The sequence below is a fragment of the Pantoea sp. AS-PWVM4 genome (assembly GCF_000468095.1).
Lineage (GTDB): Bacteria > Pseudomonadota > Gammaproteobacteria > Enterobacterales > Enterobacteriaceae > Pantoea > Pantoea phytobeneficialis.
The window spans coordinates 1-57,671 of the sequence record NZ_ASZC01000003.1; the positions used below are offsets into that span (position 1 = coordinate 1).

A 57,671-nucleotide genomic window follows, 5' to 3' on the forward strand; every position below is an offset into this window, starting at 1 on the left:
CCAGAGGCTAATCGCGAAGGGCAAAGCCAGCAAGGCTGCGCTTGGAGCGGTGATGCGCAAGCTGGTTCATCAGTGCTTCGGGGTGCTGAAAACGCGGATGAAGTGGGATGAAAATTACGCAGCTACCGCTTGACGTTCAAGACGGTAGCTACGGTTGGCGATTACCGGTTCTTCAGATACACCTGCAAATTAACATACACCGCATTTAGCAGCGGCGTAGCCACCCCGTTGCGCGTGGCGCGCGCCACCAGGTCACCGATGATCTGATCCGCCTCAATATCAAAGCCCTGGGTCAGATCACGGTACATTGAAGAGGTCATCGGTGTGGCCGGATTATTCAGCGTCTCAAGAATTTTCGCCGTCACCGCCGGACGCTCCAGATAGCCTTCGGCGCTGATCACCTTCAGCACTTCACCGAAGATGCCCTGCAACAACGCTTCCCCGCCCTGTGATGTCAGGATTTGCTGAGTATTGCCGCGCCCGAGGCAGCACACGGCTCCCAGTGTACTCAGCAGCAACCACTTCTCCCACAGCTCACTGCTGATGTTGTCGGCAAACACGGTGTTGAACTGCGCACCGCGCAACGTCTCATCCACCCGTTGCAGACGCGCGTCATTCACGCCGTTCAGCGCCCCGTAGTACAGGATATGCAGCGGCGTCATCTGCACCACTTCGCCGTTCTCACCGAGGGTAGCGTTGATTTTACACAGGCCGCCAATCACCTTGTCGCCAAAACGTTTTTGCAACGTATCGATATGCCGCATGCCGTTGAGAATTGGCATAATCAGGGTGTCAGGGCCGACAGCCGGGGCGATATCTTCCATCGCCTGCGCCAGACCAAAACTTTTTACCGTCAGGATAATCAGGTCATAGCTGCCGTCCAGCGTGCCGGCCTGTACCAGTTGTGGATGCAGGGTTTCGGTACTGTCGGGGGTTTTCAGCACCATCCCGTTCGCTTTTAACTGCTGAAAACGGCGCTCGCGCACCAGAAAAGTCACATCACGTCCTGCTTGCGCCAGACGCGCACCGAAATACCCGCCGGTTGCGCCGGCGCCGACTACCAGAATGCGCATGGTTGTGTTTCCCGTTGTGAATGAGACCCCTACCTTAAAACGCAGCGCTGAGGGATGCCAGTGGACAAATGCGTATGCATGTAAAGGACTGATGAAAAACAGCTCAATCTGTTCGCATTTCTTCCTGCGCGAGGTCTAAGCTGATTGGCAACGGCGGGCAATGGTGCCCGCCTTTTTCCGTCGAACTGACTAAGGACGCATCATGCCCCGACCGCTACCCATCGAACGTTATCGCAATATCGGCATTTCCGCGCACATCGATGCCGGTAAAACTACCACCACCGAGCGCATCCTGTTTTACACCGGGATGAGTCATAAGCTGGGTGAAGTGCACGATGGCGCGGCAACCACCGACTGGATGGCACAGGAGCAGGAGCGAGGTATTACCATCACCTCGGCAGCGGTAAGCTGCTACTGGCCCGGTATGGATGGCAGCTTTGCGCCACACCGTATCAACATTATCGATACCCCCGGACACGTCGATTTCACTATCGAAGTGGAACGTTCAATGCGTGTGCTGGATGGCGCCGTGATGGTGTATGACGCCGTGGGTGGCGTGCAGCCGCAATCAGAAACCGTCTGGCGTCAGGCCAACAAATATCATGTGCCGCGCATTGCCTTCGTCAACAAGATGGACCGCCAGGGCGCGGATTTCTTCCGCGTGGTGCAGATGATGAAAGATCGTCTGCACGCCCATCCGGTGCCGATTGTGATCCCGATTGGTGCCGAGGAGCACTTTACCGGCGTGGTGGATCTCACCAAAATGCGCGCCATTTACTGGGACGATGCCACGCAGGGTATGACCTTTAGCTACGCCGCGATCCCGGACGAATTACAGGCGCTGGCCGCCGAGTGGCGTGAAAATATGGTGGCTGCCGCCGCAGAAGCCAGTGACGCCTTGATGGATGTGTATCTTGAGCAGGGCGACCTGAGCGAGGAGCAGGTGATTGCCGGTCTGCGCCAGCGTACCTTGCTGAACGAGATCCAGCCGATGCTGTGCGGCAGTGCGTTTAAAAATAAAGGCGTGCAACGCATGCTGGATGCGGTGGTTGAGCTGATGCCGTCACCGGTGGATGTACCCCCGGTGGCGGGTATTGATGAGCACGGCGAACATGCTGAACGTCATGCTGATGATGACGAACCGTTCTCGGCGCTGGCATTCAAATTAATGAGCGACCCCTACGTTGGCCAGCTGACTTTTGTGCGCGTCTATTCCGGCGTGCTGCGTAAAGGCGACAGCGTATGGAATGCGGTGAAAGGACGAAAAGAACGCATCGGGCGTATTGTACAAATGCAGGCGAACGATCGCATCGAGATCGAAGAAATTCGCGCCGGTGATATCGCCGCCTGCGTCGGCCTGAAAGAGGTCACGACCGGGGAAACCCTGTGTGACCCGAATGCGGTGATCACCCTGGAACGTATGGACTTCCCGGATCCGGTGATTTCGCTGTCGATTGAGCCGAAGACCAAAAGCGACCAGGAAAAAATGGGGCTGGCGTTGCAGCGTCTGGCGGCGGAGGATCCGTCGTTCCGCCTGCATACCGATGAAGAATCGGGCCAGACCATTATTTCCGGTATGGGTGAGCTGCATCTGGAGATCATCGTTGACCGCATGAAACGCGAGTTTGGCGTGGAGGCCAATATTGGCCGCCCGCAGGTGACTTACCGCGAAACCATCCGCAAAACGGTACGCGATGTGGAAGGTAAGTTTGTGCGCCAGTCAGGTGGTAAAGGTCAGTACGGCCATGTGGTGCTGACGCTGGAACCGCAGCAGCCGGGGGCCGGATTTGCCTTCGAAGATGCCACCAAAGGCGGTGTGGTGCCGCGTGAATTTATTCCTTCGGTCGAGAAGGGGATTCGTGAAGCACTGAACAGCGGCGTGCTGGCGGGATATCCGGTGGTAGACGTCAAAGCCACCCTGACCTTTGGTTCGTATCATGATGTCGACTCATCCGAGATGGCATTCCGCATGGCCGCCATCTTCGGCTTCAAAGCGGCGGCAAAACAGGCCGATCCGGTGATCCTCGAACCGGTAATGCAGGTGGAAGTGGAAACCCCGGAAGAGTATGCCGGTAACGTGATGGGCGATCTCTCTTCACGCCGTGGCACCTTGCAGGGCATGGAAGAACGCTTTGGCGCGCGAATTATTCACGCCGAAGTGCCGCTGGCGGAGATGTTTGGTTATTCCACCACGCTGCGTTCGATGTCGCAGGGCCGTGCAACCTACAGCATGGAATTCAACCACTACGCCGAAGCACCGAAAAACGTCGCCGACGCGATCATCGCGGCACGGCATTAAACTTACAGCGCCGTCACGCCCCGCGTGGCGGCCTGCTGCTCCCACTGCAACACTTCATCGTAAAAGGCGCGATCCGGCGTAGCGAAGCCGCCGATCAGGCTGGTTGCGCACAGTTCCCGATAAGCCTCATCCTGCACCAACTGCGTCAAGGCGCTACGTAAGGCGGTCAGCGTCGGTTGATCGGTGCTGGGGGCGGTAATCAGCGGCAGCGCAGCACACAACGGCGTTTCACCAATAATCGTTAACCCGGCCAGCTCCTCGGGAAAATTGTGCAGCAACAATGCCCAGGTGATGCAATCAATGGCGGCAATATCCGCCTGCTGATGACGCAGGGCGGCCAGCGACTGGCGATGGCTACCGCTGAAACCTGTTTCGGCAAAGAATCTCCCCTGCTGCGCCAGCGGGGCCACCACGTAACGCAGCGAGTTGTAGCCGGAGTGCGAATCATCGCTGTTGCACACCGCCCGGCGACCACGAAAATCGGCCAGCGTCAGCGCTGCATCCTCGGCGCGAACCACCAGCCAGCTGCGATAACGCAAACCTTCACAACCCGGTGCGCTGGATTGAAATGCGCCCACCAGTTGCACATCCGGCAGCAGTTTTACCAATGGGTAGCCACAGGTCTGGCTCAGCAACAAGTCGTGATCGCGCCAGTGCGGCAGCAGATCACTGTGCCACGCCACGCGGGCTGCCACGCCGCGCGCTGCCAGCAATTGCACCAGCGCATCCGTCAACGCTTCGGTGGTGGCATGGTTGATATCGTACATCGGTAAGGAAAACGTTTTAGTCATGGCGTACATCCTGTTTGCGGGCCGGGTGGGCGTTAACCGCAACCGGTCTGGCCCAAAAGCGTCGCAGCCATTCGCCATAACCCGCGACGCGAAACCCCTGGTTGCGCTGGAAATAGTCCTCGCGATGAAGCAGGTAAACGCGACGCAGGCCATACCACGGCAGGCCCGGCAGATCGTGATGTACTGAATGATAGTTGAGGTTGAGGAACAGCAAGCGCCACACCAGCCCTGCTTCGTTATTCACCGAACGCGCCAGCGGTTCCTCCTCGGCGCGATGTTCATAGAAAGACCGGACTTTGGTCAGCGCCAGCGCCGGATAACTCACCGCCAGCACTAACCACAGCGGTGAATAACCCCATTGCGCCAGCCACCAGAACAACCCAGCCAACAGGCTGAGGTGAATCACCCACATGATGATGGCCTGCCTGTCGCGCTGACGAAACGCCAGCAGCAGCGCTCGCAGCGTCGCAAGAATGTCCAGCAATGGCCCCAGCAGCAGCCGTCCGGGGAACGTATTACGCAGATGGATCACCCGGCGCTGCCAGGGCTGCAAGCGCGCCCAATGTTGCGGTGTCAGATAATAGCTTTCCGGGTCGTCATCGGGATCGGTCAGGGTGTGGTTACGATGGTGCGCCAGATGTGAATCACGATACAGGCCATAGGGATACCACACCGCCAGCGGCAGAGTGCCGAACAACTGATTAAGGCGCGGCCAGCGGGTAGGGTGGCCGTGGATCAACTCATGCTGCAACGACATATACCAGGTGGTAAAGATAATCATCAGCAACGTTGTCGGCAGCCAGCCAAGTTGTTGCCCGAAAAATAACGTGCCAAACCAACCACCATACACCGCCAGCATCAGCAGCCAGGTTGGCAGTTCACTGCGCCATAACCAGCTACGCGCCAGTTGATGAACCTGTTCACGTTGTTGTGCGTTGATATAGGCGGAAGAACCTTTGGGCATGATGGCGACATTGTCCTGCTGGCTGAAAGGGTGTCGCCAGACGATGCGGCAAGGTCAAAAAAAACACAAAGACCTTAATTTTCTTACTTATGTCGAAAAACTTGATGAAGCGGGTGAAAACAATTGGCTATCAGTACGGACGCGGCTGACGTAACCTTTCAGCATCGAAAACGACTTACTTACGCCGGGGCGTAACCCGCCCGCGAGGAGAACAGTTCCATGAAAAAGATTGGCTTTTTATCCTTTGGTCACTGGACGCCATCATCACAATCCGCCACCCGTTCTGCGCAGGATGTGTTGTTGCAATCTATCGATTTGGCCGTGGCCGCTGAAGAGTTAGGTGCCGATGGCGCTTACTATCGCGTGCACCACTTTGCCCGTCAGTTAAGTTCTCCGTTCCCCTTGCTGGCCGCTGTGGGTGCGCGTACCAAAAGCATCGAGATTGGTACCGGCGTGATTGATATGCGCTACGAAAACCCGCTGTATATGGCGGAAGATGCCGGTGCCGCCGACCTGATCTCCAATGGCCGTCTGCAATTGGGTATCAGCCGTGGTTCGCCGGAGCAGGTGGTTGAAGGTTATCGCTACTTTGGTTTTAACCCGAAAGACGGCGAAAGCGATGCCGATATGGGACGTCGTCATACCGAGGAGTTGCTGGAAGTGTTGCGTGGTGAAGGCTTTGCTAAACCCAATCCACAGCCGATGTTCCCAAATCCACCGGGGCTACTGCGCCTGGAGCCTTTCTCTGAAGGCCTGCGTGAGCGTATCTGGTGGGGTTCCGGTTCGAACGCAACCGCCATCTGGGCCGCGCAGCAGGGGATGAACCTGCAAAGTTCAACGCTGAAAGATGATGAAACCGGCGAGCCGTTCCATATCCAGCAGGCGAAACAAATTCGCGCGTACCGTGAAGCCTGGCAGGCAGCCGGTCATCAGCGCACGCCGCGTGTTTCCGTCAGCCGCAGCATTTTTGCTCTGACCAATGATATCGACCGTGCCTATTTTGGTCGCAGCGGCCAGGATCAGGATTCCGTCGGTTTCCTCGATGAGAAAACCCGCGCTATCTTTGGCCGCAGCTATGCGGCAGAGCCGGAACAACTGATCAAACAGCTGGCGCAGGATGAGGCGATTGCCGAAGCCGATACGCTGTTGCTGACCATTCCGAACCAGCTTGGGGTGGATTACTGTGCGCATGTGATGGAAGCGATCCTGACCCATGTGGCACCGGAGCTGGGCTGGCGTTAACGCAAAAACGCGTCGCTACAAAGTCCTGCGATATTTTATCGGTGCGCATTATGCGCACCTTCATTTTTTACACCGGCGGATAGTGGGCAAATAACGCGGTGTCTTCCATCTGCTGCGCCACCTGCTGCAAACGCGGATAATGTTCTGCCGGCACCACCTGCGGAATAATCGACTGAATAAATCCCCAAATCACCGCGCTGCTGATCGCCACCTGATCCGGCTGTTGCGGATTGATCTCACGTTGTTCCAGCTCGGCATTCCAGGCTTTACAGGCCGTCAGCAGTTGCTGCGTCACGCGGTCGAGCCACGGTTGATGCTGCTTCTCTTCTGGTCGTAACGTGCATTCGTACTGGAACTGCACCGCTTTATCACTGGCGGCCAACGCCAGCCCGAGAATCTGGGTATCTTTAGCCAGCGCAGTGGGCGCTGTGGGAAGCAACTTGCGGGACGTAGCGGCCTGGCTTTCCAGATAGTGCAGAATCAACGACGAATCCATCAGCGTGCTGCCATCGGCCAGCACCAGCGTGGGGGCTTTGACCACACCATTAATCTGCGCGAACTGATCAAAGTGACGAAACACCGACAGCGACTGATGTTCAAACGCCATGCCGTAATGCGCGAGGGAAATTGCCACGCGACGTACATAAGGGGAATCCAGCATACCAATCAGTTTCATCATGACTCCTTGTAAATCCTCAGTTTCTTTGCCCAGACAGTACCCCAGCCGCCGTGATTCAGCCAGCGACGCTTTCTAAGCGTTTTTGTTAGTAAAACTTACGCTTATTGTGGCAGGCTTAGGTTTTCATTATGTGAGGAACGGTGATGGCAGATTTCCCCCCGGTTGCCAGCCTGCGTAGCTTTGAAGCGGTAGCGAGATTGGGTAGCGTTACCCTGGCGGCGAAAGAGTTGCATGTTACCCATTCGGCCATCAGCCAGCAGATAAAAGCGTTAGAAGATCTGTTGGGGGTCCGACTATTCACTCGCCAGGTACGCGGAGTACAGATTAACGAAGAAGGGCGGTTATATGCGATGCAGATCCGTGAAGCGCTGGGGCGTATTGCCGATGCTACGCGTCAGGTGCAGGTCAAACCGCGGCGCGCTGAACTTAGCCTGGCGGCGGTGCCTTCGTTCGCCAGCCATTGGCTGATGCCGCGACTGCCACGTTTTCGTCAACGTTTCCCACATATTCATCTGCGCTTACAGGCCAGCTTGAGCGTCAACGATATGCAACAGGCCACCACCGATATCGCCATTCGTATGGGTAAAGGTGACTGGGCTGGCGTCAACAGTCAGCTATTGTTTGCCGATACGTTGCTGGTGGTGGCGTCACCGCAGTTTAATGGCGGTAATCTGCCGCAGACCCCACAGCAAATTGCCGCCAGTGAACTCCTTTTTACCCTCGAATCCTGGGATAACTGGTGCCAGGCGGCGGGATTGAGTCAACCGATCGTACCGCATGGTCTGGTTACTAACGATTCAAACCTGATTTTACAGGCGGTACGACTTGGACAAGGTATCGCGCTGGAACGACGATCGCTGGTGCAGGACGCGCTGGATCGGGGGGAAATGGTGCAACTCAGCCCGGTCAGTGTGGATTACCCGTGGCCGTATTGGCTGGTGACGCGTAAGGAGAGTGAGAAGCGCGAGGAGGAGACGGCGTTTATTAGTTGGCTGATGGAGGAAGTGGCGCATTTCATAAATAACTAATTGAAAAATCACGATACGACCTGGGGGGATGCTTTATATTCGCGGCGGCATCAATTCTGTTTCCAGCAGGATGCAGGAAATTAACATACCGCCATTCCAGGAAGGAAACCTCAATGATTGATACTCAATCCGCCACGCAAAAACCGATAAACCGCCCATCTGGCGCCGATCTTGAGAACGGCAGGATAAATTATAGCTGGGGCAATTGCCTCTCCGACATCGCTACCTCGCTGGTCAGGCCGGTGTCTGACGCCTGCTCATTAATATCACTACCCCGCTCGGCATGCGACCTTGGGCTTAGCATGCTAAATAACATCACCTATTTTCTCGCCCATCCGGCCTTTCTTAGTAGCTCGACGACGGCCCCGGTTCCTGGTGCCATTATCGGAGTCGGGGCCAACGTGCTGGCATCCGGGTTACACAGAACTAAAATACGCGACGTACAGTCTTTTATTGATCGTCTGCCCGCCTTGTACCGCTACTGTTTAAAGGATCGCAAGAAACTTATCGGCACGTTGGAGAGGATCATGGACGGACTTCAGCCACCTGAAGAGCGTGTTGCCAACTGCGGTGGAAAGCCGTGTGGTGAAGACGGGCGAAATGATAGTCAGCAATTTGAACGCCATAAAAACAATATTAAAAGTCTGATCCGTTTTCTTCTCTATCCGGAATTTGAGTTGCTGGAACTGGTAGATCGGGTGTTTTCTTTGAGCGATACGCCGCAAAAAACCGTGTCGGTTGACGAAGTCGCTTTCCGTGCGAGAAACGCACTGGATGTACTTAAGGAGCGAAAAGAATGGGTAGAAAAATTTTTATCATATGTCACTGCGTTAAATAAGCTGCCGTTAAGATCAGAACTCATCCACTCTCAGCGGCAGATGAAAAATGAGCGGGAGCTGGCGGCGTCGAAAGAGGCGTGGAACGCCTTTACAACGGAGTGGTTTCGGTTAGCCGAAGTGTTAAGAAATATTCTGCTCGGGCTGACCGATTTACGAACGCATAGTAATCCATTGCTTCCGCTATTAAAGGATGCTTTACCGCTGACAAGTAATGCGACCGGGAACGTTTGGGAGCAATTACTACAGGATAATTGTGGTAAGCCTGCGCTGCATACATCCCAGTATCTGTTTGCGAGTGATAAAAACCATAAACCAGTCAAAGATGATATATTTCCGGAGTTTGACCCAACACCTGAGCCCAAACGGGCTGCCATTCAGCGGAAACCGGAGCAGGAAGCTTCGACGAGGCAGGATGGCGTCTCATTATCGCTACTGATTCAGAGTCTGACCGACAGTATTTCCACGACATTTCGCGGCATTGAAAACATAAATTTATTCCCCCTGTTCTTACCGCTGGTAGAGGGGGCTGGGAAGGAGAGTGATTTACTCACGACGCAAACACCAGATGACATATGGCGACAACATCCAGAACTGCTACCAGACAGGTCCAATACTACCACAACAGGCGAAACCACCCCATTATTACGGAGGCTCAACAACCAGCTTTCAATCAGCGTTAATGGATCCTTAACTGAAACATCAACGGAAGAGAAAATAAAATCAATTATCTGGCAAGACTTTCTGGCTGCCCCTCCTGTTACTAAGATGTATGAATATGATTTATTATATAAACATTCTGAAAATATGAGAATGCTCAGTTTGCAGGATAATATAATAAATAGTGAGGATGTTACCGTTGAAAATTTACTTAACGCATATGCTGGTATCTGTAATAATGCCCCGGCTCCAGGTTTGACTGACGTTAATCCGTACGAGTTCAGTTTATTTGTTCGCACTCTGGTTAGAGGCGGTGATTTTGCCGTTTCACCAGAACAATTGATGACTAAAATGCTAAGTCTACCTGATAAAAAAGAATGGCTGGCCAGTCTGTTTTTTAGCAGCCTTATCAAGGTTGATAAAGATATTATAACTTATGCTATGGACTCTTTTTATCAAAGAATAAAAGGTGATGTTAAAATATCCGATCTTCACTCAATAAAAGAAGCGGTATTATCATCATTACCTGCCAGCAAATCTTCACCATCGGCGGGGGATAACAATGCTATAAAACATTCCCGACATCAAAACGAACAAGCTGAAAAGTTCAGACGGTTAAGTCGAACACAACTGGCGGCAATCCGGCAGATTATTGACCATAAAATAGCTGACCTGTTCCCGCTGGCAAATGTTAACTTGACTCAAGGGGGGCAAACAGAAAATCATCCCTATCTTAATTACCGCGTACTTTCTCTTGAAGGTATTATGCTGAATTTTGGTGCAGCCTGCGCAAAAACCTATGACCTTTCTCTCTCAGTGAATGAAAATCCCGTTCAGTTGCAGTTTATTGCCTTGCTGACCCTGCTTCATGCCGACCCTGAATTTATGCCGCCAGATAGCAAGGATTATTTTAAATTGTATGATGAAGAGCAAGTCACAACATCTGCGGTGACAGAAAATAATATTAAGATTAATGAGATTACGTCATCATTTAGAGGATTAGGTAAGTTATTAAAAGATCTGAAACAGGTTTATCATTTAAGTAATAAACTCTTCTCTGCGCATTTAGATTTTGCTGTTGCAATGAAAGCATCAGACGAAAGCAATAATGATGCTGAAAAATTAACGTTAATAAAAGAAAAGTTTTCGAGTGAGTTTGCTGAGACATGTGAACATATTCTGTCTTCGCTGCCGATGGAAGCCAAAAATTACATTGAGAAAGCAGTCTCCGCTGGCACGCTCAGGGTCAAAGTAAATCGATTAATCATCAGTGTTAATGGCAATAAAAATAATGTTCCGTTAAATGCGGGGACTATTATCACTGTTCAAAATTTAGAGGGTATTATCACCCGCGCGTATCTGCTGAGTCCCTCGATGATGATCACCGATATGGTTAATTCCGGCATATGTGAGATCCCTGTTTCATCCCTTGAAATAAAAGATATCAGTAAGTACGTCGAGCAGCATTCCCTCTTCTTTATTAATAAGTTTATTCCACATAGGATGCATAAAAACAAAGCGGAGGATTATAAGTTTGCCATCCCTCAAGTAAAATTGATAAAACCCTTGTCGATTGCAGGATCTAACTGGACATCTCAGGTGTCAAATTTTACAGCAGAAAATATTCATGTTGTCTATCAAGCCGTTCAGGAGGAATTGCCTGAAATATTGCCTCAGGCTGAAGAATTCAAGTGGTTTAATATTCAGCCTGAAGTGGCCCCTTTATTTCCTCTATTGCCGCAAGATGGCAAGTATGAAGAAAATAACGATGAGGCATTAAAAAAATTAGACAATCTTTTAAATCAACTTCTTGGTTTTATCCCATTCGGAAGTTGTGTCAGCTCAGTTGCGGATCTGATAAAGATAACAGAGCTTGCAAAAGAAGAGCCGCAGAAAAAAACAATATTGATCAATAAAGTGGAAACATTCAAAGTCGTGCAAAACGGCACAGGGAAGGCGTTATTAGAGACAATGAGTAAGCCAGATGCTGGACCGCTTCGTATACAAGAGAGAACCTCTTCCACCAATGAGGAGCTGGACGAGGCGAAAGTGGCACTGGCCAATGATGGGATAGGTTGCATAGCCGATTTTATGTCATTGGGTACGGAGAAAGCGGTGCAGGATTTGCAACAAATTGCAGAGAAGGCACTAAAAAGAATCGTATTGAAGCATGATCTTCACCAGGAAAATGGTCCGCGGAAGGTCAATGAATTCACGCCGTTTAAAAATCATAAAGAAAATACCTGGGGAAATAAACTTAAACAGCATGAGGCGCTTGCTCCTTTTGTCAAAGATGTATCACCAGATAAAAAACCACAGACAGATACCTTCAATCTGGATAATATGCCGCAAGATCATATTTATAGCGGAGTTATTTATAATGCACCTGATGAATCCCTAACGATTGTTTTTAAAGTTGGTAATGATGAAAGGATGTACTCTGTCGAGGGTGCAGGGAATGCGCTTGTCAGAAAATCAGATAGCTATCAGCTAAGATATTGGCGGGAAAAGATATCAGGTAAACAACTGGATAATATAGCCGCTAAATTCTTAGCTGGCCATGTAAAAAAAGAAGACCTTAAGCAGGCGGCAAAAGAAGAAATACAATGGAATCATCTGGACGGCTACGCTGTGCCGGAAGGTGCTTTTGGCACGGCTTTTTCTCAGGTCGAAAAGTTAGATAACAGCCTGGATATTTATTATGATAAAAAATCAAAAGATTACTTTCTGAACAGGAATGATGGGTATATCAGGCTTGAAAAAAACAGCCAGGAGAATATCTTTAATGCGGTGGGTGAAAGTGCCCCGCGTGACCTTAATGTACAAATAAAGTTAGAGCAGGATGGAAGTTATCGTGTTGTTAATGATAGCCGGATCAAAGTCAGGACGATCGATGCGGCATTACATGCACTGAAAAAAACACATCAGGGTAAACCCATTTTTAATAATGATATTTTTCTGGCAATGATTGGGCCAGATGAAACGTTAACCATGACCCAAACTCATGTTCTGCTATCACCTTATCAGTATGGTGATCTCTCGGAAAATGCGGTGAGATTTATTCAGGTACTTGAGGATAAAAATGGCGGCTTGCATTATCGTATTGGACCAACCGAAGAGGGGCGTTTTGTTCCATTAGATGCTGAACAGAGCGCCTCTGTGGGTAAGTTCTGTCGTGTTAAGAAAAGAGCGGGAACCCGTAAAGAGCGTTGTGTGCAAACGCAGATCGGTCAAAAAACGCTGTCGAGTGATACGGCGCAACGCGTAAAGGAGCTGGATGATCTCTATCAGGCCCGTGATGAGTACAGAAATAGTGAATCGGAAACCTTTAAGATTTTGCAAAGTTATCAGCGGATAGATGAGCTAAAATCCGAGATAAATATAGATGAGGATATAAAGTCGCTTATTGATAAGCATCGTGATCTGGAAGGCGCTGGTGTGGTGGAGAATTGGTCTGACAATGACTTTTTCTCTTCCATTGTTGATGCTGGTGAGTATTTTTTGATAATTGGCAATAATTTCTGGAAGAAAGTTGTTAAAAAAAGCCATGCGAATGAAAAGGAATTGGCTGAGAAAATTTCAGACATTACTCAGACTCTGATCGATGCGAAAGCAAATAACAAAGAGCACGACTTCGTTTCGCGAAGAAAAGAATACAAGGATAAGTACTTAAAAACTGAAAATGAAATATGGGACAAAGCCTTATCAGAAGTGAATGCCAGGGGAGCAGACTACAAAATTGATGGTAAGCAAATTGTACATAACGAAAACACGAATTCATTGTATAAAAAACTGGGGCGTGCCTCTGATGAAACGTTTTCGAGTGAGTATCCAGTAATAAAAACCATCATCGATGATGGTGTTAAAAAAACCAGAGAGATAGCCAAAGACGCTTTGGCTAATGGAAAAAGCGAACAAGATTTTTGGCGTTATTTTACCGAGTTAACCGGCATTGACTCCAGGGATTTATCACAGGAAATGCGGATTGATATAGAAGATAAGTTCTATGGTATTACTCAACTTTCTTCTGAGTTAACGCTGGAAGATATTGAGGTGCTTGAAGAGTTTAGTGTTCTTACCTCGCATCATTTACATGAAAAATCAACAAATCCACTGCGCAAAGAGATGGAGATATTTGGCAGTCACATCCACGGCTTTGTTGAGGGGGGCGACTATCCCATTCATATTGCGGTCAATAGCATTAAACTCAAAGAGCTGCCGGAAACGATAATTCATGAAACTGGTCATCTTCAGGGAGATGAGTTTTTTGACAAGGAAATTTATACCGATCTGGAAACAAATATCGCGTCTGACAGGAAACAAAACCTCCCGGCACTGGTTAAGATATTGTGCCATTCTCCGCTGGCATTAGCTAAATACCTGAAATCAATTGGCGAGAGTGTCGGGATTGTCTTTCAAAAGGTAGGGCGTTCTGTCCTGGAGGAACTCAATTACAGGAATTCCGAATTGGCAGATTTGGTGGGTTACGGCGCAGATGAAAACCTGGCGCAGATTAACGAGCATGCCTCCAGGATAACCGAACTCGAAAAAGCGCTAAATGACCTTGCGAAGGTGGTCCGATCCCATGATTTTAATCACGAATCAATTGATAAACTCGTCGGGTTCATCTCTGAAGCGGGTAACGCACAGCATCGGGCTGCCGGATTGATAATGCATCCCGATATCTTCCCTGCAATGGTTCAATATATTGCCGCGCCTGCGCGCGTTAAGAGATCGGTTGAAACAGACAGCAGCCAGGATAATGACGCGACTCTGTTTAGCAAGATGGTGACAGTTGGGTTGGCTAAACGGGTGTTCACCACTCAGCCACAGCCCCGCAATTTGACTCATGGGGAAGCCCTGCTATCGGTGAATTTCTTCACCTCACCCTCTTCAGAGACTTCGACAGTAACGGCGCAGGCGTAATCTACATCACGCGATAAATCGCGCCGCGACAGGCAAAAAAAAAGCAGCCTTTTCAGGCTGCTCTTTCTTCGAATTTGGCTCCTCTGACTGGACTCGAACCAGTGACATACGGATTAACAGTCCGCCGTTCTACCGACTGAACTACAGAGGAATCGTTTGAACGGGGCGCATAGTAACGAGCGAGCCGCGCCTTGTCAAAGCCCTTTTGCACAAATTGTTCTGACTGCTGAAGAAAGCAGCACTCTCCCGGTCTGTGGGAGAAAAATCCCGGAGCGGGTTGTGCAGAAAAATGGAACGTGCCATCCATAAAGGAGATAAATGGCAAGCTTGATTGTGATGACAGTCACTAACTCTATGAAAAATTACATTCTGATTTGTCGTTTTTGTCAGATTCATCGCATGCATGATCACAGATATTTCATTTGGCCGTTGTGGCTGTTCAGGGTGAAATTTATATTCCGTATCACTTCTTCTGTGAACCCAGGATGTGCAGTATGAACAAAGTCAGAATCGGCATGATTGGCAGTGGTTACATCGGTCGTTGTCACGCAATCGCTTATGCGCAGGCACCCACGGTATTTGCCCTGAAGGGCGAAATCGTGCGTGAGATGCTGGCGGAGGTCAATCCGGCGCTGGCGGCCAAACAGGCGGCAACCTTTGGCTTCGCGCGTTCAACCGGTGACTGGCGTGAGCTGGTGCGTGATCCCAATATTGATGTGGTGGATATCTGCGCCCCCAACTTCCTGCACAAAGAGATGGCGGTGGAAGCGATCCGCAACGGTAAACATGTCTATTCCGAAAAGCCGCTGTCGCTCTCTGTCGCCGATGCGGAAGAGATGGTGCAGGCTGCACAGCAGGCCGGGGTAAAAACCCTGGTAGGCTTCAACTATATGAAAAACCCGACCAGCCAACTGGCACGAGAAATCATTGCCCGTGGTGAAATTGGAGATGTGGTGCACTTCTACGGTACCCACAACGAAGACTATCTGGCGAAAGCGGAAACGCCGCTCGACTGGCACTGCCAGAAAGCGCTGGCGGGCCTGGGCGCACTCGGCGACCTCGCAGCGCATATCGTCAATATGGCGCACTATCTGGTGGGCGATATCGCAGAAGTCAGTGGCGATATGATGACGGTAATTAAGCAACGCCCGGACCCGAAAGATGCCAGCCGCTTGTTGCCAGTAGAAAATGAAGATCAGGCCAGCGCGCTGTTACGCTTCAAAAATGGTGCGCATGGCGTATTTGAAACGTCGCGTATCGCCTGCGGCAGCAAAATGGGGCTGACCTATGTGGTGACCGGCACCAAAGGCACGCTGCGATATACCCAGGAGCGAATGGCGGAGTTGGAACTCTATATCCACGATGATCCGGCCGGACGTCAGGGTTTTAAAACCATTCTCACCGGCCCGGCGCATCCGGATTATGCCAACTTCTGCGTTTCAGCCGGACACGGTATTGGTTTTAACGATCAGAAAACCGTCGAAATTCGCGATCTGATTAACGGCATCGCCGCAGGTGACCGGATGTGGCCAGACTTCGCGGAAGGATTACAGGTTCAGAAGGTGCTGGAAGCGGTGGCGATATCTGCCACCGAACGACGCTGGATGACCGTATAATCTTCTGCGTTGCCCAACGGCGCGTTCAAGCGCGCCGTCAGGTCGCCATCTGCCACCACAACTTATCCAGCGCATAGTAGCGATCGCGTTCCATCTCCGGTTGATACAAATCGCGTTTCCACGGTTTCGCCAGAATATAATGCAGATTCTTAACCTCTTCGGCGTGCCACAGCTCAGGATGCTGAAAAGGCAAGGTCTTCAACGCGTTGTAGATATAAGGCAACGGCAACCAGCGCCCGGCAAACACCTCATTCAGCAAATCCTGCTCGGAAAACGGGTAGCGGCGCAAATCGTCAATGGCTGCAACTTTCTCCTGCAACTGCCGGAAGACCGCCATATCAGGTTTCAACACCAAAAAGCCGCCATTGAGATACAGATCGACGTTGGCGGGGGCAGGTTGCTGGCGCTCCTGCCAGGTGTAGTGGCAATGCTCTGGCTGCCAGCTGGCGGGATAGCTGGCTATTTGATTCGGGTTGCAGCGACAGGCATGGCAGGCGGCGAGGGCATATTCACCCAAATCGAGGGTGAACAGTTCGTCCATATTGCGCAGTACCAGCATATCGGCGTCGAGAAACACCACGCGCTCGCAGCCGGTCAATTCCCAGACCCGCAGCTTGCTCCACACCTCGCCAAACTGCGCCGAGGCATAGTGCTGCGCCAGATCGCTTCGCGGTGTCAGCGGCACCACCGGATGAATGACGCAGCCCTCGGCCTGCAAGGCTTCACGCGTCGTCTGGTCAATGGCATCGGTGACCATCACCACCAGCGGCCAGCGGCTGGCGCTTTTTTTCAACGAACGGTGCAGCGCTTGCACGCCCACCAGATAATCGGGTTGTGTTAATAAAGTGACCCAGGCAAACATACTTTCCTCTCGTCAGGCTTAATCGAAAAGGGCGGTAACGTAGTCGTTGCTGAAACGTCGCTGTGGATCGAGCTGCTGGCGCACCGCGCGAAAGGCATCCCACTGTGGATAGATATCCCGCCAGGTGTAACGCTGCGGATCGTAATATTTTCCCCAATGGGGGCGGCCACCCTCAGCCGCGAGCAGCTTTTCCACTTCAGTAAGAAAATGCAGGCCTTCCTGCGATAGCGAACCGTCGTCGGCGTAGTACACCACAAAACCAAAAAAGCAGGTGGGCTGTTGATACGCCGGGCTGAGCCATGCCGACGATGGCCCGGTACAGCGCAGAATAATCGGGTAATGCATATGTGGATGTTTTGCCGCGTACCATGCTTTAATTTTCTCGATGACAGCGGGCGTTCGCGCCAGCGGGATACCAATCTCCACATTGATCTGCGGCACCGCAATGCCACGGCAAAATAACTGATAGATATCGCCGCTGATGTCGGTGAAGTCGCGAAAACGCGTCACGGTGCGGAACTGTTTACCCCCTTTGCCGTGAATCTGCGTATCGCGATGCATCTGGGCCAGCGTCTGGTCGATAGTTTCATTCAGGCTGCTGTCGGTCCCCTCGCCATGTTCAATCACTTCACGCTGGTTGGCGTAGTAACGTTGTTGATCCTGGGGATTGGCTTCTTCGGCATTCCACACATGCAGCAAATTGTCGTCAACAAACCACCAGGCTTTGCTCAGTTCGTATTGCTGATTCCAGGTCAGCAAATCCTGACCGAGGTTGTCAGCCGTAACGGCATATTTGTGGCAGGTAAACAGGCGAAAAGGGCGGGTGCGTAACGTGACGGCTGTGATAATGCCTAATGCGCCCAGCCCCACCTGTACAGCAGAAAAATCGGCATCATCACGGGTGAACTCCCGCAGGCTGCCATCCGCCAACACCATGCGAATGCGTGTCGCTTCGTCAGCCAGTGAACTTTGATCCAGCCCCTGACCGTGGGTGCCGGTTGACATCGCACCCGCCAGAGTCTGGACCGCAATCACGCCCGGCGAGGAGGCCAGCATGCGATCCATCCCGGTCAGGGTGGCATAGATCTGCTCCAGTTGGGTGCCAGCGGCAAAGGTGACGCTCTCATCATCGACAGCGATCACCCCCTGCATTGCGCTGAGATCCAGCAGCAGATCCTGTGCCCCGACGCCCAGCATCCGGCCTGGCGACAGACGGCTGCCGAGCACGCGTACTTTGCCTGTGGTCTGACGCAGCAGCTGTTGTAATTCCGCTTCGCAGGTTGGCCGCTGTAGCTGGGCACGTAGACCGACGACGCTATTTTGCGCCCAGTTCCACAGACGGTTTTCGTTATCGATGTTGGCGGTGTGGCGTAAAGGATAAAGGTGGGAATCTTTCACTACGGCGTTCCTTAGTCTGAGGTCTGTGATGGTCCCATTGACTAAAGCGTAGACCATCACAGCGCAGCCGCAGACTAAGGGGCTTTGCGGATATAGCGGAGCGTGGCGGTAACCGCCAGTTGGCGATTGCGGTGGATACTCTCCTCTTCACTGTTATCCGGGCTAAACAGCGCGTTAAAGGTATAACGGTTGGAGACATGATGGACGCAAATGCTGCTTATCAGGCGATGCACATCAATGGTATTCACGCCGGTGATAAAAATGCCCTGCTGTTGCCCGCGCGACAAAATGTCATCGAGCAGGTCGAGGGCACTTTTATTCAGCGCTTTAATACGTTCTGATTGGGTGATGTAGCGACCGCGCAGCAGGTTTTCGGTGCAGACCAGCCGCATAAAATCCGGGTGCGAAACGTGGTAATCGAAACTGGCTTCCACCAGTTTGGTCATCGCCTCTTCCGGGGCCATCGCCGCGAGATTCAGCCCGGTTTCGTGCTGACGAATCGCCTGATAAACCTGCTCCAGCACCTCGATATACAACTTCTCTTTATTTACGAAGTGATAGACCACCATACGTTTGGTGGTCTGAGCGTGTTCAGCAATCTGCTCCAGCCGTGCCCCTTGCATACCGAATTCGGCAAAGGTTTTCAGTGCGCCAGCAAGGATGCGTTTCTTCAGCCCTTCAGGGTCATTTTTACGTTTGGTCGTTTCTGACATAGTGCTCAATAACAAGGTGCGAAAAGGTGATGTTAGCACAGCATGCCGGGTGAAAACGTAAGGCTGTGCGCTTTATATGCTTTTTGTGAATAACAATTCTGAAATCGAGATTAAGTGATAATAAGTCGCTGCGTATACTGCGCTGATTCCCGGCCCGCGAGCCGGGCCATGCGCGCCCGATGCAGGTGAACCATGACACTACTCTTTCCCGATGACATTTCATTATCGCGCCGTGCGGCCACGGATACGACAGATATTGTGCACCGTTCACCGGTGGTGGTTAACGTACGCGATCTTTCTCGTACGTTTGGTGCAACTCATGCGCTGCGCAAACTCTCTCTGACCGTCAATCAAGGCGAAATCCTTGGCATTATCGGCCGCAGCGGTGCCGGGAAATCGACGCTGATTCGCTGTCTTAACGGCCTGGAACAGCCGGACGAAGGCGTGATTGAAATCGAGGGGCGTGCGATCAGTGGATTGTCGGAACAGGATCTGCAAGCGGTGCGTAGCCGGGTTGGCATGGTGTTTCAGCACTTTAATTTGCTCTCGGCAAAAACCGTGGCGCAGAACGTGGCGTTGCCACTGAAAATTGCCGGAGTGGCGAAAGCGCTGCGTCAGCAGCGTGTTGCGGAGTTATTGCAGCTGGTGGGGCTGTCCGATAAAGCGGATCACTATCCGGCGGCACTGTCGGGTGGTCAGAAGCAGCGTGTGGGGATTGCCCGGGCGCTGGCGGGGAAGCCCGCGTTGCTGCTGTGCGATGAGGCGACCTCAGCGTTAGATCCTGAAACCACCCGCTCCATTCTGGGGTTGCTGAAATCTCTTAATCAGCAACTTGGCATCACCATTCTGTTGATCACCCATGAGATGGAGGTGATCAAATCCGTCGCGCATCGGGTCGCGGTGATCGACGCCGGGGAAATTATTGAAAGCGGGCCGGTATGGCAGGTATTCGCCCATCCGCAAACCCCACTGACTCAAACGCTGCTGCGCGGTTTGCTGCCCCAGTTGCCGGAAAATCTGGCGGCGCGTCTTCAGCAACAACCTGTCGGTGAAGCCATTTATCGTGTTGATTTTGCCGGTGAAGATGATCGGGGCGATTTACTGACGCGCCTTGCAACGCACTGGCCGGGGGCATTCCGTTTATTGCAGGGTGGGGTAGACCACATTCAGCACTACGCGGTAGTCCGTTTCTTTATTGCGTTGCCACAGGCGCAACAGCAACCCGTCATCAGTTGGCTGCAACAGCAGCAGGCACAAGTGGAGAGAATCGGCTATGTCACCGGTAATGATTGATTTAATGCTTAACGCCATTGGCGAAACCTTGCTGATGACGCTGGTTTCTGGCCTGTTTTCACTGGTTGCCGGGCTGCCATTGGGTTTGATTTTAGTGGTGACCAGTCCCGGTGGCATTGCCGAACACCGGCTGATTAATCAGGTGCTGGGGATCATCATCAATGGGTTTCGATCCTTACCCTTCATTATTCTGCTGGTGGCGTTAATCCCGTTTACCCGTTTTCTGGTTGGCACGTCGCTGGGAACCTGGGCGGCGATTGTTCCGCTGTCGATCACCGCGACGCCTTATTTTGCCCGTGTAGCGGAAGTGTCCCTGCGCGAGGTGGATCGTGGTCTGATCGATGCCGTGCGTGCTATGGGAGCCAGTAAATTGCGTATTGTCTGGGAAGTGTTAGTACCGGAAGCGCTACCGGGTATCCTGGCGGGATTCGTCGTTACGCTGGTGGCGTTAGTGGGTGCCTCCGCGATGGCCGGGGCGATTGGTGCCGGTGGCCTGGGGGATCTCGCGATTCGCTACGGCTATCAGCGTTTTGAAACCAACGTGATGCTGGCGGTGATCGCGGTGCTGATCATTCTGGTATGCGGTATTCAGTGGCTGGGCGATCGTCTGGTGGCAAAAGTGGATAAGCGTCATTAATGACGATTTCCTCGTAATGGCGCGATAAATCGCGCCATTTTTTTATGCCTGTTCCGTTCATTCTGGTGTAAACCCGGCATTCATTCCATTCCCTTCACATTCAAGCTGCATGTTTCTATCTAAGAGACAGGTCAAAACTCTGCCATTTACAGACATAACTATGTCCCTTTTTGGTTTTGTAAGTATAAAAACCCGCAATACCTGACATAACTCAAATTGAGTAAATGCGTACTCAATCAGGACCACTTTTTTTGTGAAATTTTATGAATCTTAGATGTGTGAATTTTCATTATTAGTAGCAAAATTCTTATTAATTACGTCGTTTTTTAAGACGATTCTGATTTTGTCTGCCTAAAACGAGGTAAATTTCCATTAGAATCATTTGTTAAGTAATGTTTATGAATGTTTCCAGGAATTCCGCACGTTGATATTTTGTCAGGCTTATGTAAACCTTTGCCCGATGTTAACACATGGATGATGATTTATGCTCACGGGCGGGTTTTACCAGGCTCGTGCGGTAGCTATGATGCTACAGAATGATCATAACTAGTTGATTTAGATCGATTGTGATCCATGTTGCTCGCGATTAATATTCGTCACGACTTTTGCACCCTGATTGAGCGGTTTTATAAGGCAGGGTGGATTTCAGACCAGGAATGTCATAAGTAAATCTTGTGTACGCTGCTTTACCCCCTATTGAGTTGCAGATATTGATCACTTTGGTGAATGTTTTATAACTGCATATCAACCCCCTCCTGGTCTTACGCTCCCTTTTATTGCATCTGAAATACTTAATTGGAACTGATCAATTTTAAGCGGACATTTGGTCACCAGGTTCCGATAAAAAGTGTGGTCAATTTTCTAAATGGTCCTGATTGCATCGGTTCGCCCGGCATTCAGTGATTTATTTTGCTAACAACCGGCCAATGGCCATTTTTTAGAGATTAATGGAACTAAACATGAAGAAAATGGTGAATCTCCGCATTGCGTTAAGCCTGCTGTTTGTCTTTGTTGTTGCAGGTTGTAAAGCGCCACCACCCATCACTGACGACACCCTGGTGACCAGCACTGTTGACGGTGTCACCCTGGTCCACCGTCATGCGGTCAATCCGCCTGCGCAGTTCAGTCCTGTCAATGACGCCTATCGCGCGCTCTACCCGACCTCGGTGATGACGCGCCCTGATTACGGCGGCAAAGTGGTGACTACGCTGAAAACCGGTGAAACCTACACGGTCCTTGGCATGGTTGAGAACAATTGGCTGGCGATTGGCGAGCAGCCGCAGCAACAGCAACAGGCCGAAGCCGCACCGACAGAAGGGCAGAAAACTGCGGCTGCGCCAGCAGCAGCCACGCCAGCTGCGGCCCAGCTCACCGGTTATGTCCCGTTCCGCGCGCTGGTGAAAAGCGATCTCTACGATCAAACCCTGAAAGCCGATCAGCCGAAACGTCGGGTGCGTACCGCAAAGAAAAAGACCTGCGTGTCGGTCGATGGCGACAGCAAAGCCTGTCAGAACGGTAACAGCGGTACCTGGATCATCAACTAATCTCGCTAAACATGGAGGGACAGGTGATGTTGATAAGTCGCCTGAGAAAGTGGTGTTTGCCGCTGTTCGTCCTGTTACTGGCGGCATGCAGTAGTAGCCAAACCTCAGTAGCGCGCTACAACCTGCATTTCCAGGCGCATCCGCAAATCAATGCGGGTGCGCCGCTCAAAGTTCGGGTGATGCTACTCACCTCTGACGCCGCATTTATGTCTGCCGATTTCTATTCACTACAAAACCAGCCGGGGGCAGTGCTCGGCGCTTCACTGCTCAATAACCAGGAATTCTTCCTGAGAGCAGGGCAACTCAGTAACACGCTCAGTGGTAAGAGTCTGGCCGAAGCCCGCTTCATCGGCATCATGGCGGAATATCAGACGTTGGACGGCAAAGTCTGGCGTCTGGCGCTGCCCTTTCCGGACGGGGATGACAGTGCGTTCTGGCAGTTCTGGAAAAGTAACGATGGTGAGCTGAATGCCAGCATCGTGGCGGATATCAACGGCCTGCGCCTGGTTAAGCAGTAAAGGATGATTATGAACAGAGCCGAAAAGGTGGTGTGGACGGAAGGTATGTTTCTGCGCCCGCATCACTTCCAGCAGTCGGAAAATTTTCTGCACAGTACCTTACGGGAATGGGGCCAGTCCCAGCGTGTCTACACCTGGGGATTTTTTGACGTTGAATTTGATGACGCGCTGCTGCGCCAGGGCAAGCTGGCATTAAGTGCGGCCAGTGGTTGTCTGCCGGATGGCACCTTCTTCGCCTTTAGTCAGCCACAGCAGGGGCCGGTTCCTTTGGATCTGCCGGACAATGTTGATCGGGCGAAAGTGGTGCTGGCGATCCCGACGCGACGTAACGGACGCGAGGCCGTGACCTTTCAGGATGCGTCGGACTCGCTGGCGCGTTATCTCGCCTGGGAAACGGAGGTCGAGGATGACAATGCGTTGGCCGTTGGCGCGGCCACGGTGCAATTCGGTAAATTGCGCCTGCGTCTGATGCTGGAGCAAGACCTCACCGCCGAATGGACCGCAATGGGTGTGGCGCGGGTGGTGGAAAAGCGTAGCGATAATCATGTTCGTCTCGACAGCGATTACATTCCGCCAATGCTCACCCTGACCGGAAATCACGGGCTGCAAAGCATGCTGAACGACCTGCATGGCCTGATCCAGCAACGCAGCCAACAATTGAGCCAGCGCACGCCTGGTACCGGGCGATTCAACAGCGCTGATATGGTCGATTTCATGCTGCTGGCGCTGTTAAACCGGCAGCTTGGTCTGCACGCGCATCTGCAAACCTTACCGTTGCTGCATCCCGAATCCCTGTATAGCCACTGGCTACAACTGGCGTCAGAGCTATGCACCTGGTCGCCCGCCCGCACGCCTGACGCCTTCCCGCGTTATGACCATGACGATTTACATGGTTGCTTCATGCGGTTGACGTTGCAGCTTCGCCAGGGGTTGTCGCAGGTGATGGAAGAGAGCGCGATTCAGTTGCCGCTGACGCAACGATCGCACGGGTTGAATGTGGCCACGGTACCGGAGAGCAGCATGGTGCGCGAATTCGGCTTTGTGCTGGCGGTGAAAGCCAGCGTGCCCGCCGATGCGCTAAAAACCCATTTCCCGGCGCAGATGAAAGTCGCGCCCGTCACCAAAATTCGCGATCTGGTGCAGTTGCAGTTACCTGGCCTGTCACTGATCGCCATGCCGGGTGCGCCGCCACAAATCCCGTGGCATGCGGGCTACAGCTACTTTGAACTGGATAAAAACAGCGAGCTGTGGAAGGAGATGGAGCGCTCGGGAGCCTTTGCACTTCATCTCGCCGGTGAATTTCCAGGCCTGAATATGGAGTTCTGGGCCATTCGCAGTCAGTCAGAATAATCAAAACTGAGCACGCATGATGCAGCCACAACAGAAACCGAATAGTGATGCCGCGCAGCCCGATGTTAGCCACCAGAATGTGTTGGTGGCAGCGGCGAATCCGCTGATTAACGCCATCCCGCAGATCCGGCACTCCGTTTCCCATGACGATCCCGCGCGTCTGCGTCAGCAGTTAATTGACCAGATCCGTCGCTTTGAACTGAGCTGTCAGCAGTCGGGCCTGAGTTATGAAGTGATCATTGGTGCGCGTTATTGCCTGTGCACCGCGCTGGATGAAGCCGCCGCGTTGACGCCGTGGGGTAGCCGTGGCGTCTGGACCAGCAACGGTTTGCTGGTCACCTTTCACAATGAAACCTGGGGCGGGGAGAAGTTTTTCCAGTTGCTGGCAAAACTGTCGCAAAATCCGCGTCAGCATATCCTGCTGCTGGAGTTGATCTACTTTTGCCTGCTGCTGGGTTTTGAAGGGCGTTACCGGGTACTGGACAACGGGCGTTCGCAGCTGGAAACCATCAAACAACGGCTGTTACAGATGATCAAAAGCGTCCGCGGCAGTTATGCGGCGGCGCTGTCGGTGCATCCGACCGATCAACCGGTGCTGCGCAAGCTGTGGCGTCCGATGATTCCGCTGTGGGCCTGTGCCGCAGTGGCCGCGCTCGGTGCCTGCCTGTTCTATATCATTCTTAACTGGCGACTGGGAGATTACACCACGCCGGTGCTGGCTAACATTTATCAGACCTCATTACCGGAAATGCAGATCCGTAACCCGGCACCGCCGCCACCTGCCGCGCTCAATCTGAAAACCTTCCTCAAACCGGAAATTGATGCCGGTCTGGTGGCCGTTCGTGATGAAGCCGATCAAAGCGTGGTGACGTTGAAAGGGGATGGCTTGTTTACCTCTGGCGCGACCACGGTGCGTGGCCGTTATGAAGCGGTTATCCAGCGTATTGCGGCGGCGATGAACAACGTCAGCGGCAAGATTCTGGTGGTGGGCTACAGCGATAACGTGCCGATTCGCAGCGCCCGTTTTGCCTCCAACTATGAACTCTCCCTGGCGCGCGCGCAGTCGGTTCAGACCTTGCTGCAACAGCAATTGACCCAACCGGCGCGCGTTAAAGCGGAAGGGCGCGGCGAAAGCAATCCGCTGGTGCCGAATACCAACGCCGAGAACCGTGCACGCAACCGCCGCGTGGAAATCACGCTGCTGGTGGCACCGGATGCAACGCACGCTGAACTTAACGGCCTGGCGAGAGGGAACTAATCCATGCTGAATCTGCTTTTTGCCGTGCTGACCAGCCGCCTCGCCTGGGGTTTTGTCGGCATCACGGCGCTGTCATTTATCATCTGGGTCATTGGCCCGGTGTTCTCGATTGTCGATTCGCGGCCACTGGAGCCGGAACAGAATCGCGTGATCAGCATTGCCTTGCTGTATCTGGTGTGGGGGTTAAGCCAGGCGATACCTCGTTTCTACAACATGTGGCTCAATCGTAAGTTGATGTCGAGCCTCGAAACCCCACAGTCGGACGTGCCCGATCAGGATCGCAAACGGCTGACCAACGAGGAACAGGTGCTGGCGAGCCGTTTTGGCGAAGCCACGGAGATGCTAAAGAAAGCCCATTTCCAACGCCATCACAGCAAAGGAACACCGTTCTGGGCGCAACGCTTCAGCCGCCAGTATCTCTATCAATTGCCGTGGTACATGATCATCGGCGCACCCGGAGCCGGGAAAACCACCGCACTGGTCAACTCCGGCCTGCAATTCCCGTTGGCTGACAAGTTGGGTAAGGCGGCGCTGCGTGGCATTGGCGGTACGCGTAATTGCGACTGGTGGTTCACCAATGAAGCGGTGCTGCTGGACACTGCCGGGCGCTACACCACTCAGGAGAGCCAGCAGGAGCGCGACGCCAGCGAATGGCACCACTTTCTCGCGCTGCTGTGCAAATACCGTGGTCGTCAGCCGATCAATGGGGTGATCGTCACCCTGAGCGTGGCGGATCTGTTGAGCCAGACACCGGAAGCGCTGCGTAATCAGGCTTTGGCGTTACGTCAGCGCTTGATGGAGTTACATGATCGTCTCGGTATCCGTTTCCCGGTTTATGTACTGGTCACCAAGGCGGATTTGTTAAAAGGCTTCCGCAGCTATTTTGCCGGGCTGGATAAAGCACAGCGCGAGCAAATCTGGGGCTTCACCTTTCCCTGGGCGCAAGCCTCCACCGCCGATTTCGAACTCAGCAGCCAATTTCAGCAGGAATATTCGCTGCTGCAACAACGTCTGGATGCCGGATTAGCCGATACCTTGCTGGGAGAGAGCGACGCCCAGGCGCGCGCAGAAAGTTATCTGTTCCCGCAGGAGTTTGCCGCATTACGTCCGTTGCTGGCCGAGGCGCTGGAAACGTTATTCGCCCGCTCCGATTTCGAAACCCAGTTCGCACCGCGCGGCATCTACTTCGCCAGCGGCACGCAGGAAGGTTTGCCGTTTGACCGCGTGATGGGGGAATTGACCCGTGCGCTCCATCTGCCTGGACAACAGCAGGGTGAATCAGGCCGCTGGGATCAGGTGGGGAAAGACGCGCCGATTCCGCCGACTAAGGGCCAAAGCTTCTTCCTCAAGGACATGCTGGAAGATGTCGTCTTTCAGGAGTCCGGGCTGGCGGCCAGCAATCGTTGGTGGGAGCTGCGCAATCGCGCCGGTTTATGGTCTGGCTATCTGGCGTTATTGGTGGTGGTGGTGATTGCCGGGGCGTTATGGCTCACCAGTTACAGCAAAAACAAAGCCTATTTGCAGGAGATGGCGGCAAAAACGCCGCAGGTTGAGCAACTGGGTGAACAGCTACAACGCCAGGGAACCGGCGATCTGTTTGCGCTGGTGCCTTATCTCAATACGCTGCTGCATTTGCCAGAGAGTAAAGACTTTTCATTGCAGGACCCGCCACTGACGCGTCGTATGTGGTTGTACCGTGGTACTGAAGTGAGCGATGCCAGTCAGGCGCTGTACAACAAAGCGTTGAAGCAACTGTTGCTGCCCCAGGTGGCGCAAAACATCACCCGCTGGCTGCGTAATGACAACGGCAGCGATGCAGACTACAGCTACGAGGCGCTGAAGGCGTATCAGATGCTGTATCAACCGAAGCATTATGACGGCAAATTCCTGCAAGCCTGGTTGATGCTGAATATCTCGCGTGAGCTGCCGCAGAACGTGACTCAGCAGGAAGTGAAGCAACTGGCATGGCATCTGCAACAATTGCTGGAGACACAAATTCAGTCCTCGCCCTATGCGCAGGATGATGCGCTGGTAAAGCGCGAGCAGGCGCTGATTAATCAGATGCCGCTATCACAGCGCGTTTACGGACGCCTGAAGCGCCTGCTACAACGTGATGGCAGCTTACCCACCGTCAGCCTGGCTGCACTGGGTGGTCCACAAAGCGAGTTGGTGTTTTCGCGCAAAAGCGGTAAGTCGGTCAACGAGGGTGTCTCTGGCCTGTATACCCCGGAAGGGTACTGGCAGCACGTCGATAAACAGATCGCGCCGGTGACGCAGGCGCTGTACCAGGATGATGGCTGGGTGTTAGGCGGCACGACGCAACAGGAGAACAGCCAGCAGACCGATTTGGCGGTACGCCAGCTTTATATGCAGGATTACATTCGCCAATGGGAGCAGTTCCTCAGCGATATCCAGCTCAACAACAGCGCCGACCTCGCACAGCGTATCAACACGGCCCGCTTGCTCTCCGGCAACCATTCGCCGCTGCGTCAGTTAGTGATTAACCTGAGTAAAGTGCTGACGCTGACGCGTGCGCCAGCCGATGACAAAGCGGAACAGTCAACGCCGCCAGCCTCAGACAACAGCGCCACCCGCACCTTGCAGGCGTTGTTCAGCGCGCCCAAAGCCAATGCAGCGCAAAGTAGCGGCGGCATGGCACCGGAACAGGTGGTGGGTGCGCATTTTGCCTCGATCATCGAGCTGGCGCAGCCGTTGCAACAGGGCAGTAAAGTGCTGGCGGTGGATGATTTTCTGCACCAGATCGACGATCTGTATCGCTACCTGACGGCGGTGCAGGATGCCGCCAACAGCGGCATGCCACCGCCATCAAGTGATGCCATCAGCCGCGTGCAGGCCAGCGCCGGTCGTTTGCCGGGTACCTTGCAAAACATGGTTTCCAGCATGGCGGTAGGGGCCAGTTCGGATGCCCAGCGTCGTGATATGGATAACGTGCGCAAACGCATCCAGATGGAGGTAGGGAGTTTCTGTCAGCAGGCCATCGCCGGACGTTATCCGCTGGTGCGCACTGGCCGCAACGAAGTAACCCCCGACGATCTGGCGCGCATGTTTGCGCCGGGAAGCGGCCTGATGGACAGCTTCTTCCGCGACAACCTGGCGAACAAGGTCGATACCACCCATGCTGCGTGGCGCTTTACGCCGGGGATTGACGGCAAAACCTTACCGGGTGGCGAAGCGCTACTGCGACCGTTCCAGCAGGCTCAGTCAATCCGCGATGCATTCTTCACCAATGGCGCGACCACGCCATCTTTCCGCGTCACCCTGCGCACGGTGAAAATGGATAACGATATCCTCACCCTGACGCTGGATGTTGACGGACAAATTCTGCGCTACAGCCACGGTCCACAGGCCGTGCAGATGGTCAACTGGCCGGGGCCGGGGGGGACCAGTCAGGTCAGGATGCAGCTTGGTTTAACCAACGGCACCACTTCAACGCTCATCACCAGCGGTCCCTGGGCGTTAAATCGCTTTTTTGATCGCGCCCGCGTGTCGCAAGCGGGTGGTTTGACCCGTGAAGCCAGTTTTAACGTCGAAGGACATCAGGTCACGCTGTCGTTTACCCCCGGCAGCATTCGCAACCCGTTCCAGCTTCCCGCTTTTAGCTGCCCCTGAATCGGAGCCTTACGATGACGCAATACGCAGCCCCCGGCTGGTACGGCAAATTGCCCAGCGCGGGTGATTTTGTTAAGCGGCGCTTTCCCGATAGCTTGCTACGGCAATGGTCGCACTGGTTTCAGGTGGGTTTACACCACTGGCAAACCAGTGCTGAAGGGGAGAGCGCCCCTTCGCGCGCCTTTCTCAGTGCACCGGTGTGGAATTTTGTTGTTCCGCCCATGCTGGGTAGTCAGCTGGTACAGATGGGCAGTCTCACCGCTTCGCGTGATAGCGTGGGTCGCCACTATCCGCTGTGCGCTCTGCGTCACTTCAGCCCGACGGAGTGGTCGCCTGCGTTGTTGGCCCGCTCGGGTGATTGGTATCAACAGGTGGGAAATACCTTGTTGCGGGTGGTACGGGATAACAGCAGCCCGGAACAGTTGGATCAGGCGTTACTTAGCATTCCCCAGCCACAGCCGCCCGAAGCGGGAGAGTCATCTGACATTCTGACGATTATTGGTGACGGAGGCAGCGTGTCGAACCTGAGTTGGCAACTGCCTGCCGACAGCTTTGATCCACAGTTTTACACCAGTTTCTGGTGGACCAACCAAAGCGACGGCTTCCCGCTGTACACCCATGTGCATAGCGGCAACTTCACTGCCCAGTTGTTTTCGTTGCTGTTTGATCCGGCTGGCGGTGCGAAACCTGGACGAAATGGACTTTATCCACCGATGTTTGAATCCTGAGGTACAACCCGCATGACTATCGATCTCGACGCACTGCTGGTGCCGATCAGCAACGACGACCCCTGCGGTGAAAACCTGGAATATCACGCTGATTTTCAGGCGATGGAACAGGCCAGCGCCGGTAAAGCCGAGCAGCAATTTGGTGAAACTATCATCCCGGCGGAACCGGCTGACTGGAACCGGGTAGAAAAGCTGGCGACCGAACTGTTGAGTCGCAGCAAAGATTTACGTGTGATGCTGGCCCTCACCCAGGCATGGACCCATCTTAACGGGCTGCCGGGTTATGCGCAGGGGCTGGCGTTGATTGAACAGGCGTTGCTGCGCTATTGGGATCCCCTGTGGCCCCGCCTCGAAGAGGATGGCGAGCTGGATCCGTTCTATCGCATCAATGCGCTGGCGCTGCTGGAGGACGCCTCCTCGCTGACTGCCGCTGTTCGCCAGGCATGGCTGCTACGTCACGCCTCGGATGGCATCACCCTGCGCGATGCCATCGCCTTGTGCGATGGCAGCAAAAGCGAGACGACAGACTATCCGGGCGGCATGGCACGTTTGCGTGATGAGCTGGCGCAGCAGGCACAGCCCGCTGCCGCCACCGTGCAGCAAATTGATCAGCGTCTGCAAAGCTTGCACCACATCATTGCCGAACGACTGGGTGAAAGCGCCGTACCTGATATGACGCAAGTGCAGAAAAATTTTGCCGTGCTGGTCAGCCTGACGCAATCAGCTGAGGTGGCTGAGGTGGCACCGGACACCTCCGACGATCAACAGACCGACGCACCGGCCCCGCGCTCTGTCGCTGACTGGCGCACAGCACAGCTGACCAATCGCGCAGATGCTCAGTTGATGCTGGAAAAAGTGAAGCAATACTTCGCCCAACATGAACCCAGCCATCCGGCCCCATTAATGATTGACCGCGTCCAGCGGCTGATCGAACTCGATTTTATGGACATCATCCGCGACCTGGCGCCGGACGGCGTTCATCAGTTGCAAAACATCTTCGGACGCCACGACTAACGCCGCGTCCAACACTTCATCACGCAGTGAGACCTGCGCGCCTTAACCCGCGCATCATTTATGGAGAAAATCATGGCCACTATGAAATCCAGCGGGCAGAAATTTATCGCCCGCAATCGCGCGCCCCGCGTTCAAATCGAATATGACGTGGAGATCTACGGCGCGGAACGCAAAATCCAGCTGCCGTTCGTGATGGGCGTACTGGCAGACCTGGCTGGCAAGCCGCTGGAACCGCAGGCTGCCGTTGATGACCGTAAATTCCTTGAGATCGATATTGATAACTTCGACGAACGTATGAAGGCGATGAAGCCGCGTGCGGCGTTCCAGGTCGATAATACCCTGACGGGAGAGGGCAAGCTGAATGTCGAGCTGACCTTTGAAAGCATGGATGATTTCTCGCCGGATGCGATTGCCCGTCATGTGGAACCGCTGAACAAACTGCTGGAAGCACGTACCCAACTTGCCAACCTGTTGACCTATATGGACGGCAAAAACGGTGCGGAAGAGTTGATTGGCAAGATTCTGCATGACCCGACGCTGTTACAGGCGCTGACGCATTTGCCGAAGCAGGCAGACGCGGCAGAAGGTAAGGAGGAGCAATAATGAGCGAGCAACGCCAACAGCAGCCACAAGGCGCATCCAGCTTCAGCCAGGATGAATTCAGCGCGTTACTGAGCAAAGAGTTTCGCCCGAAAAACGATCAGGCGCGGGAAGCGGTTGAAAGTGCCGTCAAAACTCTGGCGCAGCAGGCGCTGGAAAACACCGTCACGATTTCCAACGACTCCTATCGCACCATCCAGTCCCTGATCGCGGAAATCGACGATAAGTTATCTCAGCAGGTTAACCAGATTATTCACCACCAGGAGTTTCAGAAACTGGAAAGTGCGTGGCGTGGCCTGAGTTATCTGGTGAACAACACTGAAACGGATGAGATGCTGAAAATCCGTTTTATGAGTATCTCCAAGCAGGAGCTGGGACGGACGCTGAAGCGCTACAAAGGCGTGGGCTGGGATCGCAGCCCGCTGTTTAAGAAAATCTACGAACAGGAATATGGTCAGTTTGGTGGAGAGCCTTTCGGTTGCCTGGTTGGCGATTACTACTTCGACCACGGCCCGCAGGACGTGGAACTGCTGGGTGAGATGGCGCGTATTGGTGCCGCTGCACACTGCCCGTTTATCACCGGTGCTGCACCGGAAGTGATGCAGATGGAGTCGTGGCAGGAGCTGGCGAACCCGCGCGATCTGACCAAGATTTTCCAGAACACCGAATATGCCGCCTGGCGCAGCCTGCGTGAATCGGAAGACTCACGTTACCTCGGTCTGGTGATGCCGCGCTTCCTGGCGCGTCTGCCGTACGGTATCCGTACCAATCCGGTGGACAGTTATGATTTCGAAGAGCAAACCGACGGCTCCGATCACAACAACTACGCCTGGAGCAACGCGGCCTATGCGATGGCGGCCAACATTAACCGTTCATTCAAAGAGTACGGCTGGTGTACCTCGATCCGAGGTGTGGAATCGGGCGGGGCGGTAGAAAACCTGCCGTGCCATACCTTCCCCAGCGATGATGGCGGTGTGGACATGAAATGTCCGACCGAGATCGCTATCAGCGACCGCCGTGAAGCCGAGCTGGCGAAAAACGGGTTTATGCCGCTGGTGCATCGTAAGAATTCTGACTTCGCGGCCTTTATCGGCGCACAGTCATTGCAGAAACCGGCGGAATACCACGATGCGGATGCCACCGCCAATGCGCGTCTGGCGGCACGTCTGCCGTATCTGTTTGCCTGCTGCCGCTTTGCTCATTATCTGAAGTGCATTGTGCGTGACAAAATCGGTTCCTTCCGCGAACGCGATGAGATGGAGCGCTGGCTGAACGACTGGGTGATGAACTATGTGGACGGCGACCCGGCTAACTCCTCCCAGGAAACCAAATCACGTAAACCGCTGGCGGCGGCTGAGGTTAATGTTGAGGAGCAGGAAGACAATCCGGGTTATTACGCCGCGAAATTCTTCCTGCGTCCGCATTATCAGCTGGAAGGTCTGACGGTATCACTGCGTCTGGTATCGAAACTGCCTTCGCTGAAAACCAACGATAAGTAACACGCGCTTTAATCAGAGAACCTGAAGAGCAGGTTCTCTGAACCTTTTTCTTATTCACTGTTTGTGCAATGAGAACCCCTCTGAATAAACATGTAGCAATCTATTCAGAAAACGAGGCAGAGGTAAAATATGGATGGTTTTATTCAGCCCCATGCTTTCCTGTTTGCCATAACGATGCTTTTTCAAAGCAGAACGTAAATCAAGCAAGAGAAGATAATTATGGCTATTGATATGTTTTTAAAAGTTGATGGTGTAACCGGTGAATCGAAAGATTCTAACCACACCGGTTGGACCGATATTACCTCCTTTAACTGGGGCGCTACCCAGCCTGGAAATATGGCGGTTGGCGGTGGCGGTGGTGCGGGTAAGGTTAATTTTAATGACCTGAACGTGAATGCGTTGATTGATAAATCCACGTCCGCCATTCTGAAATATTGCGCCAATGGTAAGCACGTTACCAAAGTTGAGTTGTCCATTTGCAAAGCGGGTGGCTCTCAGGTTGAGTATGCGCGTATCACACTGGAAGATGTGCTGGTTTCCCGCGTAGATTATACCGGTGCTGATAATGGCGATACACTGAGCATGGCTTACTCATTCCAGGCAGCGAAAGTGAAACAGCAATACTGGGAGCAGAGCTCTTCCGGTGGTAAAGGTGCAGAAAGCAGCGCAGGCTGGAATATCAAAGAAAATAAAGAGGCGTAATGCGCGTTATTTATTAATCCTGCGTTAACCTGTAGCGGCGCGATTTATCGCGCGGTTTAATTTTATTCAAAGGCGCGCGATAAATCGCGCCGCTTCAGTCGGGTGTTCAAAATTATAAAATGCATTGAATTGCAAATGGAGACTGCAATGAGTTGCAATAGTATGGTCGAACTTCATCTGTCGGGAGCTATCAGGCCGCGAAAGGTGATGAATCCTGTGATTTTATCAGGAGTCAACCTATGGAAAGGGTGGGCTGGCTATTGTCGCCCATAAATTAAATGTTGCCAGTTTTGCAATTCTTTTTTTGGCTGTTGCATTGAGTCTTATTAATCATTCCCTTCAACATTAATGATTTCGCAGGAAAGATGAACGAATGACCAAATCAGATGCCTACACGGATGTAAATAATGAGAAGTAATTATTGGTATGCGATCTTGCTTCTACTGTTGAATAGCTATTTTGCAAGTGCATCTGTCTCTCTCTTACAACCAAAATCCCTCGCCTATGAAAAAAATATCATCACACAAGCTGAACATAGCGGTTTGAGTCGTGTTGAGTTGGACAAGAGCCAGACCTTCGATGTCGTTAAAGATGGCAAGTTGCAGGGTACCCTTATTCAGGGAAAAGGATGGATAAGAGAGGTCCAACCAGTATGCTTTATAGGTTGGAGCAAAGACGGTAAGAACATCGATCAGTTTATCCAAACGATCGGGCAGGGTGACTGGGAAACAGTAGGTTGCCATAAAGTGGATTCGGTGGGGTTCATTTCTAAGAAAGATGATGAAAATGAAAAAATTGCCGTGATTTATACTATTGAAGCCCCTGACCACTATGGCACCGATTACTATGTTATGGGGCTTAAAGCGGGTGACGGTGTTTATTATGATAACGACACCACCGAAAAATTTCAAAATTCATCCCTGAAAACCATTGTTGAATTGCGTAAGGTCTATCAAAAGTAAAATAAAGCGGTCTTCACAAGGCCGCTTAATGATCCCAAAGGATAAGGAAGTTGGAATGAAGAATGGGATGGTGTTATTTGTATTTATGGTGGTGCTACTGAACAATGCTAACGCCCAGGACATCTGTAGCCATGCGGTAATTGATAGCGAAATATCTTCTTGTTTTAAATCCGCGAAACTGGCAGCAGAAAAAACGTTAAATGAAGAGTATCTCGCAGCAAAGAAAAGAATCGATGCTGAGTATTCCGCCTCATCAGCAGATTTGCAATTCTACATGTTAACACTAACCGAATCACAACGAGGTTGGTTGAAGTATCGCGATGGCCAATGTCATCTTGAGTCTTTTATGGCTGAGAAAGGAACGGTTGCTCACGATACACTCACAGATAAATGCATCGCGAGAATTGATTTGGAGCGAGTGGAACAACTTAAAACTCTTCCTTATGAGTAGTCATGTATAAATCCGGCGTCATTTTTTTTGGTGAAATTTATTACATAAGCATTCTGTTCTATTTAAGGAAGAACATGAATAGATCCATTCTGGTGCTTTTAATTTTACTCGCTCCTGCTTCAGCTTATTCAAAATCCACGTCTTACTTCCACGGCCAGAGGTTTAAAGCTGAAATTACATATGACTGTGAAGAAGGGAATTTAACTTGCGACAAGGTTTATCTCCAGTCAACAAGAATTAAAGATAATTCTACGATTACCCTCAAAGGTGAGACGATTAACACGAACTGCCCGGATGTGTGTGACTTTCAGGGGTATGAGTTTAAAAATGGTAAATATAATTACTCATTTTACCCCACCTTAAAGGGGAGTGAACTGTGGGATTATATTGTCACTTTGAATGATAAGGTTATTGCCAAGGACTCAGGGGTGATGAAATAGTTTGTTAGAGCATGAATCGTATCAATCTCAAATGTAGCGGTCTAATGGGCCGCTTTTCTGGGGAGAACTTATGGGTAAATTAATATGAGAGTGGTGGTGTATCTGGCAATGAAGAGTATCTCGCAGCAAAGAAAAGAATCGATGCTGAGTATTCCGCCTCACCAGCAGATTTGCAATTCTACACGTTAACACTAACCGAATCACAGCGCGGTTGGTTGAAGTATCGCGATGGCCAATGTCATCTTGAGTCTTTTATGAGTAATCATTTCTAATTTATTTATTATTCTCACAATCACATAGTTAAATATGAAATAGCCTATGCGGATTATCATCCCGTAGCGGCGCGATTTATCGCGCGGTTTTAAGCAGATAATTAACTAATCGAAAAGAGCGCGATAAATCGCGCCGCTACAAAAACGCTTCCTATATTCCGCCTCTTTTCCGAGAGAGGCGCGATATAGATGCCGAACAGCTAACCGCAGGAATCCGTTATGCGCTTTACGATAATAACGACTAAACCCGGCCATCAGCCGCCGCAAACTCTTTTTGACTTCTTACCCCCCGGCGGCACCATTGGCCGTGGTGTGGATAACAACCTGGTATTACCCGATGATGACCGAACCATTTCCCGGTTGCAGGCGATCGTCCATATTTCCGCCGACGGTGAATGTCGTCTGACCAATCGCGGCAATGTCACGCGTGTGCTGCTGAATGATATTCCGCTGGAACGGGGTCGCCAGGTGGAATTACAGGATGGCGATATTCTGGGCATTGATGATTACCAACTGCTGGTCAACGATATTCACGCGGCACAGCCAGCCAGCAGCGTGCCAAAACCGGCGGCCAAAGCGGCAATCATCGCGGATGAATCCCCCGCTGTCAGCAGTAACACCGCCGCCATTCCCAGTGAAATCTGGGATAGCCTGGCGAAAGAGTTCTCCATTTCTGACGATTTATCGCAACGGAATAAACCAGTACCCGCTTCATCCGAGGCCCATCCGCTGACTGCCCCGGCCGCGGTTGAGCGCAACCCGGAAGATCCGCTGGCGGCGCTGATTAGCGATGCGCCCCTGGATATCGGACAGCAGCCCACCACCCATAGCCTGTTTGATGAAGGTGATGCGTTGTTTGCCGAGGAGAGCATTTTTGACGATGCGACACCCAGTGCGCTGGTGGGGCAGAAACGTGTCGCCGCGCCAACGCCAGTGGAAAACCCAACGGCGGAGCTGGACCCACTTAGCCTGTTTGGCAGCCAGAACACCCCTGATCCACGCCATCACGATGATCCACTCGGCCTGATGATGGGCGGGGCGGTGCCACTGGCACAACCGGAGGTTACGCCCGCAGCAATTCTGGAGCCTGAACCTCTGCCAGTGCCGGAGCCAGAACCGGCACCAGAGCCTGAATCAGATCCCGAATCCGCAGACGTCAACCCGACACCGCTGGAGTATGGTGGCATCACGCTGCCAACCCCGCAGGCGGTGCAGCGTACGCCATCACCTACACCCAAAGGGCGTCTGCGCATTGATCCGGTGGCTTCCAGCAGTCAGCGTGAAGCCGCCGCGCAAAGCAGCGGTGATGCACTGAAAGGTGAATTACTCGATGCGCTGCTGGAAGGGATGGGCTTACAGGATTTGCAGCCCACGCCACAGTTCGATCGCGACCAGATGCGCCAGTTCGGCCAGATGCTGAGCATGTTCTCACAAGGCACGGTGGCGTTACTCTCTTCACGCTCGATTCTCAAGCGTGGCGTGAAAGCCGATATGACGGTGATCCTCGACGATGCCAATAACCCGTTCAAACTGCTGCCGTCGGGCAAAACCGTGCTGATGCAGATGTTTGGCAGTCGGATGCCTGGATTTATGCCGCCACGCCAGGCTGTGCGTGATGCACTGATCGACCTTCAGGCGCATCAGTTGGGGATGATTGCCGGTATCCGCGCCATCATCGCGTCAATGCTGCAATCCTTTAACCCGGACCAGTTGGAAGAGGAAGCGCGTGAGGCGGGTTCCGTGTCTCGTCTGGCACTGCCTGGCAGTCGTAAGGCGGCATTGTGGGAGCATTTTGTTGAGCGCTACGGCGAAACCGCTGGTGAGATAGAAGACGACTTCCACACCCTGTTTGGCGAAGCCTTCCTGCACGCCTATGACATGGAAGTTAATCAGTACAAAGATTCACAAACCCACACGGATGACGCATGAATATCACTATTGCTTCCACGTCGAATCAGGGCGACCGCGCCAGCAATCAGGATCAGACCGGTGAGATCATCGGTGAACGCTCAGCCTGCTTTGTCGTCTGTGACGGCGTGGCCGGTTTCCCTGGCGGAGATGTCGCCGCCACCATCGCCCGTAGCAGTTTGATGGAGACGTTTAACGGCGAAACCCATCTGAATGCGCAGTCGATTCGTAATTATGTCAATCACGCCAATCAGGCTATCCGTCAGCAACAGAAGGCGAGCAGCGAGCACCGCCGAATGGGTACCACGCTGGTAAGCCTGTTTATCGACCGTGATTACGAGCTGGCTTACTGGGCGCATGCCGGTGACAGTCGCCTCTATCTGTTTCGGCGCGGTTATCTCTATCACGTCACCACCGATCACAGCCTGGTACAACAAATGAAGGATGCCGGGCACCAGACTGAAGGCATCAACACCAACCTGCTTTATTTTGCCCTCGGCATGGGCGATGAGCAGCGCGATGCCAGCTACAGCGATGTGGTGGAGATTGAAGATGGTGACGCCTTTCTCCTTTGCACCGACGGTTTCTGGCATGGCGTCTCGCTGGAGCAGATGCAGCAATCGTTGCATATGGTCAACACGCCGCAGGAGTGGCTCACGTTGATGCAACAAATCATTAAAAACGATCAACCGTCCAACGGTCAGCAGGACAACTTCAGTGCGCTGGCCGTGTGGGTCGGTTCGCCTCAGGACACCACCTTACTGCACTCGCTTTCTGATGCGGCGCAGTTCTTCCCTCTTCGCGATTGAGAACGCCAACATGAAATATGGATTACTGGGACTGGCGGCGTTGCTGCTGAGTACGCAGGCTATGGCCGAGAACTACCGCATTGTGCAGTCCCCGACACAGAAACTGGATGTGTGGATTGATGACGTAAAAGATAACCAACTGGCGAGCTGGTGTCAGAAGAGTGTGAACCTGCGCATTGTCACCAAAGGGGAAAAAAGTGCCACGGTGCTGGATAGCTTTCTGCCGCGTGTTGCCGGGTTGATGGCGTCGCAGTGTAAAGCGCTGCAACAGCTGCACTGGCAATTGCAGGATGCGGATGGCAATGCGCTGGCCGAAGGGAATGCTGAGCGGGAGCAAAACTGGCAACCGGTTGTCACGCCGCCGCCACAAGCGGCCGTCCCGGCACCTGCGGCTCCGGCGATCAGTTCGCCACCCGCCGACACCACCCCCTGGCAGCAATTTAGCCTGCTGGATGGGTGCCACTTCCGTACCTGGTGGCAGCAACCGGCGCAATCCAGCGCCATCTTTGTACCGTCGAAGCAGGGGCTGGTATGCGGTCAGGATGGCTGGTTAAGCGGCCACAGCACCCTGACGCAGATGGGTAGCGGTGCGCCAAAGTCGGTAGACGTCACTTTTGTACAGGGCTTTCCGATTGCCGGATTAAGTAGCGGGCAACCCGCCAGCGAGCTGACCATTACCACCGTAAACCGTGAACGGATGGTGCTGGCGAATGAGAAATCGCCGGAAAGCTGGTTGGTGCTGCCGTTCAGCGCACAGTTTAACGGCTGGCAGGCACCGGAGCAGGTGGTGGTGCAGATGCCCGCCAGCGAAGCCGCTGATGAAAGCGCGCTGCGCGCCCGTTTACAGGAAGTACGCAAAGTCTGGTCGCCCTGGTTACACAGTGCCGCGCCGCTGAAAGTCGAGCTGGTGGAGCAGCTGCACCCGGAGCTGCAAGATCCAGCTGCTGCCGCTTACCGCACCCTTAACTAACGCAAAAGGAGTTTGCATGGAGTCGTTACAACAACGTCTGGCAACTGCATCACTGGCGGATAATCTGGCGCAGATTACGGCGCAAATCCAGGCCAATCCAGCCGATGCCGATCTGCGCGCCGCTTTTGTCCAACTGCTGTGTCTGGCGGGTAACTGGGGACGCGCGCAGACGCAGTTGCCATCCTGGCTGGCGCTCACCCCCCAGGCGCAGCCGACCATCACCTTGCTCCAGCAGGCGATTGCCGGGGAACAGCAGCGTGCAGCGGTGTTGCGCGGTGAAGCGCAGCCGCAGTTGCCGGGCAGTGCCTGGCCGTGGTGCGAAACCCTGCTGGCGGCGTTGCAGGCCGAAGTCACGGGTGACGCGGCACGCGGTGCCGAGTTGCGGCAACAGGCGCTGGACGATGCGCAGGCCAATCCCGGCACACTGGAGCAGCAGGATCAGCAGGTGGCGTTTTCATGGCTGATGGATGGCGACAGCCGTTTCGGTCCGGTGTGTGAGGCCATCGTCAATGGGCGTTATTACTGGGTGCCGTTTGCCGCCATCCGTGAAATGCAGTTCCAGCCACCGGCCAGCGTCACGGATTTGGTGTGGCGTCATACGTTGATCCAACTGGTCGATGGCAGCGAACAGGTGTGTCAGATTCCGCTGCGCTATCCCTTACCGGTACAGGCCGAAGAACGTTGGCTGCGTGGCAGCGTTACCGAATGGCAGCCGCTGGGCCACGATGAAAGCCAGTTTATCGGCCTTGGTCAGAAAGTCTGGTTGAGCGACAACGCGGAGTTCTCGCTGCTGGCCCTTCAGCGCCTGACCTTTAACGACATCGGGCCAGATCATGAGTCGTGATGACGGCTACGCCCAACTGCATGGGGGGTATCGTGCGCGTAAAAATCGCGACACGCTGACCTCACGCGACAAGTTGCAATCCTCGCTGCTGGATCGTCTGACGGACGATGCACCGGACAAACGTAGCGAGCCGGGTAACAGCGTGCTGATCACCCATAGCACCCTGCGTCGCCATGTACTGCGCGACTTGCAGTGGCTGTTTAACACCATCAACAACGAAGCACAGCAGGATCTCAGCCCGTATGGCGAGGTACAACGTTCGGTGTGGAATTTCGGTGTGGCACCGCTGGCCGGACAAAATATGTCAGATATCGAATGGCAGGACATCCAGCGCAAAATGACCAACGCCATTTTGCATTTTGAACCGCGCATTCTGCCGCAGGGCTTGCAGGTGCGTTGCGTCAGCGATCTGACCGCGCTTGACCTGCACAACGTGTTGTCGATTGAGATCAAAGGGCGTCTGTGGTGCGTACCCTATCCGCTGGAGTTTCTGTTTCGCACCGAGGTTGATCTGGAGAATGGTCATTTCGAATTACAGGATGCGGGGTAATCATGGACAGCAAACTACTCGACTACTACAACCGCGAACTGGCTTATCTGCGTGAGATGGGCGCAGAGTTTGCCGAACGTTATCCCAAAGTGGCAGGACGGCTGGGGATGCGCGGCATTGATATCGCCGATCCCTACGTTGAGCGACTGATGGAAGGCTTTGCGTTTCTCACCTCGCGCGTGCAATTGAAAATGGATGCCGAGTTTCCGCGCTTTTCACAACGACTGCTGGAGATGATCGCGCCGGGTTATTTAGCGCCGACACCCTCGATGGCGATAGCGCAACTGACGCCGGATAGTCGCAAAGGGGACATCAGCAACGGTTTTCTGGTGCCGCGTGGCACCATGATGGAGAGCCAGAGCCTGAAAAAATCGGGCGTCACCTGTAGTTACACCACGGCACATGACGTGATGCTGCATCCGCTGCGCATCAGCGATGTGGCGCTGGGTGGCGTACCTGGTGATATCCCACTCGGTGAGCTGAAGTTGAGCGGTCTGGGAGCGGCCAGCGCGTTGCGTATCCGCATTGAGTGTGAAGGGGTGGCCTCGCTCAGCCAACTGACGCTGGATGAGTTGATGCTCTACCTCAGCGGGCCGGATATTCAGGCGCTGAAGTTACTGGAGTTGCTGATGCAGCACCGTGTTGGCATGGTGCTGCAATCGGTGGAACCGCAGCCGCAACGTCAGGTGCTGAGCGATAACGCGCTGCAACAGCAAGGCTTTGCACCGGAGCAGGCGCTGCTGCCGGATGATCTGCGTAACTTCGACGGCTACCGTTTGTTGCAGGAGTATTTTGCCTTTCCTGCCCGCTTCCAGTTTATCAGTCTGCATCAGCTGGCCACGTTCCTGCCGCGCTGTGACAAAGCCACCGCGTTTGACATCATCATCCTGCTGGATAAAGCCGATGCGGATCTGGAGAGCGTGGTCGATCGCAGTCATCTGGCGCTGCACTGCACCCCGGTGATTAACCTGTTTCCGAAAATGGCAGAACGGCTGAAAGTCAGCGACAGCCAGCATGAATACCATCTGGTGGTGGATAATATCCGCCCGCTGGATTACGAAGTGCATTCGGTGCAACGTCTGTTTGCTACCGTGGCAGGGCAGCGCGAGGAGCAGGTGTTTCGCCCCTTCTGGAGCACCTTCAGCCCGGATCAGGGTGACTACGGTGCCTATTTTTCTCTGCGCCGTGAGCAGCGCACCCTGTCGGAACATGCGCAACGCTACGGCACCCGGACCGGTTATATCGGCTCCGAAGTGTTTCTCTCGCTGGTGGACGAACACCACACGCCGTGGCGTGACGAGATGCGTTACCTCTCCGCCGAGGTGATGTGTACCAGCCGCGATTTGCCGTTGATGTTGCTGCAACAGGAGCAGGGTAATTTCGTGATGCCGGACTCGATCCCGGTGAGCCAGCTGACATTGTGTAAAGGGCCGACGCCGCCGCGTCCGGCGCTGGCGGAAGGATTATCCTCCTGGCGGCTGATCAGCCATCTGCAAATGAACTACCTCAGCCTGATGGACAGCGCCGATGGTGAGGGGGCCAGCGCTTTACGCCAGCTACTGAGCCTGTACGCCAACCTGGCGGAAGCGCCAGTGGCGCGCCAGATCGAAGGTATTCGCCATTGCCAGCTCAGCGCGGTACATCGCCGAGTGCCGGAACCGGGACCGGTAGTGTTTGCGCGTGGGGTCAGCATTGCGCTGGAAGTGGATGAACAGGTGTTCTCCGGGGCCAGTCCGTGGCTGTTTGGTAGCGTACTGGAACGTGTCTTCGCGCGGCTGGTGGCGTTGAACAGCTTTACCGAACTCACCCTCAGCAGCCAGCAACGCGGCGAAGTCGGTTACTGGCCGCCACGGATGGGCCAGAAGGCGTTGTTATGAGTGAGGGCGCGCAAATTATCCCGTTGTCGCGTGCCAGCCGTTTGCCAGATGATTTCTGGTCAGCGGTGATGGCGGCACCGTGGCGCTACGATCTGTTCCAGCTGCTGCGTCGGATCAATGCGCAGAGCGGCCAGCGTTATGCGCTGGGACGTGCACCGCTACCGAAGTTCGAAACGGTGCGCATCGGGCAAAAACCTTTCCTGACCTTCGCACCCGCGACCCTCGCCGGGGTGCGTGAGCGTGAGACGGATGGCCGTCATGCTATCTCTATCTACAGTTTTGGCCTGTTCGGTCCAAATGGTCCACTGCCTACGCATCTGACCGAGTATGTGCGTGAACGTATCGACCACCATCAGGATCACAGTCTGGCGGCGTTTGCCGACCTGTTTCATCATCGTGCCACCTTGCTGTTTTATCGCGCCTGGGCGGATGCGCAGCCGACGGCTTCTCTCGATCGCGGCGACGACCAACGTTTTCAAGACTATCTGGCCTGTCTGGCCGGGATTGGTTTTCCGGCACAGCAACAGGCCAGCTCGCTCAGCCTGCATGCGCGCCTGATGCTGGTGGGGCACCTTAGCCGGCATGGGCACGATGCCGAAGGGCTGGTGCGGATTCTGCGCCTTTACTTTGGCGTCCCGGTCAGGCTGGAGCAAAACCAGCCACAGTGGCTGACGCTGGATAGCCACGACCAGGCCCGTCTGGCGGCCGGACGACATATGCCGCGTTTGGGCGAGTCCGCGTTTCTCGGTGTGGCGGTGCGCGATGTGCAGCACCGTTTCCGCCTGCGGCTGGGTCCCCTCACGACAGAACAGTACGCGCACTTCCTGCCCGATGCGCGTGGGGCCTGTGAAGTTCGCGACTGGGTACGGCACTACCTCGGCATTGAAATGCAGTGGGATCTCAGCCTGATCCTCGCCGCTGACGAGGTCAAGGGCACGACCCTGGGGGGCAATGCCCGGTTGGGTTACACCAGTTGGCTGGGGCAGCCGGCACAGCCTGTCGATCGTGAAGATTTCGTTTTTGAAGTTGAGGCTACCGCACGGTAGCCCAATCGCCTTTTCCTGTCACATAGCCTGCTTCTTCTATTACAGAGATTCGATATGTCAGAAATCAGCCGAGCCGTGTTATTCGGTAAACTGGACACGCTGTTATTTACCTCGCTGGAAAGCGCCACCGCCTTTTGCAAGCTGCGCGGCAACCCGTATGTCGAGTTGGTGCACTGGCTGCATCAACTGATGCAGCAGCAGGACGGTGACTTACAGCAGGTGATCAGTCATTTTTCACTGGATGAAAACGCGCTGACGCGGGATATCGTGGCGGCGCTCGACCGCCTGCCACGCGGCGCAAGTGCCGTCTCCGATCTCGCCGAACACATCGACAGCGCCGTGGAGCGCGCCTGGGTGTATGCCTCGCTCAAATATGCGGCCAGCCGCATTCGTGGCGGCCACCTGTTAATCGGCATGCTCAAGACCTACAGCCTTGCCAGCGTGCTGAAAGGTATTTCATCTCAGTTTTCGCGCATTAACGTCGATGTCCTGCTGGATCAATTCGAGACTTTACTCGGTCACAGCAAAGAGGCGCAGCAGGCGCTGACGCAGCCGGATGTCGCCGCTGCTCCGGCAGCAGCAGGCAGCAGCACCCTGGCGCAATACGCGCAGGACCTTACCGCGCGTGCGCGCGATGGCCGTATCGATCCGGTGACGGGACGCGATGAAGAGATCCGCCAGATGGTGGATATCCTGATGCGTCGCCGCCAGAACAACCCCTTGCTGACCGGCGAAGCTGGTGTCGGCAAGACGGCGGTGGTGGAAGGGCTGGCCCTGCGCATTGCCGCTGGTGATGTGCCTGCGCCACTGCGCGATGTGCAACTCTGGCTGCTGGATATCGGCATGTTGCAGGCCGGGGCCGGGATGAAGGGCGAGTTTGAAGCGCGCCTGCAAGCGTTGATCAACGAAGTGCAATCCAGTCCCACCCCTGTGGTGTTGTTTGTGGATGAAATCCACACCCTGATTGGTGCTGGTGGGCAGCAGGGGACCGGCGACGCGGCGAACCTGCTGAAACCGGCACTGGCGCGTGGTCAGTTGCGTACCATCGGTGCCACCACCTGGGCGGAATATAAAAAATACATTGAGAAGGATCCGGCACTGACGCGCCGTTTCCAGACGGTGCAGGTGCAGGAGCCGGATGAGGCCAAAGCCATTCAGATGCTGCGCAGCACCGTCAGTGCGCTGGAAAAACATCATCAGGTGTTGCTGCTGGATGAAGCGGTCAGCGCCGCAGTCAAACTGTCGCATCGTTACATTCCGGCGCGGCAGTTACCGGATAAAGCGGTCGCGCTGCTCGATACCGCCTGTGCGCGGGTGGCGGTCAGCCAGGGGGCGCAACCTGCGGCGCTGGAAGATTGTTTACATCGTCTGGCGGCGCTCGACATTGAAGCAGAAATCGCCGGGCGCGAGGCCAAAGTGGGGCTGGGAGCACCTGAGCGCCAACAGGAGATTGCCCGGCAGCAGGCTGCACTGTGCGCCACGCGTGATGTGCTGACAGCGCGCTGGCAGCAGGAGCGGGCGCTGGTGGATCAACTTATCGCGTTGCGCGCACGTTGCGTCAGTGAAGATGATACGGGGCTGCGTAGCGAGCTGGACGCCACCCGGCAGCAGTTACATGACCTGCAAGGCGAAGAACCGCTGCTGTTTGCCGCGGTGGATGCCAGCGTGGTCGCCGCCGTGGTCGCCGACTGGACCGGCATCCCGCTGGGGCGCATGGTGAAGAACGAAATCGATGCGGTGCTGAATCTGGCCGACACCCTGAACCAACGGGTCATTGGTCAGCGTCATGGGCTGGATCTGATTGCGAAACGGGTTCGCACCTCACGCGCGCGGCTGGACAACCCTAATAAACCGGTTGGCGTATTTATGTTGTGCGGCCCTTCTGGCGTAGGGAAAACCGAAACCGCGCTGGCGCTGGCCGAGTCGTTGTATGGCGGCGAGCAGAACATCATCACCATCAACATGAGCGAATTCCAGGAAGCGCACACCGTCTCGACGCTGAAGGGCGCACCGCCCGGCTACGTTGGCTATGGTGAAGGTGGCGTGCTAACCGAAGCGGTGCGGCGTCGGCCATACAGCGTGGTGCTGCTGGATGAAATCGAGAAAGCTCACCCGGATGTGCATGAGTTGTTCTTCCAGGTGTTCGACAAAGGCTGGATGGAAGATGGCGAAGGACGCCATATCGATTTCCGTAACACCATTATCATCCTGACTTCGAATGTCGGTACGCAGTTGATCAGCGCGCTGTGCGCCGATCCCGAACTGCTGCCGGAGCCGGATGCACTCAGCACCGCACTGCGCAAGCCATTGCTGGAGGTATTCCCTCCGGCGCTGCTCGGACGCCTGCTGGTGGTGCCGTACTACCCATTAAGCGATGCGATGCTGGCGCAAATCGTCCGGTTACAACTGGCACGCATCGTGCGCCGTCTGGAGGAGAACCACGGTATCGCGGCAGACATCGACGATGCCGTGGTCAGCCAGATCGTGCAGCGTTGCACCGAGGTGGAATCCGGCGGCCGTATGGTCGATGCCATTCTCACCAATACCCTGTTGCCGCAAATGAGTCAGATGCTGCTCAGCGCCCATGCCCGCGATGAACGTTATCGCCGGGTACAGGTGCGAGCCGAGCAGGGCGAGTTTGTTTGCCAGTTTGCTGTCTAAAGCCGTTCGTTATCAGAGAGTTTTCGTCTATGTCGGAACACGATAATCACCTCAATGTCCCCAACGCATTGCCCCTGGGTTACCGGTTTAATGAGTTCGAGATCAAAGAAGTCATCGGCGGTGGCGGCTTTGGCATTGTCTATCGCGCCTGGGATCATCAGCTGGAGCGCGATATCGCCATCAAAGAGTTTATGCCTGCCTCGCTGGCGGTGCGCAGCGAAGGGTTAAACCTGGTGCTACGCAGCGAACGTTTTAGCAAAACCTTCCATGCCGGGTTGAACAGTTTTATTCAGGAAGCTCGCCTGCTGGCGCGCTTTAATCATCCCAACCTGTTACATGTCCTGCGCTTTTGGGTGCAGAACGACACCGCCTACATGGGGACGGCGTTTTACAGCGGCACCACGCTGTCAACGCTGCGTGCGCGTAATCCGCAGCAGATTGACGAAGCCTGGATTCGCCGCCTGTTACCGCCGTTGCTTGGGGCGATTAAAACCATTCACGAGGCGGGTTATCTGCACCGCGATATCTCACTGGACAACATCCAGATCCAGAGCAACGGGGAGCCGGTACTGCTCGATTTTGGCTCGGCACGGAAAACCATCGGCAACCTGTCCGATGAAAGCGAAACCATGCTGCGTCCCGGCTTTGCGCCGATTGAACAGTACAGCGATAACGATGAAAGCGAGCAGGGCGCGTGGACCGATATCTATGCCCTGGGTGCCGTGCTGCATACGTTGATCACCGGCGCACCGCCGCCGGTCAGCGTGGTTCGCAGTATCGAAGACAATTATCAGCCACTGGCGCAACGTCGTCCGGCGGGCTACTCCCCGGCGTTGCTGAAAGCGGTCGACAGCGCGCTGGCGCTGAAGGCAGAAGATCGGCCGCCAAGCATTGACGCATTTGCCGAGTTAATGGCGCTGCCGGAGCGGGAAGCCGAGCCGGTGCTCGCGGCAAAAATCAGCGGTCCGGGCACCATGCTGGTGCCGGTGGAGGCGGTGGAAGAAGACGTTGCGGTTTCACCGGTTAAACGTTTGATGCAACACCGCTTCGCGCTGCCAGGCCTGGTCGCTGCGGGGGTACTGGTGGGGCTGGGCGTAGGTTTAATCATGGCCGGGGGCAGTGAAGATGCTCCGGTGCAGGCGAACAACACGCCTGCTGCGGCGCCTGTGTCACCGGCACCGGCATCGGTTCCGGCAGAAAAACCGGTTGCTCCGGCACCTGTCCAGACGGCTCAGCGCGAGCCGGAACCGGCCCCTCCTGCGGCACCGGTGGCTCAGGTTTACATTCGCCTGCAACCGGGTGAGCAGGTGCAGGTGAATGGCAAGCCGCAGGCGCTGGTCCCCGCAGCGAATGGCTTTGCGGCACTGCAACTGGCACCGGGACATTACACCTTCGCCATCAGCGGCCATAACGGTGCACGCGCCCAAACGCTAACCATTGGCGCGGAAGGTGTCTGGTTGCTCGATCCTCACAGTTAATTATTTCCGGGATTTACTTATGTTCTCACGCATCACCGTCCAGCTGCCCACGGAGGGCCTGCTGTTCTGGAAACTCAGCGGGCGTGAAGCCCTGTCAGAATCGTTCACCCTTCAGGCGGATCTGCTGTCGACCGATGCCCGCATCGATCGTCATGCCCTGTTGGGTAAAGCGGTTACTTTTACGCTGCCGACCCAGAATCTGCTTACGCCACGCTATATCAACGGCAAGATCACCCGCGTAGCGGTTCGCAGCGAGGAGCTGAACGGCACGCGCTATGCGGTTTATGCCCTGACCGTTGAGCCGGATCTGTGGCCGATGAAGCGTGATCGTAACCTGCGTATTTTCCAGAGCCAGACGGTGCCGCAGATCGTGCAGACGTTGTTGAAGGAGTACAACGTCAATGTCGAGTCAAAGCTCGCCAGCAGCTATCGGGTGTGGGAGTACTGCGTGCAGTACCAGGAAAGCAGCTTCGATTTTATCAACCGTCTGATGGAGCTGGAGGGGATCTACTATTGGTTCCGCCATGAGTCCGATAAACATACGCTGGTGTTGTGCGATGCGGCCGATCAGCATCAGCCGTTTAGCGGCTACGCCACCATTCCCTACCACGTTGCCGTTTCCGGTGGCAGCGTAACGGAAGAGGGGATCAGCCAGTGGTCGCTGGCAGAGAGCGTCACGCCGGGGATGTACAGCACCGACGATTACGATTTCCGCAAACCGAATGCCTGGATGTTGCAGGCGCGGCAGAATCCGGTCGCGCCCACGCCGGGTACGGTGGATGTGTACGACTGGCCGGGCCATTTTGTTGATCACAGCCACGGTGATTTCTATACCCGCATCCGTCAGGAAGTCTGGGAAGTTGAACATCACAGCGTCAGCGGTACCGGTACGGCGACCGGCATTGCGCCCGGTTACACCTTTGAGTTGCTTAATGCGCCGCATTTCAGCGACAACGGTGAGTATCTGACCACCAGTGCGGAATATCGCTTCGAGGAAAACAGCTATGCCAGCGGCGATGTCACCGCCTCGCACAACATCACCTTTACCGTGTTACCCACCACGATCACCTATCGTGCACCCCCCAGAACGCCGTGGCCGAAAACGCATGGCCCGCAGACCGCGAAAGTGGTGGGGCCACAGGGGGAGTCGATCTGGACCGACCGCTATGGCCGGGTGAAGGTGAAGTTTCACTGGGACCGACTGGCAAAAGGTGACGACACCAGTTCGTGCTGGGTGCGTGTCTCCAGCGCCTGGGCCGGTCAGGGCTTTGGTGGGGTACAGATCCCGCGTGTCGGCGATGAAGTGGTGGTGGATTTTATCAATGGTGATCCGGACCGCCCGCTGATCATTGGCCGCGTGTATAACGAGGCGAGTATGCCCCCCTGGGCGCTGCCCGCAGCGGCGACGCAGATGGGTTTTCTCAGTCGCTCAAAAGATGGCACGTCAGACACCGCCAATGCGCTGCGTTTTGAGGATAAAGCGGGCGAAGAGCAGCTGTGGATCCAGGCACAGAAGAACATGGATACCAACGTCAAAAACGACGAGACCCACAGCGTTGGCGGTTCGCGTACCGTCAGTGTCACCCAGGACTACAACGGCACGGTGTCCGGTAGCCACACGGAGGCGACGCAACTGGCCCACTCCCAGCTGGTGGGGGGCGGTTTTATTCAGCGTGTCCAGGGGGCGATTGTGCAGGCTTCCGACAGCGGCATCCGCCTGGTGGCGGGCCAGTCGGTGCTGGAATTAGGTGCTAACGGCCAGGTCACGTTGCAATGCGTGAATTTTAATATTGATGCGTCCGGCACTGGCCAGATCAACACCGGCGGAACGCTGGATCTCAACCTGAAGCAACCCGGCGCACTGCCCGCCGTAGAGCCAACCCCGGCGCAAATCCAGGACGCCGTCAAAGCGGCATTTAATCAAGGAAAAGATAACGCATGAAAACCGTCCCTTTTGCCCTCTCTGAAGGGGTACTTAACCTGCCTGGCGCAGTCCAGGATCACAGCATCAATGTGTTGAAGTTCGCCGATGCGACCCTGGTGATCACCCGTGCGTGGGATATCCCGGTGGGGGATGAGGAGCAATACCTCAGCCAGCAACTGGGCAAAATTAAACGCAATATGAAAAAGGTGGTGTTGGGGCCGGTGGTGGACAGCGACGTTGCCGGTTTACCGGCGCGTGAGGTGGCACTGCGCTTCGAAAATCAACATGTGATGGTGTATGAAAAGCTCGCCGTGGCGCGAGTGAATGACCATTTGCTGGCGTTTACCCTCAGCCGGATGCAGCCGTTTGATGCGGATGCAGATGCCTTCTGGACCGCGATCAAAGCTGGTCTGCAACCGGGAGGCTGAGGATGACAGATTATCTCGCGGCGCGTATCGGCGATCCGCTGGTGCACAGTTCGGCGCTGGCGGATTTTGTCGGCGGCCTGGTGGAAGGCGCGATTGTCGCTGGCATCGTGATCGCCGCCGGAACCGGCGTTGGCGCGCTGCTGGGTGGCGTAGCAATAGCTACGCTGATGTTCAGTGGCGGCCTGGAAACGATCGGCAATTCGGCTGCGTCACTGGTCGACAGCCTTATTGACCCCGGACCGCCGGATGCGTTTATTGTCAGCGGGTCCGGCAACGTCCATATCAAAGGGAAGCTGGCGGCGCGCGCGGCGGGCAGCGTGTCGCGCGATTATCTTAATGCGCCAGCGGCGGCTGACAACGGCATCGATTGGGCGGCGGTAGGCATGCTGGCGCTGACCGGCGTGGCGGCGGCAATGAAGACCGCGCTTAACCCCGGTGCCGCGCTGATGGCGGTAGCCGAGCGCGCCAGTCATCTCTCACTGGATGATGTTAAGGATTGGGGTAAAAACGTCTGGACCAGCCTGATGCAGCCAGTGGTGGAGAGCGCCAGTCCGTATGCGACTCCGCTGCCGCTCGATACCGTGGCCTGCACCAAAGGTCACATGGTCACCAGCAGCAATTTTATTGCGCAGGGTTCGAAAAAGGTACTGATCAACAATCAACCCGCCGCACGTAACGGACACAAAAGTACCTGCGAAGCGGAAATCAAACTGAGTGAAAATCCGCGGGTGCGCATCGGTGGCGATACCATTACGGTTCGTGACATCCACAGCGGTAAAAATATCTGGGCGTACATGGCGGGGAACCTGATCGGCGGTGCGCTGGTGGGTATCCTGCCGGAGCTGTACCGCTTTGGCTTCAGCCGCTTGATTTTGCGCGATCTGGCAAAAGAAACGATCTGCCCGATTTTCGGCAACATTGGCATGGAAGCCGCTGTCCAGACCTTACACCCGGTAAATATCGCCACCGGGGCCAAAATCCTCGCACGCGAAGAGGATCTCGATTTTGTCCTGCCGGATCGTATGCCGCTCTACTGGCAGCGTATCTACCACAGCCGCAATCTGGCTACCGGTATGCTCGGTACTGGCTGGATGCTGCCGTTTGAAGTTCGCCTCTGGCGCTTGCCGGATAATCAACTGATCTACCAGGACATGACCGGACGCGAGCTGGGCATGGGGGAGGTCAACCCTGGCGATGTGATTGATTTCCAGCAGGAGGGGCTGAAGCTGTTTTGCAGCCCGAATGGCGCGATGGTGATGCAGACCAGCGAAGGTGAGCATCAGTTGTTTGAGCCGGATCCAACGCGACCGGGCGAGTGGCGCATCCATCGTCTCTATGACCGCCACGAAAACGTACAGCATTTTAGCTGGAATGATGAAGGCAAACTGGTTCGTATCTCCAGCGATAACGACGCGCTGGATGTGGAACTGGAATATGGCACGCATTCCGGGCGTCTGAGCGCGGTTTACCAGATTGCGGCAGGGGCACGTCATCTGCTGGTTACCTACGGTTATAACGACCAGGGGCAACTGACGACCGTGACGGACGCCGACGCTATCGTCACTCGTCGCTACGGCTGGGATCAGGCGAGCGATATGATGGCATGGCACAGCTATGCGACCGGGCTAACGATCCGGTATCAGTGGCGGCCTGCACACAACTCACGGCACTGGCGCGTCCATGCGTATCAGGTGTGCGACGAACGGGATGAGGTGCTGGAGAGCTGGCGTATTGAGACAGATGAGCAGCAGCGCTTTGCGCGTGTCAGCAATGATGAAGGCGTTAGCAGCGAGCACCACTGGGACGCCCTCAGCCGTATCACCGCCTGGACCGACCCACACGGTGGAGACTGGTCGTTCGACTGGGCGGCGAACAGCGAACAGCTGCTGGTGATGACGCAGCCAGGCGGTGCACTCTGGGAATACGCATGGGATGAACGCGGTAATATGACGATGGAGCGCGACCCACTGGATCGCACCCGCATCACCACCTGGCATCCGCTGTACGCGCTGCCGCTCAAGGAGGTACTGCCGGACGGCGCATTGTGGCAATACGACTACAATCTGGCGGGTGATGTGGTCGCGTTGACCGATCCCGCAGGCGGCGTTACCCGTTTTGAATGGAATGAACAGGGCGATCTGACGCGACGTATCGATGCGCTGGAAAACAGCCATCAATTCTGGTGGGACATGTGCGGGCAGTTGATCCGTGAAGAGGATTGCTCGGGCTATCAAAGCCAGCGGCAGTACGACGCCTGTGGAAAATTGATCAGCACCACCGATGCACTGGGTAACACCGATCGCTACCAGTGGAGCGCAGCGGGACGCCTGCAAACCTATGTGCGCGCCGACGGGCGGGAAACGCTGTTTAAGTACAACCAGGCCGGGTTGCTATGCGGTCAGAATATTGATGGCATGCTGGAACGCAGGGTAACGCTCAATGCGCGCGGTCAGGTGATTGAGGCGGTTGATCCCGCCGGACAGGTGACTCGCTATGACTTCAACCGGGCCGGACGGTTGGTGACACTAACCAACGGCAACCGACAGCAGTGGCATTTTGACTACACGCCAGCCGGACTGCTCACGCAGCAGCAGGACTACGCCGGACGTAAAACCGAATACCAGTACAACGGCATGCAGCAGGTGGAGACGTTGATCCGTCACCCGGTGCGCGACAGTCAACTGGCACCAACGGTGGTGAATTATGAATACGATGTTCTGGGCAGGATGGCGGCGCGCGAAACGCCGCAGCACCGCACCGAGTATCGCTACCATGCTCTGAGCACCGAGATCCACCGCTTCTCATACGATGCATGGCGCCAGGCCATCATCAACGAGTGTGAACCGACTGGCGCGGAAGTGATGGTATTCCAACGCGACCCGTTGGGTCGGCTGGTCAGTGAACAGAATCATTCTGGCGAATATCGCCACCAGTATGATGCACTGGGCAACCTGAGCGCTTCTGTGTACCCCGACGGACGTGAGATGCAGTACCTGCGCTACGGTACCGGCCATCTGTTGGAGATGCAGTTAACGTTAGGTGGGCGTACGCATGCGCTGGCGGGCTATCAGCGTGACCGTCTGCATCGCGAAACGCATCGCACCCAGGGTGAACTGGAACTGGAGACGCAGTACGACATTGCCGGGCGCATTACCCAGCGTCGCAGCGTGGATAATTTGCGCCAGCGGCTGGTGTCGGAACGGCGTTACCAGTGGGATCGCGCTGACCAAATCATTCGCCAGATTGTCACCGATGGCGCACCTCCCAGCCCGGCAGAAAAATATAGCCAGTCATTATGGGGCTATGATGCCGCAGGCAGAATGACGCGCAGCATTCAGCCGGGCGGCGAGGAACGTTTCTGGTATGACGCGGCGGATAACCGCACCAGCGAAGATCTGCATCCGGTGTGGGATAACCTGTTGAAGCGCCTGGAGGGCATTCGCTGGGAGTACGATGGTTTTGGTCGTATGACTGAGCGACATGATAGCCAGCGCGGCATTGTGCAGCATTTTAGTTACGACGATGAACACCGTATTCGCGAGGTGTTGATTGAGGGGGATGCCGAATATACCCGCGCGAAGTATCAGTACGATGCGCTGGGCCGTCGCATCGGCAAGCAGGTGTGGCGGCGCAATGCGGTGCAGCCGGAATGCACGCATTACGCGTGGTCCGGCATGCAGATGGTGGGTGAGCACAACGACAGCAAACCCGAGGCCGCGGTGCAGTATGTCTATGCGGAAAACAGCTACGAACCGATAGCGCGCGTCGACAGTTATCAGCAGCACGCTGAGGTTTACTGGTATCACACCGAGATCAATGGGTTGCCAGACCGCGTGACAAATAATTGCGGTGACACTGTCTGGCAGGGTGTGTTTTCCGCCTGGGGACGCACCACACGGGAACGCACCGGCATTGACTGGGATGTGCCGCAGAACTTGCGCTTTCAGGGGCAGTACCTTGACCGCGAAACCGGTCTGCACTATAACACTTTCCGGTACTATGACCCGTGCGGCGGGCGTTACACCCAGTTGGACCCGATAGGGTTGATGGGTGGGGTGAACCTTTACGCTTATGCGCCGAATGCCTTAACTTGGCTCGATCCTCTTGGACTATACAATGGCGAGGGTGAACGTGGTCTAGGGAAGTATCATGTATTCCATGAGCATACATTAGATTCCAGTGAATATACGATGACGGATAAAGAGCACTTTAGCCGTGCCAATGAATCGGTTTACAATCGTTTGCAGACTGACGACGAATTTAAACGAGAGTTGCAAACAAAATACCCTGGCGTCGTTGAGCATGTGCAGCCTATGAAAAATGGTAATTTCAGAGGGTCTTCACCTAAAGGTATGACTTGGCACCACGGCGATACTCCTGGCTCATTGCAACTCGCTGATTTTAACGATCACAAAAGTTATCACAAAATTTATCATCCTGATGGTACTGGTGGACGTAACAAATGGGGTGGCGGAACAGCTTGCCGAAAATAGAGAGGTTCTAAATGATTATTATTTCTGGTTTTGATGATTTATTGAGTAAATATAAACAATTGCCTGATGTGGGTTGGTTATATGTTGAGGGGGATTTTGACTTAGAGTCAAAAGATGATGTGCTGAATGGGAAGTTTTACATAGCTGAAAATGAAGATGAAGAGATGGATTTTGAAGAAAATTATGGGACTTTTTTAGAGGCACCTATTTTTAAAGCTATAGTGGAAAATAAGTTAGAACATCATCCAAAATCAAACAAGGACGATTTATTTGATGCAACTATATATTATCTCGAAAATGATGATTTCCTAGATTAGTTATTCAGGCCGGAAGTGAGTTGAAAAAATCCCTCCGGTCTTATTTTACTGCCAGCTGCACCCCATTCCTTTTTCCCAACCTCACTTCCAACCTCCCTGCAACTCTTCCTTTATTACACCAAATTTCCGGAATCGTCCTTCCAGCACAACAAACCCTTCATTGCCTCACATCAATCTTTGCGCATAACCTCATCAATAGGCTTAAACCTATATAAATTACAACCTATATTACAAGGAGGTTTTGTGTGGCATGTTGAGACGACATCGTGGTTTGACATCTGGTTTAGTGGATTAGACGACCACGATCGTGCGCGCGTGTTGGCTGCCTTGATGGTGCTGCGTGCCCGAGGCCCACATCTGCCGCTGACAAAGAAGGAGTAATGTATGGGTCGTACGCTGGAACAATTACTGGCTGATGAAAAACCCTCAGTCGTAGCCAAGGCGGAAAAGATGGCCACCGGGACGCTACTGAATATCCATCTCGCAGAACTGCGTGAGAAGGTGGATAAAACTCAGGTGGAGATGGCGACTTCTCTTGGCGTGAAGCAGCCGACCGTAGCCGAAATGGAAAAACCGGGACGTGATGTCAAGCTGTCCACATTGAAACGTTATGTTGAAGCCGCAGGTGGCAAGCTGCGTGTTGATGTTGAGTTGCCGGACGGTTCTCATTACGGTTTTATGCTGTGACATCGCACACAAACTGACAGGCGTGATAAATCACGCCGCTACCAAGCCTGCGGTATTCAGCTACGCAGTGCCAAAGCGCGCATCCGTAGCGGCGCGATTTATCGCGCATTCTGGTTGTGAACATTTACCAGAAAGCAAAAAGCCCGCTCAGGTTTCCCTGAGCGGGCTTTTCTAAATATGGCTCCTCTGACTGGACTCGAACCAGTGACATACGGATTAACAGTCCGCCGTTCTACCGACTGAACTACAGAGGAATCGTTGGAACGAGGCGCATATTAGCGATGCCGATCCCCGTTGTCAAAGCCCTCCTGCACACTTTTGGTTTAAGTGCGCGGAAAAGCAGCGGATTGCTGTTTTTCTGCCTTGAATGATCACAATTCAAACTGCCAGCAAGATCTCACTTTAAACGCAATTCCTCGCAGATGTTAGATGCGTGTCAAAGTTTTGTTATTTGCCGATTTTAAAACAATCGTTTCAGTGCTTTTATGATGAAAATTTCAAATGGCATCGAGATGGAATAAATGAACTGCTTATCATCACTGGCGGAACAACTTTTACAACCCGAAACGCTGTTTTGAAAATAACTTGTTGATAAGGAACAAGTTACAAAAAGGAGTTGTTGCAAACCGATAACGTTAAACCAGAAGCCTTACCTCTACAACCAGATAAAAAACGCCAGTGACGTTGAGTGAATGTAAAAGAATTTTTTCATTCGAGGTATCAGCCAACCTGTGCATGTTAACGATAAAGAAGGGTTACCTATGAACATTAAAAAAGCGTTAGTGACTTCCCTGTTAGTTTGCATGTTACCTGCCGCTGCAATGGCAAAAGATCTCCAGGTTGGTGTTTCTATGGCGTTGTTTGATGACAACTTTCTGACCATTCTGCGTACCTCAATGCAAAAAGAGATGCAAAAAGACAACATCAAAGGGCAGGTGGAAGACGCTAAGGGCGATGTTGCACAGCAGCTGCAACAGGTGCAGAACTTTATCGGGCAGGGCGTGGACGCCATCATTGTTAACCCAGTTGACACCAATGCGGTAAAACCAGTGATTGATGCAGCAAGCAAAGCCGGTATCCCGCTGGTCTTTGTTAACCGTAAACCGGCGGGCGAACTCACCGACAAAATGGCGTTTGTAGGTTCCGATTCTGAACTGGCGGGTCGTTTGCAGATGGAAGCGCTGGCTAAAGCAATGGGTGGTAAAGGTAACGTCGCCATCCTGTTGGGTGACCTTGCGAACGAATCAACCCGTGAGCGTACCAAAGGCGTTGAAGCGGTGGTGGCAAAATATCCGAACATCAAAGTGGTACAGAAGCAAACTGCAAAATTCACCCGCAACGATGCGGTGGATGTGGTGAGTAACTGGTTGACTGCGGGGGATGATATCCAGGCTATTGCCTCCAACAACGACGAAATGGCGATCGGTGCTTTACAGGCTCTGGGCAAAAACCCGAACCACATTTTGGTTGCTGGTGTAGATGGTACGCCTGATGCGTTGCAGATGATCAAAAACGGCAAAATGGTTGCCAGTGTGTTCCAGGACGCCAAAGGCCAGGGTGAAGGTGCAGTGCAAACCGCTATCAAACTGGTCAACGGTGAAAAGGTACAGAAGATCGTCGACATCCCGTTCCAGCTGATCACCAAAGACAACTACACCAAATTCGCCAGCATGAACCAGAAATAAACCGAACCC

General features: G+C 54.1%; 43 protein-coding genes, 2 tRNA genes and 2 pseudogenes. 38 read left to right on the top strand and 9 right to left on the bottom strand.

Annotated features, from left to right (window positions below):
* Nucleotides 1–133: pseudogene (locus L579_RS24110) on the top strand (IS110 family transposase); the annotation flags it as partial.
* 28 nt (nt 134–161) lie between these two features.
* On the opposite strand, the gene L579_RS02675 reads toward L579_RS24110, so the two are convergent.
* Nucleotides 162–1,073, bottom strand: a complete 912-nt coding sequence (locus tag L579_RS02675; protein ID WP_021182726.1) for a ketopantoate reductase family protein — start codon at nt 1,071–1,073, stop codon at nt 162–164.
* Between the two features lie 202 nt (nt 1,074–1,275).
* Between L579_RS02675 and fusA the strand changes: the two genes are divergently transcribed.
* Nucleotides 1,276–3,372, top strand: a complete 2,097-nt coding sequence (gene fusA, locus L579_RS02680; RefSeq protein ID WP_021182727.1) for an elongation factor G — start codon at nt 1,276–1,278, stop codon at nt 3,370–3,372.
* Nucleotides 3,373–3,374: 2 nt separating this feature from the next.
* On the opposite strand, the gene L579_RS02685 is transcribed toward fusA, so the two are convergent.
* Nucleotides 3,375–4,163, bottom strand: coding sequence for a phosphate/phosphite/phosphonate ABC transporter substrate-binding protein (locus tag L579_RS02685; protein WP_021182728.1), 789 nt, complete (start codon nt 4,161–4,163; stop codon nt 3,375–3,377).
* Nucleotides 4,156–5,127 (bottom strand): fatty acid desaturase, encoded by a 972-nt coding sequence (locus L579_RS02690; RefSeq protein ID WP_021182729.1) that lies wholly within the window; start codon nt 5,125–5,127, stop codon nt 4,156–4,158. The genes L579_RS02685 and L579_RS02690 overlap by 8 nt, the downstream gene beginning before the upstream one ends.
* 219 nt (nt 5,128–5,346) lie before the next feature.
* Here L579_RS02690 and L579_RS02695 point away from each other — a divergent pair, with 219 nt between their 5' ends.
* A complete protein-coding gene (locus L579_RS02695; protein ID WP_021182731.1) occupies nt 5,347–6,369 on the top strand; it encodes an LLM class flavin-dependent oxidoreductase in 1,023 nt (340 codons plus the stop codon).
* A 67-nt stretch (nt 6,370–6,436) separates the two neighbouring features.
* On the opposite strand, the gene L579_RS02700 is transcribed toward L579_RS02695, so the two are convergent.
* Entirely contained in the window at nt 6,437–7,045 is a 609-nt protein-coding gene (locus tag L579_RS02700) for a glutathione S-transferase (RefSeq protein ID WP_021182732.1), read from the bottom strand.
* A 146-nt stretch (nt 7,046–7,191) separates the two neighbouring features.
* Here L579_RS02700 and gcvA point away from each other — a divergent pair, with 146 nt between their 5' ends.
* Complete coding sequence (gene gcvA / locus L579_RS02705; protein WP_021182733.1) at nt 7,192–8,076, top strand: transcriptional regulator GcvA; 885 nt, start codon at nt 7,192–7,194, stop codon at nt 8,074–8,076.
* 113 nt (nt 8,077–8,189) lie between these two features.
* A complete protein-coding gene (locus L579_RS02710) occupies nt 8,190–14,498 on the top strand; it encodes a hypothetical protein (RefSeq protein WP_021182734.1) in 6,309 nt (2,102 codons plus the stop codon).
* Between the two features lie 75 nt (nt 14,499–14,573).
* Here L579_RS02710 and L579_RS02715 read toward each other — a convergent pair.
* A tRNA-Asn gene (locus L579_RS02715) sits at nt 14,574–14,649 on the bottom strand.
* Between the two features lie 343 nt (nt 14,650–14,992).
* Between L579_RS02715 and L579_RS02720 the strand changes: the two genes are divergently transcribed.
* Nucleotides 14,993–16,114, top strand: coding sequence for a Gfo/Idh/MocA family protein (locus tag L579_RS02720; protein ID WP_021182735.1), 1,122 nt, complete (start codon nt 14,993–14,995; stop codon nt 16,112–16,114).
* Nucleotides 16,115–16,151: 37 nt separating this feature from the next.
* On the opposite strand, the gene L579_RS02725 is transcribed toward L579_RS02720, so the two are convergent.
* From L579_RS02725 to L579_RS02735, 3 genes are all read right to left on the bottom strand, one after another.
* A complete protein-coding gene (locus L579_RS02725; RefSeq protein WP_021182736.1) occupies nt 16,152–16,976 on the bottom strand; it encodes a glycosyltransferase family 8 protein in 825 nt (274 codons plus the stop codon).
* Between the two features lie 18 nt (nt 16,977–16,994).
* Nucleotides 16,995–18,374, bottom strand: coding sequence for a D-arabinono-1,4-lactone oxidase (locus tag L579_RS02730; protein WP_021182737.1), 1,380 nt, complete (start codon nt 18,372–18,374; stop codon nt 16,995–16,997).
* A 74-nt stretch (nt 18,375–18,448) separates the two neighbouring features.
* The gene (locus tag L579_RS02735) at nt 18,449–19,087 is read right to left on the bottom strand and encodes a TetR family transcriptional regulator (RefSeq protein ID WP_021182738.1); all 639 of its coding nucleotides are present in this window, start codon (nt 19,085–19,087) and stop codon (nt 18,449–18,451) included.
* A 192-nt stretch (nt 19,088–19,279) separates the two neighbouring features.
* Here L579_RS02735 and L579_RS02740 point away from each other — a divergent pair, with 192 nt between their 5' ends.
* From L579_RS02740 to L579_RS02880, 31 genes and pseudogenes are all read left to right on the top strand, one after another.
* Entirely contained in the window at nt 19,280–20,380 is a 1,101-nt protein-coding gene (locus L579_RS02740; RefSeq protein ID WP_021182739.1) for a methionine ABC transporter ATP-binding protein, read from the top strand.
* Nucleotides 20,361–21,017 (top strand): methionine ABC transporter permease, encoded by a 657-nt coding sequence (locus L579_RS02745; protein WP_036624884.1) that lies wholly within the window; start codon nt 20,361–20,363, stop codon nt 21,015–21,017. The genes L579_RS02740 and L579_RS02745 overlap by 20 nt, the downstream gene beginning before the upstream one ends.
* A gap of 947 nt (nt 21,018–21,964) precedes the next feature.
* Complete coding sequence (locus L579_RS02750; RefSeq protein ID WP_036624887.1) at nt 21,965–22,561, top strand: SH3 domain-containing protein; 597 nt, start codon at nt 21,965–21,967, stop codon at nt 22,559–22,561.
* A gap of 26 nt (nt 22,562–22,587) precedes the next feature.
* Complete coding sequence (gene tssJ, locus L579_RS02755; protein ID WP_021182742.1) at nt 22,588–23,079, top strand: type VI secretion system lipoprotein TssJ; 492 nt, start codon at nt 22,588–22,590, stop codon at nt 23,077–23,079.
* Nucleotides 23,080–23,088: 9 nt separating this feature from the next.
* Nucleotides 23,089–24,429, top strand: coding sequence for a type VI secretion system baseplate subunit TssK (gene tssK, locus L579_RS02760; protein ID WP_021182743.1), 1,341 nt, complete (start codon nt 23,089–23,091; stop codon nt 24,427–24,429).
* 16 nt (nt 24,430–24,445) lie between these two features.
* Complete coding sequence (locus L579_RS02765) at nt 24,446–25,687, top strand: DotU family type VI secretion system protein (RefSeq protein WP_021182744.1); 1,242 nt, start codon at nt 24,446–24,448, stop codon at nt 25,685–25,687.
* A 3-nt stretch (nt 25,688–25,690) separates the two neighbouring features.
* Complete coding sequence (tssM, locus tag L579_RS02770) at nt 25,691–29,317, top strand: type VI secretion system membrane subunit TssM (RefSeq protein WP_021182745.1); 3,627 nt, start codon at nt 25,691–25,693, stop codon at nt 29,315–29,317.
* Nucleotides 29,318–29,331: 14 nt separating this feature from the next.
* Nucleotides 29,332–30,045 (top strand): type VI secretion system-associated protein TagF, encoded by a 714-nt coding sequence (gene tagF, locus L579_RS02775; protein ID WP_021182746.1) that lies wholly within the window; start codon nt 29,332–29,334, stop codon nt 30,043–30,045.
* Nucleotides 30,046–30,057: 12 nt separating this feature from the next.
* On the top strand, nt 30,058–31,059 hold the full coding sequence (gene tssA, locus L579_RS02780) for a type VI secretion system protein TssA (RefSeq protein WP_021182747.1): 1,002 nt from the start codon (nt 30,058–30,060) through the stop codon (nt 31,057–31,059).
* 72 nt (nt 31,060–31,131) lie between these two features.
* Complete coding sequence (gene tssB / locus L579_RS02785) at nt 31,132–31,662, top strand: type VI secretion system contractile sheath small subunit (RefSeq protein WP_021182748.1); 531 nt, start codon at nt 31,132–31,134, stop codon at nt 31,660–31,662.
* Nucleotides 31,662–33,158 (top strand): type VI secretion system contractile sheath large subunit, encoded by a 1,497-nt coding sequence (gene tssC, locus L579_RS02790; protein WP_021182749.1) that lies wholly within the window; start codon nt 31,662–31,664, stop codon nt 33,156–33,158. The genes tssB and tssC overlap by 1 nt, the downstream gene beginning before the upstream one ends.
* 219 nt (nt 33,159–33,377) lie before the next feature.
* A complete protein-coding gene (locus L579_RS02795) occupies nt 33,378–33,860 on the top strand; it encodes an Hcp family type VI secretion system effector (RefSeq protein ID WP_013509672.1) in 483 nt (160 codons plus the stop codon).
* Nucleotides 33,861–34,267: 407 nt separating this feature from the next.
* A complete protein-coding gene (locus L579_RS02800; protein WP_036624891.1) occupies nt 34,268–34,822 on the top strand; it encodes a hypothetical protein in 555 nt (184 codons plus the stop codon).
* Nucleotides 34,823–34,877: 55 nt separating this feature from the next.
* Nucleotides 34,878–35,273: a lysozyme inhibitor LprI family protein gene (locus L579_RS02805; RefSeq protein ID WP_021182752.1), complete on the top strand. Its 396-nt coding sequence runs from the start codon at nt 34,878–34,880 to the stop codon at nt 35,271–35,273.
* Nucleotides 35,274–35,347: 74 nt separating this feature from the next.
* Entirely contained in the window at nt 35,348–35,713 is a 366-nt protein-coding gene (locus L579_RS02810) for a hypothetical protein (protein ID WP_036625080.1), read from the top strand.
* Nucleotides 35,714–35,835: 122 nt separating this feature from the next.
* Nucleotides 35,836–35,985 (top strand): annotated as a pseudogene (locus L579_RS24305) (lysozyme inhibitor LprI family protein); the annotation flags it as partial.
* Between the two features lie 219 nt (nt 35,986–36,204).
* Nucleotides 36,205–37,914, top strand: a complete 1,710-nt coding sequence (gene tagH, locus L579_RS02815) for a type VI secretion system-associated FHA domain protein TagH (protein WP_021182753.1) — start codon at nt 36,205–36,207, stop codon at nt 37,912–37,914.
* Nucleotides 37,911–38,702, top strand: coding sequence for a PP2C family protein-serine/threonine phosphatase (locus tag L579_RS02820; RefSeq protein WP_021182754.1), 792 nt, complete (start codon nt 37,911–37,913; stop codon nt 38,700–38,702). The genes tagH and L579_RS02820 overlap by 4 nt, the downstream gene beginning before the upstream one ends.
* A gap of 10 nt (nt 38,703–38,712) precedes the next feature.
* On the top strand, nt 38,713–39,672 hold the full coding sequence (locus L579_RS02825; protein ID WP_021182755.1) for a hypothetical protein: 960 nt from the start codon (nt 38,713–38,715) through the stop codon (nt 39,670–39,672).
* 16 nt (nt 39,673–39,688) lie between these two features.
* Nucleotides 39,689–40,516, top strand: coding sequence for a type VI secretion system accessory protein TagJ (locus tag L579_RS02830; protein ID WP_021182756.1), 828 nt, complete (start codon nt 39,689–39,691; stop codon nt 40,514–40,516).
* Nucleotides 40,506–41,066 carry a type VI secretion system baseplate subunit TssE gene (gene tssE, locus L579_RS02835; protein WP_021182757.1) on the top strand — a complete coding sequence of 187 codons (561 nt, stop codon included), beginning with the start codon at nt 40,506–40,508 and terminating at the stop codon, nt 41,064–41,066. Before L579_RS02830 ends, tssE begins: the two co-directional genes overlap by 11 nt.
* Before the next feature lie 2 nt (nt 41,067–41,068).
* Nucleotides 41,069–42,943, top strand: coding sequence for a type VI secretion system baseplate subunit TssF (tssF, locus tag L579_RS02840; RefSeq protein ID WP_021182758.1), 1,875 nt, complete (start codon nt 41,069–41,071; stop codon nt 42,941–42,943).
* Nucleotides 42,940–43,989, top strand: a complete 1,050-nt coding sequence (gene tssG / locus L579_RS02845) for a type VI secretion system baseplate subunit TssG (protein ID WP_021182759.1) — start codon at nt 42,940–42,942, stop codon at nt 43,987–43,989. The genes tssF and tssG overlap by 4 nt, the downstream gene beginning before the upstream one ends.
* A 54-nt stretch (nt 43,990–44,043) precedes the next feature.
* A complete protein-coding gene (tssH, locus tag L579_RS02850; RefSeq protein WP_021182760.1) occupies nt 44,044–46,650 on the top strand; it encodes a type VI secretion system ATPase TssH in 2,607 nt (868 codons plus the stop codon).
* Nucleotides 46,651–46,679: 29 nt separating this feature from the next.
* Nucleotides 46,680–48,128, top strand: coding sequence for a serine/threonine protein kinase (locus L579_RS02855; RefSeq protein WP_021182761.1), 1,449 nt, complete (start codon nt 46,680–46,682; stop codon nt 48,126–48,128).
* A gap of 19 nt (nt 48,129–48,147) precedes the next feature.
* A complete protein-coding gene (locus L579_RS02860) occupies nt 48,148–50,070 on the top strand; it encodes a type VI secretion system Vgr family protein (protein ID WP_021182762.1) in 1,923 nt (640 codons plus the stop codon).
* Entirely contained in the window at nt 50,067–50,480 is a 414-nt protein-coding gene (locus L579_RS02865; RefSeq protein ID WP_021182763.1) for a DcrB-related protein, read from the top strand. Before L579_RS02860 ends, L579_RS02865 begins: the two co-directional genes overlap by 4 nt.
* Nucleotides 50,481–50,482: 2 nt before the next feature.
* Nucleotides 50,483–54,973 carry an RHS repeat-associated core domain-containing protein gene (locus L579_RS02870; RefSeq protein WP_021182764.1) on the top strand — a complete coding sequence of 1,497 codons (4,491 nt, stop codon included), beginning with the start codon at nt 50,483–50,485 and terminating at the stop codon, nt 54,971–54,973.
* Nucleotides 54,974–54,984: 11 nt separating this feature from the next.
* Nucleotides 54,985–55,290 (top strand): DUF7716 domain-containing protein, encoded by a 306-nt coding sequence (locus L579_RS02875; protein WP_021182765.1) that lies wholly within the window; start codon nt 54,985–54,987, stop codon nt 55,288–55,290.
* A gap of 243 nt (nt 55,291–55,533) precedes the next feature.
* A complete protein-coding gene (locus L579_RS23920) occupies nt 55,534–55,671 on the top strand; it encodes a hypothetical protein (protein WP_021182766.1) in 138 nt (45 codons plus the stop codon).
* A 3-nt stretch (nt 55,672–55,674) separates the two neighbouring features.
* A complete protein-coding gene (locus L579_RS02880; protein WP_021182767.1) occupies nt 55,675–55,977 on the top strand; it encodes a helix-turn-helix domain-containing protein in 303 nt (100 codons plus the stop codon).
* 178 nt (nt 55,978–56,155) lie between these two features.
* Here L579_RS02880 and L579_RS02885 read toward each other — a convergent pair.
* Nucleotides 56,156–56,231 (bottom strand) — tRNA-Asn (locus L579_RS02885).
* Between the two features lie 507 nt (nt 56,232–56,738).
* Here L579_RS02885 and L579_RS02890 point away from each other — a divergent pair.
* Entirely contained in the window at nt 56,739–57,662 is a 924-nt protein-coding gene (locus tag L579_RS02890; protein WP_021182769.1) for a sugar ABC transporter substrate-binding protein, read from the top strand.
* Nucleotides 57,663–57,671 lie beyond the last annotated feature (9 nt).

Excerpts from the sequence above, each read along its gene's own strand:
- L579_RS02675 (WP_021182726.1), bottom strand. The coding sequence starts at position 1,073 with ATGCGCATTCTGGTAGTCGGCGCCGGCGCAACCGGCGGGTATTTCGGT.
- fusA (WP_021182727.1), top strand. The coding sequence starts at position 1,276 with ATGCCCCGACCGCTACCCATCGAACGTTATCGCAATATCGGCATTTCC.
- L579_RS02685 (WP_021182728.1), bottom strand. The coding sequence starts at position 4,163 with ATGACTAAAACGTTTTCCTTACCGATGTACGATATCAACCATGCCACC.
- L579_RS02690 (WP_021182729.1), bottom strand. The coding sequence starts at position 5,127 with ATGCCCAAAGGTTCTTCCGCCTATATCAACGCACAACAACGTGAACAG.
- L579_RS02695 (WP_021182731.1), top strand. The coding sequence starts at position 5,347 with ATGAAAAAGATTGGCTTTTTATCCTTTGGTCACTGGACGCCATCATCA.
- L579_RS02700 (WP_021182732.1), bottom strand. The coding sequence starts at position 7,045 with ATGAAACTGATTGGTATGCTGGATTCCCCTTATGTACGTCGCGTGGCA.
- gcvA (WP_021182733.1), top strand. The coding sequence starts at position 7,192 with ATGGCAGATTTCCCCCCGGTTGCCAGCCTGCGTAGCTTTGAAGCGGTA.
- L579_RS02710 (WP_021182734.1), top strand. The coding sequence starts at position 8,190 with ATGATTGATACTCAATCCGCCACGCAAAAACCGATAAACCGCCCATCT.
- L579_RS02720 (WP_021182735.1), top strand. The coding sequence starts at position 14,993 with ATGAACAAAGTCAGAATCGGCATGATTGGCAGTGGTTACATCGGTCGT.
- L579_RS02725 (WP_021182736.1), bottom strand. The coding sequence starts at position 16,976 with ATGTTTGCCTGGGTCACTTTATTAACACAACCCGATTATCTGGTGGGC.
- L579_RS02735 (WP_021182738.1), bottom strand. The coding sequence starts at position 19,087 with ATGTCAGAAACGACCAAACGTAAAAATGACCCTGAAGGGCTGAAGAAA.
- L579_RS02740 (WP_021182739.1), top strand. The coding sequence starts at position 19,280 with ATGACACTACTCTTTCCCGATGACATTTCATTATCGCGCCGTGCGGCC.
- L579_RS02745 (WP_036624884.1), top strand. The coding sequence starts at position 20,361 with ATGTCACCGGTAATGATTGATTTAATGCTTAACGCCATTGGCGAAACC.
- L579_RS02750 (WP_036624887.1), top strand. The coding sequence starts at position 21,965 with ATGGAACTAAACATGAAGAAAATGGTGAATCTCCGCATTGCGTTAAGC.
- tssJ (WP_021182742.1), top strand. The coding sequence starts at position 22,588 with ATGTTGATAAGTCGCCTGAGAAAGTGGTGTTTGCCGCTGTTCGTCCTG.
- tssK (WP_021182743.1), top strand. The coding sequence starts at position 23,089 with ATGAACAGAGCCGAAAAGGTGGTGTGGACGGAAGGTATGTTTCTGCGC.
- L579_RS02765 (WP_021182744.1), top strand. The coding sequence starts at position 24,446 with ATGATGCAGCCACAACAGAAACCGAATAGTGATGCCGCGCAGCCCGAT.
- tssM (WP_021182745.1), top strand. The coding sequence starts at position 25,691 with ATGCTGAATCTGCTTTTTGCCGTGCTGACCAGCCGCCTCGCCTGGGGT.
- tagF (WP_021182746.1), top strand. The coding sequence starts at position 29,332 with ATGACGCAATACGCAGCCCCCGGCTGGTACGGCAAATTGCCCAGCGCG.
- tssA (WP_021182747.1), top strand. The coding sequence starts at position 30,058 with ATGACTATCGATCTCGACGCACTGCTGGTGCCGATCAGCAACGACGAC.
- tssB (WP_021182748.1), top strand. The coding sequence starts at position 31,132 with ATGGCCACTATGAAATCCAGCGGGCAGAAATTTATCGCCCGCAATCGC.
- tssC (WP_021182749.1), top strand. The coding sequence starts at position 31,662 with ATGAGCGAGCAACGCCAACAGCAGCCACAAGGCGCATCCAGCTTCAGC.
- L579_RS02795 (WP_013509672.1), top strand. The coding sequence starts at position 33,378 with ATGGCTATTGATATGTTTTTAAAAGTTGATGGTGTAACCGGTGAATCG.
- L579_RS02800 (WP_036624891.1), top strand. The coding sequence starts at position 34,268 with ATGAGAAGTAATTATTGGTATGCGATCTTGCTTCTACTGTTGAATAGC.
- L579_RS02805 (WP_021182752.1), top strand. The coding sequence starts at position 34,878 with ATGAAGAATGGGATGGTGTTATTTGTATTTATGGTGGTGCTACTGAAC.
- L579_RS02810 (WP_036625080.1), top strand. The coding sequence starts at position 35,348 with ATGAATAGATCCATTCTGGTGCTTTTAATTTTACTCGCTCCTGCTTCA.
- tagH (WP_021182753.1), top strand. The coding sequence starts at position 36,205 with ATGCGCTTTACGATAATAACGACTAAACCCGGCCATCAGCCGCCGCAA.
- L579_RS02820 (WP_021182754.1), top strand. The coding sequence starts at position 37,911 with ATGAATATCACTATTGCTTCCACGTCGAATCAGGGCGACCGCGCCAGC.
- L579_RS02825 (WP_021182755.1), top strand. The coding sequence starts at position 38,713 with ATGAAATATGGATTACTGGGACTGGCGGCGTTGCTGCTGAGTACGCAG.
- L579_RS02830 (WP_021182756.1), top strand. The coding sequence starts at position 39,689 with ATGGAGTCGTTACAACAACGTCTGGCAACTGCATCACTGGCGGATAAT.
- tssE (WP_021182757.1), top strand. The coding sequence starts at position 40,506 with ATGAGTCGTGATGACGGCTACGCCCAACTGCATGGGGGGTATCGTGCG.
- tssF (WP_021182758.1), top strand. The coding sequence starts at position 41,069 with ATGGACAGCAAACTACTCGACTACTACAACCGCGAACTGGCTTATCTG.
- tssG (WP_021182759.1), top strand. The coding sequence starts at position 42,940 with ATGAGTGAGGGCGCGCAAATTATCCCGTTGTCGCGTGCCAGCCGTTTG.
- tssH (WP_021182760.1), top strand. The coding sequence starts at position 44,044 with ATGTCAGAAATCAGCCGAGCCGTGTTATTCGGTAAACTGGACACGCTG.
- L579_RS02855 (WP_021182761.1), top strand. The coding sequence starts at position 46,680 with ATGTCGGAACACGATAATCACCTCAATGTCCCCAACGCATTGCCCCTG.
- L579_RS02860 (WP_021182762.1), top strand. The coding sequence starts at position 48,148 with ATGTTCTCACGCATCACCGTCCAGCTGCCCACGGAGGGCCTGCTGTTC.
- L579_RS02865 (WP_021182763.1), top strand. The coding sequence starts at position 50,067 with ATGAAAACCGTCCCTTTTGCCCTCTCTGAAGGGGTACTTAACCTGCCT.
- L579_RS02870 (WP_021182764.1), top strand. The coding sequence starts at position 50,483 with ATGACAGATTATCTCGCGGCGCGTATCGGCGATCCGCTGGTGCACAGT.
- L579_RS02875 (WP_021182765.1), top strand. The coding sequence starts at position 54,985 with ATGATTATTATTTCTGGTTTTGATGATTTATTGAGTAAATATAAACAA.
- L579_RS02880 (WP_021182767.1), top strand. The coding sequence starts at position 55,675 with ATGGGTCGTACGCTGGAACAATTACTGGCTGATGAAAAACCCTCAGTC.
- L579_RS02890 (WP_021182769.1), top strand. The coding sequence starts at position 56,739 with ATGAACATTAAAAAAGCGTTAGTGACTTCCCTGTTAGTTTGCATGTTA.